The organism is Comamonas sp. BIGb0124, from assembly GCF_003752175.1.
Classification (GTDB): domain Bacteria; phylum Pseudomonadota; class Gammaproteobacteria; order Burkholderiales; family Burkholderiaceae_C; genus Comamonas_F.
This window is the reverse complement of record NZ_RJVF01000008.1, coordinates 1,020,178-1,077,026: the sequence shown is the minus strand read 5'-3', so window position 1 is coordinate 1,077,026 and position 56,849 is coordinate 1,020,178. Positions and strand designations below refer to the sequence as shown.

Below are 56,849 nucleotides of genomic sequence, written 5' to 3'. Positions count from 1 at the left end.
GGCGCCGCCACCCAGCAGCCAGGCGAACAGCACACTGGCCAGGATCAGGGGTCTGATGCCGGCGCGCCGGATCGCGGTGTGGTGCGTGCCCAGGCCGAGCGCCGCCATGGCCGTGGCCAGCAGCACGGTGTCCAGTGTCATGGCCGCCTGGCTCACGACAGCGGGCAGCGGGAACAGCGAATGCAGCGCCACCACCGCCATGAAGGCGACGGCAAACCACGGAACGGCAATCGCGGGTTGCCGGCCGGCATGGCCGGACTGTCCGTCCCGGCCCGACCGGTCGCGGCCCAGCCACCACGACAGTGCCACCAGGAACGGCGCCAGCATCAGCACCCGCACCAGCTTGGCGACGATGGCCATGTCGGCCGTGCCTTCGCCCAGGCTGCGGCCGGCAGCCACCACCTGCGCGACCTCATGGATGGTCGAGCCCATGTAGAGTCCGGCAAACCGGGGATCGCCCACGGCCGGTTGCAGCGCGGCAGCCAGCGTGGGGTAGATGAAGACCGCCAGCGTGCCGAACACCACCACCGTGGCGACCGCCACGGCGACCTGATCGTTGCGTGCGCGCGCCACCGGTGCCGTGGCCAGCACGGCCGCCGCTCCGCAGATCGAACTGCCGGCCCCGATCAGCACCGCCGTGCTTCGCTCCAGGCCCAGCCAACGGGTGCCCAGCCAGACCGCCAGCACGAAGGTGCTGCTCAGTACCAGCGCATCCACGGCCAAGCCGGCCCAACCCAGGTGGGCGATGTCCTGCAGCGTCAGGCGCAGGCCGTAGAGCACGATGCCGGCCCGCAGCCAGGTCTGCTTGGCGTGACCGACACCCGCGTCGCAGGCCGCCGCCCAGCGCGGATAGACCGTGTTGCCGGCCGCGATGCCCAGGGCGATGGCCAACACCAGCGGGCTCAGCCCGTGGTCGGCGAGCCAGTGCCATCGACCCATCGCGATGGCGATTGCGGCGATGCCCAGCGCGACCAGCAGCCCGGGCAGGCGCGGCCATTGCGCTGCCCAGCCATGCCCTTCGGAGGCACCCGGTCCGGCCAGTGCGGTGTGGGGGGCGTGGGGGGCGATCGCAGGCATGGGTTCTTTCGTTATTCATTCGACAGATATGAATCTACAGAAATTGCATAAACTGATAAAGTGAATAATGTAGATTGATTAAACCTGAAAAACAGGTTATCGAGTGACTGACGCAACCACTGCCCCGTCGTTCGACCGTGTGGCGGCCCGCCCAAGTCTCGTCACGCTGTCGTCGATGGCCTCCGCCATGTCCCGCCGGCGGTTGCTGCGTTTCCTGTTTTTCCGTTTCCCTGTTGCACATGCTCCACATCACCTTGCGCCAGATGCAGATCTTTGCCGCCGTCGCGCGCGCCGGCAGCACGCCGGCGGCGGCTCAGGACATCGGGCTCTCGCAGTCGGCGACCAGCGCCGCGCTCAACGAGCTGGAGTCCAGCCTGGGCCTGCCCTTGTTCGATCGTGTCGGCCGGCGCCTGCGCCTCAATGGCCATGGCCAGGAGCTGCTGCCCCGCGTGCTAGCCGTGGTGGACGGCGCCCGGGCGATCGAATCCTGGGCGCTCGACGACGCAGCGGGGGCGGGAGGGCTGCGCATCGGTGCCAGCACGACCATCGGCAACTACCTGCTGCCCGGCGTGCTGGCGACATTCCGGCGGAGCTTGCCGCCCGAACGCCAGGCCCAATGGAATGCGCATGTGTCCATTGCCAACACGCAGGCCATCGCCAGCCAGGTGGCGGGTTTCGAGCTCGACCTGGGACTGATCGAAGGGCCTTGCCACGAACCCGAACTGACCGTCATGCCCTGGCTGACGGACGAGCTGGTCATCGTTGCCGGCGCCGGATCGCGCTGGCATCGCAAGGCTCAGGACGGCGGTGCTGGCGTGTTGCCGTTGGCGGAATTGGCGCGTGCGACCTGGCTGCTGCGCGAAGCCGGCTCCGGTACGCGCGAGACCATCGTGCAAATGCTGATGCCCCATGTGCCCCAACTGCACGAAGGCATACAGTTTGCGAATTCAGAGGCCATCAAGCAGGCGGTTTCGGCCGGGCTGGGCATCACCTGCCTGTCGCGCTGGGTGGTCGCCGATGCGCTGGCCAGCGGCCGGCTCGTCGAGCTCGCCACGCCGCTGCCGCCGCTGGCACGGCCGTTGAGCCTGGTGCTGCACCGGGCCAAGTCGATGACGCCCGGCCTGCTGCGCCTGGTCGAGCATGTGCGCCGTGGCTTGCCCGAGCCGTCGGCCTAGACGCAGCGTGCGCCGTCGACCTCGATGCACACCCCCGAAATGAACGAGGCCTCGTCGCTGGCCAGGTAGTGCACGGCATGGGCCACGTCGCGTGCCGTCGAGAACCGGCCCAGCGGGATGCTGGCCCGGAAACGGGCACGGGCGGCCTCGTCGAGCGTGCCGCCTGCGAACTCGGCCGCGAGCCCGGTATCGGGGTTGAACACGGGGTTGATGCAGTTGACCCGGATGTTGTCCGGTCCCAATTCGGCGGCCATCGATTTGCTGGTCGTGATGACCGCGCCTTTCGAGCCGTTGTACCAGGTCAGACCGGGGCGCGGGCGTATGCCTGCGGTCGAGGCGATGTTGATGAAGCTGCCCCCCGAGCCGCCCGGATTGGCGCGCATGGCCGGCACGGCGCACAGCGTCGTCAGGTAGAGGCTCTTGACGTTGACCGCATAGACCCGGTCGAATTCGTCTTCGTCGACTTCGAGCAGCGGTTTGTTGCGGTGTGTCCAGCCGGCGTTGTTGACCACGGCATCGAGCCGCCCGTAGAGCAGAAGAGCCTCGTCCACCAGTTGCTGCACCTCGGCGCGCCGGGTGACGTCCGTCCTGAAGAACGCTGCCGTGCCGCCTTCGGCCCGAATGGCCTGCGCCACGCGTTCACCGCGTTCGGCATCGATGTCGTTGACCACCACCCGCGCGCCCTGAGCGGCCAGATGACGGGCGATGCCCTCGCCGATGCCGTTGCCCGCGCCCGTGACGATGATGGATTTGCCCGCGATGTTCATGTGTGTCTCCTGATGGTTCGTCGGACCATTCTAGGAGCCGCCGCCGCTCACGCGCGGCGTGCCGCCCGATAGAGCATGGCCGCGAGCAGTGCTGCGATGACGCTCAGCCCGCAGACCTGTGCCATCCAGAACGCCGACGGGCTCATCAGCGCCGGCAGCGGCCCCAGGCCGCTGTAGGCCAGCGCAAAGCCGGCGGGCAGCGCCAGGCCCCACAGCAGCGTGCCGTAGACGGCAAACGGCATCAGCGTGACGCCGTAGCAGCGCAGCAGGAAGGCTCCCAGCACCTGCGGAGCATCGGCCAGGTGGTAGGCCGCGATCCACAGCAGCACCGAGGCCGCCAGGGCCACCACCTCGGGGTTGGCCGAGTAGGCCGACGCCAGCCGATGCCGAAGCATCGTCAGCACAAAAGCGGCCACCAGGGCCAGGCCCAGCGTGGTCTTGTAGCCGAGCACGATCACGTGACGTGCCTGATCGGGCCGGCCCGCGCCCAGCCAGTACGAGGTGCGGGCGCTGCAGGCCAGCGCCATGGCCAGCGGAAACATGTAGAGCACCGCAGCCAGATTGCTGGCGATCTGGTGGCTGGCGAGTGCGGTCGTGCCCATGCGTGCGATCAGCAGGGCCATCACGGTGAACGAGGTGACCTCGACGGCATACGTCAGGCCCGCCGGCACGCCCAGCCGCACCAGCCGGCGCAACTGCACCCAGTCGGGCCGCTCGATCCGCTGCCACAGGCCGTAGGGCTTGTAGAAGGACTGGTAACGCATCATCCACGCGCCCAGCAGGAACAGCAGGGTGTTGATGGCCGCCGTGGCCCAGGCGCAGCCGACCACGCCCATGGGCGCCAGGCCGGCGCCGCCGAACACGAACCAGATCGACAGCGGAACCTTGGCCACCAGCCCCGCCACCTGCAGCGAGGTGACCAGCCAGGGATGGCCCAGCGCCTGGTTGAGCGTGGCGTACATGCGGAACAGGAGGGCCATGGGAAACGCCATGGCCAGCACATGCAGATAGGTCGTCACGTCCGCCTGCAGTTCGGCCGGCACCTGCGCCCAGCGCAGCAGCGGAGCCGGAAACAGCATGATGCCCATGCCCAGCACTGCCAGCACGGCGCACAGGTAAAGCGACTGCCGGAAGGTGCGGCCCACGGCCAGCGGGCGCTGTGCGCCGTGAAGCTCGGCGTAGGCCGGCAACAAGGCTTGCATCACCCCCATCAGCGAAACGTAGACGCTGACGAAGATGGACGTGCCCACGGACAGGGCCGCCAGCGCATGGTCGGAATGGCGGCCTGCCACGATGGTGTCGGTCACCGCATAGGCCATGGTGGCCAGTTGTCCGGCGAAGATGGCCAGGGCGTGGCGCAAGAGGAGCTTGAATTCGGACATGGATGGAGTGCTGGGCCGGGTTGTCCGCTGCCGCCCCGGGTCCGGGGCCGGCAGTCGCAACTGGCGTTGTTTTGGAAACCTCGGGTGGCGTCGCCGGTCGCCGCCGCCCGGCAGGGGCTCAGCCCGGAATGCGGCGGAACAGCAGCATGTCCTCGCGTCGGTCGGCCAGGCGCTGCACGGGCTCGATCAGCGACCAGCGGTGGCCGGCGTCCCGGTAGGGCAGGGCGAGCTGGGCCCGCGGCGTGGTGATGAGGTAGGCGCAGTTGGCGCCGTCGCCGGCCTTCTTGACCGGATAGCGGCCGTAGAACTGCACGGCGGCCACCTGTGCGGAGGTCAGTCCATGCACCTCGATACAGCTGGACTGCGCCGTGAGCAGCGGTGCCAGGCGGGCCATCTGCTGCTGGTAGCTGCGTGCGAAGTCCACCGGGGAGAGCCACAGCGTGAGCAGCAGCACCCAGCACAGTGCCGCTCCGCTGGCCGGCAGCACCAGGCTTTTCCAGATGACAGGCCGATGGCGGCCGATGCGCCAGCGCACCAGCCAGATCCAGGCGATCGTCACGGCCAGCCCGGCAGCCAGGGCCAGCACGCCCACCGCGGGCTCGTAGCCGGGCACCAGGCGGATGACATTGTGGTGGATCTTGGGGGGCCAGCCGGTCTGCAGGGCAATCCAGGCCAGCCACGCAAAGATCGCGCAGCCCGAGAAGAACAGCAGCGTGAACCAGTCGATCAGTGCCGAGAACGTGCGTTGCAGCGTGGGCAGCGCAAAAGCCGCCAGTGCGGCCAGCGCAGGGAGCGCGGCCAGCAGCGTGCGGTCGTCGCCGTTGCGCAGGAATGCGGTGCCCAGGGCCACCAGACCGAACCACAGCGGCAGCGCGATGTGGCGTTGCAGCACCTGCCAGCGCCAGCGCCACAGGGCCCACAGGGCCAGCAGCCAGGTCGGCCAGGTGAACCACAGCAGCAAGCGGCCCCAACTGCGCCAGGCATCGGCCGTGGTCCAGTAGGCCAGGCCATGGCTCAGCGCCGCGATCGGATCGGAGGGCAGCGTGGTGTGCCAGTTCAGCAAAAAGACGCTGGCCGCCAGACCCCCCGCGACCGCCGCCGGAAGTTGCCAGCCGGTGTGCCAGCCCGAAGGCAGCTTGTCGGACAGGCGGCGTTCGAACGAAGCACCGGACGCCCGCACCGGACGGGGCCAGGCCAGCAGACAGGCGCCGATGGAGAGCAGCCAGGCAGGAATCATGGCGCCGTTGAGCGTCAGGCCCACGATGCCGGCCACCGTCGCCAGGATCGGCCAGCCGCGCACCGAGGGACCGGCCGTGGCGCCATAGAAGATCAGTGAAAACATGGCCAGGTCGACCAGCGCCGGGCTGGTCTCGTGGCCGATTTGACCCAGACCCAGGCAGGCGATCAGGGCCAGCAGGCCGCCATCGGCCAGTGCGCGCGCATAGTCCTTGGGGCTGGCCTCGCCGCCGAAGGCAAAACTCACCGGCTGGGCCTGCGGATCGCGTGCGAGGTGGTAGACCGCGTACCAGGTGCAGCACAGCGCCAGCGCCAGCAGCAGTGCGAAAGGCACGCGGGCGGCAAAATCGAGGGGGATCCAGTCGGGCGCCAACTGCATGGCTCCGGCACCCAGCCAGTAGGGCAGGACCACGCCCTGGCTGGCGGCCTGGTCGAGCAGCATGGGGTGCCACGGGTCGGATTGACCCTGTGCGAGTTGCTGCATGAAGCCGAAGCCCACGATGTCCGCGTTCTTCCAGGGTTCGCGGCCCACGAAACCCGTCATCACATAGACCACGCAGACCAGCAGCAGGATCAGGCGCGGCAACGGCCGGACGGCGGATTGGGCGACGATGGCGGGTGATGGACGGTTCATGTTGGTATCGGGTGAGGCGGATACAGCTGGCGCTCACGCCCTGCGATACAGCCGGGCGGCTGTGTCGGGGCTCGTTGCCCAGTATTGGGCCAGGCCGCACAGACTAGCACGTTGACGTGAATGCGCCGGCGCGCGAGCGGGCCGGCTCAGTACAAAACAAAAAGGCAGCACGCATCAGCGGCTGCCTTTTTTGTGCAAGAACACCGGGCCTGCCACCCGCGCCGAAGCACGGGAGCGGCCTGGATGGCATGCTTACTTCGTGGCGACGCCCACGCGAGCGAACTTGTTGCGGAACTTTTCCACACGGCCGCCCATGGTGTCGACCGACTTTTGGGTGCCGGTGTAGAAGGGGTGCGATTCGCTGGAGGTATCGAGCTTGAACAGCGGCAGTTCACGGCCGTCTTCGAGCTTGATCTTTTCCTTGGTGCTGGCGCACGAACGGATCACGAATTGGGTGTTGTTGGACATGTCCAGGAACACGACTTCGCGATAGTCGGGATGGATGCCTTCTTTCATGGGAATTCCTTGCCTATGGGCAGTCAGGTGCGGGAGCCGTTCCCTAGACCCAGGCGAACCATTCGGCTGGTGAAAAAATCCAAGGAGCACTTTCTGCGAACCCGGGATTATCGCATACACGGGGCCGGTCGCGCCAGTCCGTGCGAAGCCTGCCTGTCCCGGATACAGAAAAGCGCACTCTGGGGTGCGCTTTTCGAGTGGCTGCGGGGTCTTTGCGGCGGCAAAGACCGGGTTGCGGCGTTCAGCCGCCGCGGCGCATCATGTCGAAGAAATCGACGTTGGTCTTGGTCGACTTCATGTTCTTGATCATCAGCTCCATGGACTCGATTTCGTCCATGTTGTAGATGAACTGGCGCAGGATGCGGGTCTTCTGCAGGATTTCGGGGGCCAGCAGCAGTTCCTCGCGGCGCGTGCCGCTCTTGCTGAGCTCGATCGCCGGGAACACGCGTTTTTCGTACAGCCGACGGCTGAGGTGCACTTCGCTGTTGCCGGTACCCTTGAACTCTTCGAAGATCACTTCGTCCATGCGGCTGCCGGTGTCGACCAGCGCCGTGGCGATGATGGTCAGCGAGCCGCCTTCTTCCACATTGCGTGCGGCGCCGAAGAAACGCTTGGGGCGCTGCAGCGCGTTCGAGTCCACGCCGCCCGACAGAACCTTGCCGGAGGAGGGCACCACGTTGTTGTAGGCGCGGGCAAGACGCGTGATCGAGTCCAGCAGGATCACCACGTCCATCTTGAGCTCGACCAGGCGCTTGGCGCGTTCGATCACCATCTCGGCCACGTGCACGTGGCGGGCGGCCGGCTCGTCGAAGGTCGAGGAGATCACTTCGCCCTTCACCGAACGCTGCATTTCGGTCACTTCTTCGGGACGCTCGTCGACCAGCAGCACGATCAGGTGCACGTCGGGATTGTTGGCCGTGATGGCATGCGCGATGTGCTGCATCATCATGGTCTTGCCGCTCTTGGGCGGTGCGACGATGAGTGCGCGCTGGCCGCGTCCGATGGGCGCGATGATGTCGATCAGGCGGCCGGTGATGTTCTCTTCGGTCTTGAGGTCGCGTTCCAGGCGCATCTGTTCCTTGGGGAACAGCGGCGTCAGGTTCTCGAACATCACCTTGTGCTTGTTGGCTTCGGGCGCGTTGCCGTTGATCTTGTCGAGCTTGGTGAGCGCGAAGTAGCGTTCGCCATCCTTCGGCGTGCGCACTTCGCCTTCGATCATGTCGCCGGTGTGCAGGTTGAAGCGGCGGATCTGGCTGGGCGAGATGTAGATGTCGTCCGTGCTGGCCGTGAAGCTGGTGTCCGGGCTGCGCAGAAAGCCGAAGCCGTCGGGAAGCACCTCGAGCACGCCGTCGGCGAACACCTGTTCGCCCGCACGCGCACGCTTTTTGATGATGGCAAACATCAGCTCCTGCTTGCGCATGCGGCCAGTGTTTTCGATCTCAAGGGCTTCTGCCTGCTTGAGGACTTCAGACACGTGTTGTGCCTTGAGTTCGTTCAGATGCATAGGGTCCGCTCCTGGCGGAAAGACTTGACGGATCAGGTAGGGGGGGAAGGGGGATACCGCAGGCGGGCGCGCTTCGTGAGCGGCGTCTGGGGCCGGATAGCGGCCATGCAGCCTGTGCACCAGTTGGCAGGAAGCTGGGCGCTCAAGATTTGAAAGCGGCCGCCTCAGTCAATGCACAGATTATAGACAGTAAAGTTCGCCCGATGCAAAGGGGTTTGCGGACAGGGCCGGAAAAAGATTCGGCTCGAAGCCGGATCGCCGGCCCGCGTGCCTCCCGGCACCTCGATGCGAGACCGGCCTGCGGGGTGCGCAGGCCGGTCGGAGCGGCCGTCCGGAAAGGGCGGCCGCCAGGGTCGGGCGTGAACTCAGGCGAGCTGCTGGTCGATGAAGGCCGTGAGCTGGGCCTTGTTGACCGCGCCGACCTTGGTGGCCGCCAGTTCGCCGTTCTTGAACAGCATGAGCGTGGGGATGCCGCGGATGCCGAACTGGCCGGGCACGTCGCGGTTTTCGTCCACGTTCACCTTGGTGATCTGCAGACGGCCCTGGTAGGCCTGCGCGACGTCGTCCAGGATCGGAGCGATCATGCGGCAGGGACCGCACCATTCGGCCCAGAAGTCGACCAGGACGGGCTTGTCGCTCTGGATGACATCGGATTGGAAGGAGGCGTCGGTGGTATGGGTGATGAGTTCGCTGGCCATGGTGTTTTCCTTTGAACGGGGCCCGCCTCTTCAAGGGCGGCAGGCTCTGAGGGGAGTCGTCGAGGCCCGTTTGACCGGGCCGTACCTAGGGTTGCGGCATTGTGACAGAAAGCAAGAGGCCCCGCGGCCCCCGTGGGGCCGATGCCATGCTATCGCGGCGATAGGGTATCCGAAGCCTGCAGTCCGGCGGCGACTTCCTGCGCCAGCGCTTCGACGGACAGGGGCGCGCTGCCCTCGGCCTTGTTGTTGATGGTCACCAGTGCGGGCAGGCCGCGTGCCGCGGTGGCGAAAATCACGCGTGTCAGATGGGAGCGGGTCTCGGGATCGGCATCCTGGATGCGGTCGAAGGGTTCGTAAAGATCCTTGGCCGCCTGGTAGCCGTAGGCGCCGTGTTTGCGGTGCAGATTCCAGCGGCAGACCAGCGGTCCGGGCCAGAGCCGCCGCAGCAAGGGCAGTTGCGCCTCGATGGGCGGCATCTTGGCATGCAGGCCCAGACAGTAGGTCGCACCGTGCTGCAACAGCACCTCGGCCAGCCGCGGCTGAATGTCGGCCCGCAGGAAAGCGGCATCGCGCACCTCGACCGCAATCACCACATCGGGGGCCTGGCTGCGCAGCGCCTGCTCGCCGTCGAGTGCGTCGCGCACGGCTTCGAGCATCAGGGAAAGCCGCTCCAGCACGACCGGCATGGCCCGCAGCCAGTGGCTGGGCAAGGGGCTGATCTGGAAGACCAGGGCCCCGGCCTTGGTCCCGAGGCCCTCGATGGCGGGCCGAATGAAGGTGTCGACGGCCAGACGCGGGTCGAGAAATCCGGGGTTGTCCTGTTTGCCCTGGCCTTGTTCGCCTCGCACCAGCGAGTCGGTCACCAGGGCGGGGGCCTTCACCACGAACCGGAAGGTCTCGGGCACCTGTTCGGCGTATTCGATGTATTGCAGGGTGGACAGCGGCCGGTAGAAAGCACGGTCGAGGCTGACGCTGCGCAGCAGTGCGTGCTGTCCATAGGCCTTGAGGCCCTGGCTGGAGAGGCGTTTTTCGGTATAGGCGCCTTGCCAGACCAGGCCGTCCCAGCCGGGGAAGTGCCACGACGAGGTCCCCATGTGCAGGCTGGGTGGCAACCGGCCGGCCAGCGCCTGCTGTTGCGGGGTCGCGGGCATGGGCTGCACGGTGCCGCTGTCGCGGGCTCGCCGGGTCGCGGGTGCCGCCGGGGTTTCGTCCGAATCCGGACCGGCCGCCGGGGGCGTGTTGCGGCGGGGCCGGAGTGGGGGTTCGGGCGGCGTGTCGTCCGGGAACAGGCTGTCTTGCATGGCGGAATCGGCGGGGTCGGCCGCGTTTCAAGGGGCGGGCGTCTTGGGCTTGAAATCGCAGTAGGGCGCGACCGTGCAGTGCCAGCATTGCGGCTTGCGGGCCTGGCAGACATAACGGCCATGCAGGATCAGCCAGTGGTGGGCATGCACCAGGTAGGCCTTGGGCACCCGCTTGAGCAGCTTGAGCTCGACTTCCAGCGGGGTCTTGCCGGGTGCCATGCCGGTGCGATTGCCGAGCCGGAAGATATGTGTGTCCACGGCCATGGTCGGCTCGCCGAAGGCCACATTCAGCACCACATTGGCGGTCTTGCGGCCCACGCCCGGCAGTTTTTCGAGCGCCTCGCGGCTGTGCGGCACCTCGCCGCCGTGCTCTTCGACGAGCATGCGGCAGGTTTCCAGCAGGTGCTTGGCCTTGCTGCGGTACAGACCGATGGTCTTGATGTAATCGCACAGACCGTCGAAACCCAGTGCGAGGATGGCTTGAGGCGTGTTGGCCACAGGATAGAGCCGGCGCGTGGCCTTGTTGACGCCGACATCGGTGGCCTGTGCCGACAGCAGCACGGCGGCCAGCAGTTCGAAGGGCGTGCTGTACTCCAGCTCCGTCCTGGGCTCTGGATTGGCCGCCTGCAAGGTGGCAAAAAAAGACGCGATGGCCTGTTTGTTCATCGTGGAGAAGGGCCCGGTCCGGGTGGACGGGGCCGCATGCAAAAACGTGGGTTCTGTCGACTCCCAGTCGTGAACGGCCGGGAGCCGGGTCGGGATGTCGTGTCGTTACCGCCTCTGGCGTGACGGTCAGGCCTCTGGGCCCGGGGCGTCCGGCTGGGGCTGGCCGGGCGCTTGGGCCGGGGCCTTGGCCGGACGGCTCCAGTTGGCGATGACGACTTGTTTGCCGCGTGCCACGCTGAGCGCGCCGGGCGGCGTGTGCTTGGTGATGGTGGAGCCGCCGCCGACCGTCCCGCCCGCACCCAGGGTGACCGGCGCGACCAGGACGCAGTTGCTGCCCACATGGACGTCGGCCTCGATCACCGTGCGGTGCTTGTTGGCTCCGTCGTAATTGGCCGTGATGCTGCCGGCGCCGAAGTTCACCCGCTCGCCGACCTGGGCATCGCCCAGATAGGCCAGGTGGTTGGCCTTGGCGCCGTTGGCCAGCGTGCTGTTCTTGACCTCGACGAAGTTGCCGATATGCACTTCGCGGCCCAGTTTGGCACCGGGGCGCAGTCGGGCGAACGGGCCGATCAGGGCGCCTGCGCCCACCGAGACGCCGGCCCGCTCGCCGTCGATGTGGGTGTAGGCGTGAATCACCGCGTCCGCTTCGATCCGTGCGTTTCCGATCACGCAGTGGGGGCCGATGCGCACACCGTCGCCCAGCGTCACGTCGCCATGAAAGACGCAGTTGACGTCGATCTCCACATCCTGCCCGCAGGTCAGCGTGCCACGGACGTCGAGGCGGGCCGGGTCTGCCAGGCGGACGCCCTGTTCGAGCAGGTCTTGCGCGATCTGCGCCTGCAGCGCGCGCTCGAGAGCGGCCAACTGGGCCGGGCTGTTGACGCCGGCCACTTCCGTCGGGTTCGGGGCCGCGACACCGGCCACCGGGACACCGTCGTCGACCGCCATCGCGACGATGTCGGTCAGGTAGAACTCGCCCTGGGCGTTGTCGTCGCGCAGGCGCGGCAGCCAATGCCGGAGTTGCCGGGTCGGCACCGCCATGAGCCCGGTGTTGGTCTCGCGGATCAGCCGTTGCGAGGCCGTCGCGTCCTTGTGTTCCACGATGGCCAGCACTTCACCCGAGGCGTTGCGCACGATGCGTCCGTAGCCGGTCGGGTCGGGCAGCTCGATCGTCAGCAGCGCCAGGCGGCCGTGAGGGGCGTGCTCGGTGGGCGCGCTGGCGGCCACCAGCGCGCGCAGTGTGGTGGCGGAGGTGAGTGGCACGTCGCCGTACAGGATGAGGGTGGTGCCATCGCCTGCCAGTTCGGGCAGGGCCTGCCGCACGGCGTGGCCCGTTCCGAGCTGGGGTTCCTGGACGACCGTGCGGATGTCGAATCGGGCCGACGCCCATTCGGTGCCCTCGAGGTAGCCGGCGACATCGGCGGCTCCGTGGCCGGTGACGGCGACCACCCGTTCGGGGTCCAGCGCCGCTGCCGCTGCCAGCACATGCCCGAGCATGGGGCGGCCTGCCAGGCGATGAAGGACTTTGGGAAGCCTGCTTTTCATACGCGTGCCTTTTCCGGCAGCGAGCACGACGACTTGCAGAGGGGAGGGAATGTGGGTAGAGGGCATGCGGTCAACAAAGGCCCAGGCGAGGGCCGGGCAAACAGAACCACCATGTTAGCCGTTCCTCTGTCCCGGACGGGTCTCCGATGTGGGACGGGAGGCTGCAGCCGCCTTTTGGCCCGGTCGTCGTCAGCGAGGGGCCAGACGGATGGCACCGTCCAGCCGGATCACTTCGCCATTGAGCATGTCGTTGTCGAGGATGTGCAGCACCAGGCGCGCGTAGTCGTTCGGCGTGCCCAGGCGCGACGGGAAAGGCACGCTGGCGGCCAGTGCGTCCTGCACCTCTTGCGGCATGCCGAACAGCATGGGCGTGCCGAAGATGCCGGGCGCGATCGTCATGTTGCGGATGCCGTTGCGGGCCAGGTCGCGGGCGATCGGCAGCGTCATGCCCACCACGCCACCCTTGGATGCTGCATAGGCCGCCTGGCCGATCTGGCCGTCGTAGGCCGCCACCGAGGCGGTCGAGATCAAGACGCCGCGTTCGCCGGTCGGCTCGGGCGGGTTCGCGCTCATGGCGGTGGCGGCCAGCCGGATCATATTGAAACTGCCCACCAGATTGATGGCGATGGTCTTGCCGAACAGCGCGAGATTGTGCGCGCCTTGCTTGCCCACGGTTTTCTCGGCGGGGGCGATGCCCGCACAGTTCACCAGGCCCGCCAGCATGCCCAGACGGCACGCGGCATCGACCGCAGCCTGGCCGTCGGCCTCCTGCGTCACGTCGCAGTGCACGAAGACGCCGCCGATCTCGTCGGCGACCTGTGCCCCTCGCGCATCCTGAACATCGGCCACGACCACACGCCCACCCTGGGCGGCCAGTGCGCGGGCCGTGCCCTCGCCGAGTCCCGACGCGCCGCCGGTGACGATAAAGACGTTGCCTGAAATCCGCATGCCGATGACTCCTGTCGCGGGAAAATCCGCCAGAGCCTTTTTACGTTGACGTTAACGTCAACGTAAGCCGTGCAAACCCGCAGATGCCGGAAAGAGCCGATCGTTGCGCGCCGCCGGCCTGCCTCGGTGGCCGGCGGTCACTGCGCCGTCCAGCCGCCGTCGACCTGCCATGCCACGCCGCGCACGTTGTCGGCGGCGGGCGATGACAGGAATACCGCCAGCTCGCCCAGTTGTTCGGGCGTCGTGAACTGCAGCGAGGGCTGCTTTTCACCCAGCAGATCTTTCTTGGCCTGGTCGACACTGATGTTCTCCCGGCTGGCGCGGTCGTCGATCTGCTTTTGCACCAAGGGCGTCAGCACCCAGCCCGGGCAGATCGCGTTGATGGTGACCCCGGTGGTGGCGGTCTCCAGCGCAGCCGATTTGGTCAGGCCGATGATGCCGTGCTTGGCGGCGACATAAGCCGACTTGCCCGCCGAGGCGACGAGGCCGTGGGTCGAGGCGATGTTGATGACACGTCCCCAGTTGGCGGTCAGCATGAACGGCAGGGCCAGACGGGTGGTGTGGAACGCGCTGCTGAGGTTGATGGCGATGATGGCATCCCATTTGTCGGCCGGAAAGTCCTGCACGGGCGAGACATGCTGGATACCGGCGTTGTTGACCAGGATATCCACGCCCTTGCCGCCGAACTGGCCGGCCGCGAAGGCCATCATGTCGGCGATCTCGGTGGGCTTGCTCATGTCGGCGCCGTGGTGGGCGACCTCGACACCCAGGGCCGCCACGGCCTGCTTGGGGCCCTCGACATCGCCGAAGCCGTTGAGCACGACGTTGGCGCCTTGCCGGGCCAGTGCCTGGGCAATGCCCAGTCCGATCCCGCTGGTCGATCCCGTGACGAGAGCTGTCTTTCCTTTGAGCATGGTGGTCTATCTCCGTTGGCTTTGGAAGGTGAAGTGCGACGATTCATGATCACAGGCTCTTGAATTTGCATGTGATGAAACCATCATAAAGAGTTGACGCTTCAGGCGACGGTCATGGGGCATGATAGGCCCGTGCCGGTCGATCGCCGATGCCTGTGGCTGCCCGTCCGGCGGACTGCCGGTTCAGGCGGTCCGCCTATCGTAAATACGCATTGCATCAGCGTCGCACCTGGCATGCGCATCGCTTACAGTCTCACAGGAAGGGGGGCGGCACTGCTGCAACACGCATCGACGGGCTCTGCTTCTTTTGTGCCGTCCTGTTTGTTCCTCTGTCCCGACTTGCCCCGATCCACGCAAAACCCCTGCCCATGTCCATACTCCAACCCCGCCTCGCCTACCTCAACTGCCCGGATGCGCAGAGAGGCCATCGCATGGCATGGTGGCAGTGGGGCGACGAAGACGCGGCACATGTGGTGGTCTGCGTCCACGGCCTGACCCGGCAGGGTCGCGACTTCGACGTGCTGGCCCGTTCGCTGGTGTCGCAGGCGCAGGCCGCGGGCCGGTCGCTGGCCGTGGTTTGCCCGGATATCGTCGGGCGCGGCAAAAGCGACTGGTTGCCCGATCCCGACGCCTATCAACTGCCGACCTATGCCGTCGACCTGTTGCAGCTCCTGACCCAACTGGCCGCAGGGCGCCCCGATCGTTTCTTCGATTGGGTCGGCACCAGCATGGGGGGGCTGATCGCCCTGGCGGCCTCGGGGTATCTGGCGCCCATGGCGGCGAGTCCGGCATCCACCGGGGCGCTGCAGTCCGCCCCCGACGGCACGCCGTCGGACCCCGCCGTTCAGGCTGCCGCCCCGGCTCCGCGTCTACGCCGCCTGCTGCTGAACGACGTCGGCCCGGCCATCCAGTGGGCGGCCCTGCAGCGCATCGGCAGCTACCTCGGCGTGCCGGGTGTCCAGTTCCAGACCCCCGAAGAGGGCGCTGCCTACCTGCACGGTGTATCGCCCGGATTCGGTCCATGCACCGACGAGCAGTGGCTGGCGCTGTCCCTGCCGATGCTGGCGCAGGCCGAGGACACCAGTTGGCGCCTGCACTACGACCCGGCCATCGCCCAGGCTTTTCGCGACATGACGCCCGCTGCCGGGGAGCAGGGCGAGGCACTGCTGTGGGCGCTCTACGACCGTATCCAGGTGCCGACGCTCGTGATGCGTGGCGAGGACAGCGATCTGCTGTCGCACGATGCCGCCTTGCAGATGACGCAGCGAGGCCCCCGTGCCACGCTTTTCACTTGCAAGGGGGCCGGACACGCGCCCACGCTCGTCTCGGACGACCAGTTGCAAGTCGTGAGCCGGTTTTTGTTGGATGATTGAGGCATGTCCGTGCAAGAACTCAGTTCCGTGCCTCTCGCCGCTCCGCCCCCGACGCCGGTGCGTTCGGATGTCGCCTATCCGGTGAGTCCCATCGTGGCCGCTGCCTCCCAGGAATTCACCGCCAAGTCGGCGCTCGAGCAGAGCCAGTCGCTGTCGCGTGCACGCGCCTTTGCCGACCCCCTCATCGGGACCGAGGTGCTGTCGACGGGCGAGAACGCACTCGCCCATGCGGATGCGGTGGCGGCCATTCTCGGCCACATCGGCGGCTCGGATGCCATGCAGGCCGCTGCCTATCTGGTCTATACCTGCGATCATCTCAACAAGCCGGGCGAAGTCATCGGCAAGGCCTTTGGCCAGGACTACGCCCAGCTTGCGCTGGAAACCACCAAGCTGGTGCAGCTCCAGAAACAGGCCCGCCAGGCGCAGAGCCGTTCGCAGGCAGCCGGTCCGGCCGATGCCTCGCAGGCCGAGGCCGTGCGCCGCATGCTGCTGGCCTTCTCGCGCGACCTGCGTGTGGTGATGCTGCGACTGGCCTCTCGCCTTCAGACGCTCAGGTTCCACGCGGCTCAGAAACTCCAGCCTTCGCCGGCCATCGCGCGCGAATCGCTCGAGGTCTTCGCGCCGCTGGCGAACCGGCTGGGCATCTGGCAGATCAAGTGGGAGATGGAGGACCTGTCCTTCCGTTTCCTCGAGCCCGAAACCTACAAGGCGGTGGCCAAGCTGCTCGACGAGAAACGCGTCGAGCGCGAGGCCTACATCGAATCGCTGCGCCATCGCGTCGCCGACGGCCTGGCGGCGCTGGGCCTGAAGGCCGTCGTGCATGGCCGGCCCAAACACATCTACAGCATCGTGCGCAAGATGCGCGGCAAGTCGCTCGACTTCGACCAGGTGCTGGACATCCTCGCGCTGCGGGTGGTGGTGCCCGAAGTCGCGAACTGCTATACCGCGCTCGACTGGGTGCATCGGGAGTTCACGCCGTTGCCGAGCGAGTTCGACGACTACATCGCCCGGCCCAAGGTCAACGGCTACCAGTCGCTGCACACCGTGGTGCGCGACGCGGTGGGGCGCCCGGTCGAGATCCAGATCCGCACCCAGGCCATGCACGACCATGCCGAGCATGGCGTGGCCGCCCACTGGGCCTATAAAGAAGCCGGCTCCGCCGGCTATACCGGGGTTTCGGCCGACAGCGAGTACGACACCAAGATCGCCATCCTGCGCCAGCTGCTGGCCTGGGAACGCGACCTGTCGTCGGCCCGCATGGCGAGCCTGGGCGCCGACGGCCTGTTCGACGACCGCATCTACGTCTTCACGCCCGACGCCGCCATCATCGACCTGCCGAAGGGCGCGTCGCCGGTGGACTTCGCTTATGCATTGCACACCGACCTGGGCCACCGCTGCCGGGGCGCCAAGGTCGACGGCACGCTCGTCACGCTCAACACGCCGCTGCAGAACGGCCAGACCATCGAGGTCATCTCGACCAAGGAAGGCGGCCCGTCGCGCGACTGGCTCAACCCCGAACTGGGTTTCCTGACCAGCCCTCGGGCCAAGTCCAAGGTGCGTGCCTGGTTCAATGCCCAGGTCGCCCACGAGAACGTGGCCAAGGGGCGCGATGCGGTCGAGCGCCTGCTGCAGCGCGAAGGCAAGACCTCGACCCGACTCGAGGATCTGGCGGCCCAGTTGGGCTTCAAGACTGCGGACAGCCTGTTCGAGGTGGTGGGCAAGGACGAATACTCGCTGCGCAACATCGAGACCCTGCTGCGCCCGCAAGCCGACGACGCCGCCGACGAGGTGCTGCTGCGCAAACCCAAGGCCGACGACCAGAAGAGCGGTGTGCTGGTGGTGGGCATGGATTCGCTGCTGACCCAGCTCGCGCGTTGCTGCAAGCCGGCGCCGCCCGACGAGATCCGGGGTTTTGTCACACGGGGCAAGGGCGTGAGCATCCACCGCGGCAATTGCCCGAACTTCCGCGAACTGGTGTCGCGCAGTCCCGAGCGGGTGATCGACGTGCAGTGGGCCACCGGCAGTGCCAATCTTCCGGCCTTCTACCCGGTCGACATCGCGGTCGAGGCCGTCGACCGCCAGGGCCTGCTGCGCGACATCTCCGAAGTGTTCTCCAAAGAGAGCATGAACGTCATCGGTGTGCAGACCTCCACCGTCAAGGGCATCGCCTGGATGACCTTCACCGTCGAAGTCACGCATTCGGGCCGACTTGCCCATGTGCTGTCCGTCGTCGGACGCATCGCCGGCGTGCGCCATGCGCGCCGTCAGTGAACCGAAAACCAAGAAAAAATGAAAAAAGTGCAGTCGAGTCGAAAAGACGAAAAAAGCTTGCTACAATAGCGTTCTCGGACAAACAGAGACAGGCGCGTAGCTCAGCTGGTTAGAGCACCACCTTGACATGGTGGGGGTCGTTGGTTCGAGTCCAATCGCGCCTACCAATTTAACCCTCGGAAAAGACGTTGAAGTTCAACGCACTTCCGGGGGTTTCTGGTTTTTGGGTCGCCCTCGACGGGGGACGATCGGGGGATTTTCGACCCCGACTCTGTCCCGTTGCCTAGGCTTTTGCCCGCAGCGACCTTTCCCGTCCGCAATCCTTCAAGACGGCTTCTGAATCCGCCTGTCGGGCCACGGCTGCCGCACGGCACCCGTTCTACACCTCGTATTCGATAAAGAACCGTATGGCGGGGATCACGCTCTGCGCGCCCAAGGGCATGGGATCGTCGACCGATTCCGGGCGGGGCTCCACCTTGTAGCGTTGGAGCCCTGCCGCCTCTGCGAATGCGTGCGCCTGCTGCTCGGTTTCGAATGATTCCGGATGTTCCATGTTCGTGTCTCCTGTCGTTCCCCTGAGCATGCAGAAGCGGGGTCGGGGACGCAACCCGAAAAGCCGGGTGCGAGTCCACCGCCTTCAGGGAACCGGCATGAAGACCGACCTGTACATGACGATGCTGGCTTCGGCCCGGGTCAGCACCGTGTCGATCCGGTGCTCGTGAATGACCGCATCGGAGACAGCCCAAGCCGATGCCACCGGTCCGCTCAATGCCGACGCGTCGCTGCGCGGTCGTGCCGCTGTTCGTTCGGCTATGCCTTCTGCTACGACATCTGCGGTGCTCCCCGGAATGCCGTATTGACCTTGCGCGGCCGGTATTGATCGCCCGGTGAGCCCCCGGGGGCGGCGCCAGCAGAGGATCAGGGTTTGCCCTAGAATGCCGCTCCATGCCGTACCGCCGTGCCCCTCATTCCCGCCCTTCGGACGATTCGTCAGAGGGGCTGCGCGCATGACACCGGCTCCCTCCCTCGCCGAGCCGCCGCGCTTCCTGGCCAGTGCGCTGATGGGCCTGGCCCAGGTGGTGATCTGGGGCGGTTCGTTTTTCCTGCTCACGGTGCTGGCCGACCCCATCCATCGCGATACGGGCTGGTCGCTCACCTGGATCTACGGCGCGCTCACCGTGGGGGTGATGATCTCGGGTTTGCTGTCGCCGCGCGCCAGTGCCTACATTGCCCGCGGTCAGGGGCGGCATCTGCTGGTGGTCTCCGGCTGGATCGTGTCGGCCGGCCTGCTGATGCTGGCGGCGGCGCCCAACTTCGCCGTGTTCGTGATCGGCTGGGCCGTGATCGGCGTGGGCATGGCCGGGGGCCTGTACGACCCGCTGTTCGCCACGCTGGGCACGCAATACGGCCAGCGTGCACGGCCGGCCATCCAGTCGGTGACCCTGATCGGCGGTTTTGCCACCACCCTGACCTGGCCGGTACTGGCCTGGATGAACGATGCCATCGGCTGGCGCTACACCTGCGTGGCCTATGCCATCTTCCTTGCGCTGACCATCGGACCGATGTATTGGAAAGCGTTGCCGGCCGATGTCGCCGACAAGGCCGATCTGGCCGAGAAGGCCCGTGCGGGCTCGACGGCTGTGCCCGCCAAGGCCTCGGCCGCATCCGGGCTGTCGAGTGTGGACCCGAAGCTGTTCGCGCTGCTGTCGCTGGTGTTTTCGATCGCTGCGATTCTGATGACGGCCGTGTCGGTGCAGATCGTCGTGTTGCTGCAGGGCACCGGGCACAGCACGGCCTCGGCGATTGCCCTGAGCGCGTTGATCGGTCCGAGCATGGTGGCCGTGCGGGGCCTGAGCCTGGCGCTCAAGAACCTGCATGCGATCTGGCTGACGCTGTTCTCCACGGTGTTCGTGGCGCTGGGCCTGCTGGCCGTCAGCAGTGTGCCCGCCGCCGCCGCGCTGGGTCTTGTCTTCTACGGTATCGGCAACGGCTTGCGTGCGCTGGTCCGTGGCACGCTGCCGCTGGCCCTGGTGCCCGCATCGGCTTATGCCGAGGTCATGGGCCGTCTGGCGCGGTCGTCGCTGTTCTGCCAGGCGCTCACGCCGCTCGCCTGCGGCTTCGTGCTCACGCAGTGGGGGGCAGGTGCCACGCTGTGGCTGCTGGCCGTGCTGGCCGTGGCCAATGTGATGCTCTGCCTGGCCCTGCGCCGGATGGTGCGGCGGCTGCAGGCGACCACCGCCCCGGCCTGACGAACGGCCGGCCTTCGGCCACCGGCTGCGCATGCCGTGCGCGCTGGCCTAGAAAGTGACGTGGACCGACGGCGCGCTGCGTTTGGCCGGGCCGTGGTAGACCGCCTCGATGTTGTTTCCATCCGGATCGAGCACGAACGCCCCGAAATAGCCCGGATGGTAGGCGCGTGGGCCGGGCGCGCCGTTGTCCGTGCCGCCGTGTAGGATGGCGGCACGGTGGAAGGCCTGCACCATGGCTTCGTCACGCGCCTGAAAAGCCAGGTGATGGCGACCGGTCAGCTCGCCTAGCGCGGCTTCGCTCGAGGGGCTGCTGACGACGAGCTCGTCGGCCCAGAAGAATCCGTCGCCTTCGCCGCTGATCGGGATCTCCAGCACCTGCAGCACCGCTTCGTAGAAACGGCGGCTTGCGGCCAGGTCGCGCACCACCAGTTGCACATGGTCGATCAGTCGGCCTCGGTGAAGTTCGTTGGTTTCCATGGTCGTCTCGCGGGTCAGACAGGAGGAGGGTAGCCGGAATGCCCATCGCGGAAATGGGATCTTGTGAAACTGGGTAATCGAGACCCATTTTCAAGCAAAATCGTGCTTCGACGAAAGTCTCTGCATTTTCCGCGTGTTCAAACAACACGACCCAGAGCGACGCCGACTTTTCATGGATCTGGCGGGCCATCCGCAGCGCCGCATCGAGCGATCGGCGGTGCAGACGCTCACAGACGAGGTCGATTTCCGACACCGCTGCACGCCTGCAGCGCATTCCTGAGATCATGCGTTCTATGACGACGACGACCCCCATTCCCGACGTGCCGCCCGTTGCCACCGTGCAGGTTTCCCTCTCCCAGCGGCTGAAGGCCGAAACGGCCGGTCAGCACGATCGCATGGAGTCACTGATGGCCCGTGCCAAGGTGTTTGCCGGCCGGGATCACTATGCCCGCTTCACGGCGGCGCAGTACCTGTTTCAGCAGGATGTCGAATCGTTCTTCGACGATCCGTCGCTGCGCGATGCGGTGCCCGACCTGCAGGTGCGTGGACGGCTGCAGGCTGCACGCGACGATCTCGCCGATCTCGGGGCGACGGTGCCCGACGAGCCCACGGCCACCGCGAGCGTGCAGATGCCGGCTGCGCTGGGCTGGCTCTACGTGTCGGAGGGATCCACCCTGGGCGCAGCTTTCCTGCTCAAGGCGGCGCAGGAGCAACTGGGCCTGTCTGCCGGCTTCGGCGCACGCAACCTCGCGGCCTATCCCGAAGGCCGGGCGCGTGTCTGGAAGCGCTTCGTGGCCGCCCTCGATGCACAGCCGGCCGGCACGCACGATGCCGTCGTCGCCGGCGCGCATGCGGCCTACGATCGCTTCGGCGCGCTGCTGAAGGCCTCCTTCAAGCTGGATGGATCCCCGTCTTTCACTCGAGGGTGATGCCCGCATCCGCAATCACCTTCTGCCAGCGCACGCCCTCGTCGGCGGTGTGCTGCTTCAGGGCGGCGGGCGCATACGCCGCCGTGTCGAGCAGACGAATGCCCTGCGCCGCCATGCGCTGGGTCCACTCCTTGTCCTGCAGGGCCTTGAGATAGGCCTGGTGCAGGGCGGAGACGATGTTGGCGGGCGTGCCCTTGGGCGCATAGATGCCGTACCAGGTGGCGGCTTCGAAGCCCGGCACCACCTGCGCGCCCAGCGCCGGAACGCCGGGAAACTGCGGACTCGTCTCGCGCGAGGTGAGTCCCACGGCGCGGACACGCGGACCCAACTGCGGCAGGGCGGTGTTGGTCTGGTCGAACATGGCATCGACCTGGCCGCCCATGAGGTCGTTGAGCGCGGGGCCGGCGCCCTTGTAGGCAACCGAGGTGATGCGGATGCCTGCCTTGCTCGCGAACAACGCCGCGACCAGGTGCGAAGCCGATCCCACGCCCGCGTTGCTGAAGTTGAGTTGACCCGGATGGGCCTTGGCATGCGCCACCAGCGCGGCCGCATCCTTGAACGGGGACTGCGCCGAGACCATCAGTACCATGGGCGTGTCCGGGAAACGGAACACCGCCTCGAAGTCCTTGACCGGGTCGTAGCTCAGCTTCTTGTACAGGGCGGGCGCTGCGGCCATGTAGCCCATGTGGCCCACCAGGAAGGTGTAGCCGTCGGGCGCCGAACGTGCCGCCTTGGTCGACCCGATCGTACCGCCCGCGCCGGGCACGTTCTCGATCAGGATGGTCTGGCCCAGCTGCTTGCCCGTGCGGTCCGCGATGTCCCGGGCCATGGCATCGGTCGGACCGCCTGCGGCAAAAGGCACGATCCAGGTGACCGGCTTGGCGGGCCAGTGGGTCTGCTGTGCCTGACCCGTCGAGTGGACGGTCAGGGTTGCCGTGGCCAGGGTCAGCGCCGAGAAGGTACGCGTCAGGGTGCGGTGCAGTGTCATGTCTTGTCTCCGTCGATGGGTCTTTTGTGGGTTGCCTTTGTTGCCGGTCTGGCCTGGGTTTTTTCAGGTGCCGACCGGCGGGGTCCGCCGCAACGGAGCCGCCGGCAAGGGCGCTCCGTCGTCCAGTAGCGCATCGTCCTGTGCGGTGTCCGGATGACGTTCGGGATACAGGTGGCGTTCGGCGACTTGCGCGTCGAACGTGCCGGACCACTTGGCAACCACCACCGTGGCCACGCTGTTGCCGATGGTGTTGCAGGTCGAGATGGCCATCGACATGAAGCGGTAGACACCGAAGATGATGGCCAGCCCTTCCACGGGAAGAACGCCCGTCGAGGTGACGGTGGCCGCGAAGACCACGAACGATCCGCCCGACACCGTGGCTGCACCCTTCGAGGTCAGCAGCATCAGCAGCAGGATGCCGATCTGCGTTTCCAGCGACAGCGGCACGCCGTAGGCATGCGAGATGAACATCACGCCCATGGCCATGAAGATGGAGGTGCCGTCGAGATTGAAGGCATATCCCGTGGGCAGGACCAGGCCGACCGTCTGCTTGGCGCAGCCCAGGCGTTCGAGCTTGACCAGCAGACGGGGCAGCGCGCTTTCCGACGAAGCCGTGCCCAGAACGATGAAGATCTCGTCCTTGATGTAGCGCAGGAAACGCCAGATGCTGAAACCGGCCAGCCGGGCGATCAGGCCGAGGCCAAAGACGATGAACAGCGCGATCACGGCATAGAACACCAGCACCAGTTCAGCCAGGGCCAGCAGTACCGATGTTCCGTTGCTGCCGACCGAGTAGGCGACTGCGCCGAAGGTCCCCAGCGGGGCGAGTTTCATCACGAGATTGATGAAGGAGAACAGCACCTCGGAGATCTGATCCAGCCCTTCGTTGATGCGGCTGCGGCGTTCGGCCGGGATCGCCAGGATGCCGATCCCGACCATCACCGCCAGTACCACCACCTGCAGCAACTCGCCCTTGGCGAAAGCGCCGACGAAGTTGTCGGGCACGATGTGCAGCAGGAATTCGGAGAACCCGGGTGTCGCAGCGGCCTTGACGACCGGCGGCACCGCGCCTGTGGCCTGCGGCGACATGCCGCTGCCGATCTCGATCAGATTGCCCGCCACCAGTCCCAGCACGAGGGCCACGGTGGAGACCACTTCGAAATACACGAAGGCCCGCCACCCCACGCGCCCGGCGCTGCGTGCATCGCCGGCCGAGGCGATGCCATGCACGATGGTCAGGAAGACCAGGGGTGCCACGCCTGCCTTGATCAGGTGCAGGAACATGTCGCCCATCACCTTCATCTGCGAAGCGAACGAGGGGAAAGCGAAACCGACGGCGATGCCGAGTACCAGCGAGATCAGCACCTGGGTGCCCAGTCGCTTGTACCAGGGGTGCTTGGGCGGAGCCGTCAGCGTGGAGGTCGAGGATGCAGTCATGGTGTTCGATGTCTCCGGTTGGGTGTTTCAGCGGACGTCGCGCGAGTGCTGCAGGGCGACATCCACCATCTGCGGCGACAGGCCGAGGTAGTTGGCCGGATCCGTCATGCGGTCGATGGCGGCGCGGTCGAAGTGTTCGGTCACCGCGGGCAGGGCCGCCAGGGCCTCCGCAAGCGTCCCGCCCTGTTCGTTGACGGTGCGGCAGGCGTCGTAGACGATGTCGTGCGCCTGCTGGCGGCCGGTGTAGGGCGCCATGGCCATCATCACGGCCTCGGCCACGATCAGGCCCTTGCTGATGCCGAGGTTGTGGCGCATGCGAGCCTCGTCCACGATCAGTCCGCCCAGCGCGAACTTGGCCTGGTGCAGCGCACCCGAAGTCAGCACGAAGCTTTCGGGGATGGCGATCCACTCGGCGTGCCACGGGCCCGTCGCGCGTTCGAAGTCCTGCACCATGGCGTCGACCATGAGGCCGGCATGCTGGCGCACCGCCTTCGAGGCCGCGAGCATCAGCTCGCTGGAAATCGGATTGCGTTTCTGCGGCATGGTGCTCGACGCGCCGCGCCCCTTGACGAAGGGCTCGTAGACCTCGGCGAATTCGGTCGAGGCCATGATCATGATGTCCAGCGCGATCTTGCCGAGCGAACCGGTCACCAGTGCCAGCAGGTTGACCGCTTCTGCAAAACCGTCGCGGGCGACGTGCCAGGTCGTGGCCGGCACGCCCAGGCCCAGTTCCTCGGCCATGGCGGCCTGGACCTGCAATCCCTTGTCGCCCAGCGAAGCCAGCGTGCCGGCGGCACCCGCGAACTCGACCAGAGCCACGCGGGGGCGGAGCTCGGCGAGGCGCTGTTGGTGCCGATCGAACATCGCCAGCCAGATCGCCACCTTGTAGCCGAAGGTCACGGGCAGGGCCTGCTGCAGGTGGGTGCGGCCGGCCATCGGCGTGTCGCGGTGCTTGAGAGCCAGCGCAGCCAGGATGGCCCGCAGCTCGCGGATATCGCCGTCGATCGAATCCAGGGCGTCGCGCACCTGCAGTGCCACCGCCGTGTCCATGATGTCCTGGGTGGTCGCGCCCCAATGGACGTAGCGGCCGGCCTCGCCGCACATCCCGACCAACTGGTGCACGAGCGGCAGGATGGGGTAGCCCACGATGTCCGTCTCGTGGCGCATGTGGTCGAGGTCGATGCGCTCGAGCTTCGATTCGCGGGCAATCGTCTCTGCCGCATCGGCCGGAATCACGCCGACCCGGGCCTCGGCCTTGGCAAGCGCGACTTCCGCATCGATGTAGCGCTGGATCAGGGCAGTGTCGGAGAAAAGGGCACGCATCTTGGCGGTGCCGAAGGCGTCGCGGAACAGGATGGAGTCGACAACGGTGCTGGCGGACATGGAAAAACCTCGGGTAGCTGCAAACGGGGAGAAATGCCGTCGTGCCGGTATGACATCGACCGGTGGCATTTGATATGTACGAACATATATTCTTCAATATGTTCGTACTTATTGGGAACTAGGGTTTACCCATGGACCCCTCGCGAAGCCGTCCAAAAGCGAAGCAGGCCAGCCAGCGTTGCGAGGCTTGTGTTCTGTGCGATGCTTGCGGGCGTTATGTCCAAACCCCACTACATCCAACTCGCGCAGCAGCTCACGGAGAGCATTGCCGGCGGACGATTTCCCGTCGGTTCGCTGCTGCCGACCGAACTGCAGCTCTGCGAGCTGTACGGCACCAGCCGCCATACCGTGCGTGCAGCGCTCAACGAGCTGCAGCAGTTGGGCCTGGTGAACCGGCGCAAGAACGTGGGGACACGCGTGATGGCCGCGCAGGCCAACAACGGCTTCCAGCCGACCCTGGCGTCGCTCGAGGATCTGGTTCAGTTCGGCGAGGAACACATGCGGGTGGTGCAATCCATCGCGTCCGTGCACGCGTCTGCGGCGCTGGCCAAGGACTTGTCGTGCGAAACCGGTGCCGAGTGGCTGCGGATCTCCAGCCTGCGGCTGAGAGGGGGCGCGCGCACCTTGCCCATCGGCTGGACCGATGTCTATGTGGCACCCGAGTACGCGGAGATCGCGGAAGTGGTGAGGCAGCAGCCCGGTACCCTGATCGGTACGCTGATAGAGAGCCGTTACGGCCGGCGCATCGCGCACATCCGGCAGGAAATCTGCGCCTGCACGGTCGAGGACGCGGACATGGCCGCGGCATTGAAGTTGACGGTTGGGACGGCCGCTCTGAAGATCGTGCGCAGCTACCTGGACGCCGCCGGCAAGATGTTCGAGGTGTCGGTCACGGTCCACCCGGCAGAACGGTTTTCCGTGGTGCTGCAACTGACGAGGTCAGCGGCAGCCACGCCGGGCCGGAGTGCCTGAGCGCTGGGTGGTGTCGTTCGCCGTCACGTGACGTGGGCGCAAAACGGGCGCTCGCCTATCGGATCGACCGTTGCATGCGAGGCGGCCGCCCGAGCCCGTGACTTGGGAGGTCCGCCAGGCGGCAGGGCAGCGGATCAGCCCAGAGGCCACAGGGCCAGCAGCCTCGACAGCAGCCAGTAGGTCGAGGCCCCTGTCGCGATCAGACCGGCTACGCTGACGAAAGCGACGGCGGCCAGATCTGCCCGTGGCCAAGTGCGCTGCGTGTTACGCCAGTCGTTACGTTCCGTGTCGTGTTCCGCCACGACATCGATGTGTATGTTGTAGTCGAAATGTTTCATATTCCCCTCCAATTGCGGCCAAAACGGCCTTTTGGAGCGCTTTGCATGCGCTCACGGCAATGAAGGGGCAACTCTCGTGCCTGCGCGGCCGACTTTACATGCGCAGGGTGGCCAGCAGTTGGGCGCCGAGCGGCGTGAGGCGGTAGGCCCGGCCTCGCAGAAAGGCCGTGTCCGGCCCTGCACCGAAGGCGCGGCATGCGTAACCCCGGGCAATGACGTCGTCGAGGTCGGCTTTGGCCACATGCTGGCCGCGTCGGATCATTTGCAGGATGGACAAAAATTCTGTTTGAGGTGCGAGCATGCCGGTCTCCTGAGGCAGACCCCAAGCTTAGTGGCAGGTTCGCGTCGGTTTGATGACTGGACGTCGGACGGCGCCCCGCACGGCCGTCTTCCTGTGCCGCTGCCGCTCATGGGGGACGGTGCTGCGGCCCTTTGTCCTGCACGGCTTGTGGGAGCACGGCCCCCTGCGCGGAGCGGCCCGGGCCTGTGGCAACTGCCCGATGCAGACTACAGCCCCCTCGCGCCCGGCGACCTACCATCGTTATCTGCCATTCGAATAACGAAAAAAGGGAGGAATAACGATGAAACCGAAGAACAGAGGTTATGTGAGTCGCAAGGAAGCCTGGCTGGCCTATGTGCTGGTCATCGTGGCCTGCGTCGTCGGCGTGGTCGCCTGGTTGTGGTGATCGCAGTCCTCTGCCGAGGACTGTGCTTCGGGACCTTCAGGGTTAACCAGCCGAGCTGCATTGGACTTTACACTCTAGAATTCACACGGTCCGCAGCACAGCCAGGAGTATCGAGTGTCTGAATCCCGAAAGAAGAATCGCACAGCACCTGGCGAAGACGACGTCCGCAAGATCAAGAAGTATCCCAACAGACGCCTCTACGACACCGCGACTTCGAGCTACGTGACGCTCGCCGAGATCAAGCAGCTCGTGATCGACGTCCAGCCCTTCATCGTCCAGGATGCCAAGAGCGGCGAAGACATCACCCGCAGCATCCTGCTGCAGATCATTCTGGAAGAGGAAACGGGCGGCATGCCCATGTTCAGCGAACAGGCCCTGTCCAATCTGATCCGTTTCTACGGACACGCGATGCAGGGCTTCATGGGGCATTACCTCGAACGCAACGTGCAGTCCTTCATGGAACTGCAGAACAAGATGGCCGAGCAGGGCACCGGTTTCACCCCCGAGACCTGGGCCCAGTTCATGAACATGCAGGCGCCTCTCATGCAGGACATGATGAGCAGCTACATGGAGCAATCCAAATCGGTCTATCTGCAGATGCAGGACCAGTTGCACAAGCAGACCGAGCAGCTTCTGGGGGCTTTTGGCATCAAACGCTGACGGATTTGCACGGCCCTCTATCGCGAAGGGCCGGGTTTTGCGAAAATGGAGGGTTGATTTCGATAAAGACGACCACGCCCCATGACCACCGCAACCCTTGACGCAACCCCCATCGCACCCGCGACCGTGCCCAAAGTGGGCTTTGTCAGCCTGGGCTGCCCGAAGCGCACTGGATTTATACCGCCGACACTCGCCAGATCATGACGAACCCCGTTCCCATTCGTGAGTACGCGGAGGACTTTCGAAGCGACCAGCTTCCTGGACTCACGGTTGTCGGATTCGCTCAGGAATATGCGTCCGTTTCCTTGTTGACGCCCGGTACCGGTGTGATCGTCTTCGCGGCTGTAGAACATTCGGCCGGGCACTGGTTCGAGGTCTTTCCCATCCAGGCGTCAGTCCAGTCATCGCTTGCGGATGGAATCGTGTCTGAACCACTGCCGATGACGATCGCCTCTGCGCAGATGCTGTGGCGGGTCGAATGGATCGAGGAGGGTGCCACAGGGCCGACTCTCGGCTCCAATCCCAAAACACAGTATGCCGGCCGCGGGCCGGTGCCGATCAATGCAGTGTCCTCGGCACGAGTGATGGCTGGCGTTTTGATTCATGGTTCGCAGGGCGAGCGCTTGCTGGTTGCCTCTTCGAACGCCGCGCCGTTCAAGGTCGAAATCGCGATCTCGCCCGAAGAGGTCGATCAAATGCTCATCGGCTTCGAATCGATCGAAGCCGCTACAATCTAATGTTGCCTGTGGCTCTGTTCCACAGCGAGAAATTCAATGGAATCAACTACTTATCTCCCAACCTCCGCAGCCAAAGAGCCCACGATTGCGTTCGTAAGTCTTGGCTGCCCGTAAGACGCTCAATCTAAAGCTTGGATTTGAGGCCGCGGTTGGTCGCAACCGAACGTCCCACAAACATCTTAATGACCGTTGAAAACGCTGCGACCATTGACGCCGTAGGCACTGACAAGCAGACCGGTGAGGTTCGGCTCACCATCATCGACCACCTGCCTTGGGACACGGAACACCTCCGTCTCCTGCAGGACAAAATCAATGTGTATCTTGGCTTCATAGAGTCCGGTGAAATCTATGTGTCTTACCCGATCGCCAAGGGCCGCCCATTGGTCATCGATGTGTTCACTAGGTTCCGCCCAACCGTAGAGGCTGAACGCTTTCTGAGGCAGGCTGAGAGGGCCGCCATGAACTACGGTGCGTCTTTGCGTCAGGGGCCGTCTGTGGGTGGCTATGCTGAAGATTCTGCGTAGGTAGTGGTTAACTTGCTACAGTCGGCCACAAGCGTTCCCCTGACTTCAACCTCTATCAACAACATGAAACGTCGCGCTGGTAAGGCTGTCACTCTCCTATCAATGGTTGCGCCGTGGATCTTGTCGTAAGCGGCCGGCCCTCCCATCTTTAATGCCAGCAGAGGCTAAGGCATCGTGTCCACGATTTCATAAATGGACATCATGGCTAACGACTTAAGCACCCCCCGATCGTACCCGTCGCACTTACAGTGCCCAATTCAAGGCAGAGATCGTTGCCCAGTGTCGAAGTGCCTCTGCTTCGGTCGCCAGCATGGGCCTGCCCAATCGTAAGCTTATTTAAATTTGTAAAAGCCCTTGATAAGGGCTCTTTTTGCTTCTCCGTCTATCGACCCTTCCTCGCGTCAGCATGTGTGCGTTGATGACGCGGGATAGGTTCGGTAGAGCTTGTACTTGGTGAAAAAAAATTGCTAAACATTATTGTGAACCTTTGATGTAGCTTGGCGTTTGCTTTGCGCTTGGTGAGCTCCGCGCGGTTGACTCCGAGACCGCTGTCGGTACGAACGTAAGAACGAAATTCAGTTATATTTACTAGTAGTTTTTGGCGAAAGAGCAGCAATATTTTTCTACATGAAGATGTAGTACAAATGATCTATTCGTGTGAGATTTTGGCGTCGCTGAAATGAGGTTGAATGTGGAAGAAATTCGATTGCTGATAGCCGTTTCGGCATCAATTCGTGAAGTTCAGGTCTTTAAAGAAGTGGCAAAGATCAGCGCGTTTGATGGGGTTGTAGGTTATGTTGATAACCATCTTGTTTTGCGTGAGGTTGTGACATCGAAATGGCCAAATGCAGAAGCTGTGAAAGTTAAAAGCCGCGTTTCAGCCCGTAAGGCTATGGGTCAGTACACGCATCTGATATTGATTTGGGATGGAGAAGACCTGTCGCAGTTGTTATTTGAGGCTAGGCTGCAAAGGCGCAAGACTAAAGTGATTCCGGTTTCGGTTACTAGGGTTGTGAATAAAAAGCTAACAAATGATTTTGATGTCTATATCGGACGGGGGTCGCCGTGGGGAAACCCGTATGCAATAAGTCAAGGAGATGGTCCTGATCGTGAAGAGGTAATTGAGCGGTATCGCGGATTTTTTACTGAAAAAATACGAACGGACGAAGGTTTTAGAAGTGCTGTAATGGGGTTGAAAGGGCTTAAGTTGGCATGTTTTTGTAAGCCTCAGGCCTGTCATGGCGATGTGATAGCTGAATACTTGGATTCGTTGCCTTGTGAGGCCGAAGGCGATGAAGGTAATTAGTTGATCGGCCAGCTATTGGAGGGGAAATGATTAAGAAGACAATATTGTTGCTCGCGATTTCACGTAAACATAAGGAACGTTGTTTGGCAGGGCGTGAATATTTGGATGGCAGGTGGGGCGATTGGATTCGTCCCGTGAGTGCGCGTGAAGGGCAGGGTTTGAATTTTCAGGATACGCTAATTAAAGAGCCTGAATCTGAACTTATTTCAGAGCCCCTCGTACTTGATGTTGTGGAAGTGCCGCTGATAAGGCCAAATCCTCAGGCGTGTCAAACAGAAAATTGGTTAATTTCGTCCAGTAATTGGTGGGAACGGCTAGGTTCTTTGAACTGGGAAAAAGCTGCAGCTTTGGCGGAAAATCCCGATGCTCTTTGGGTGAACGGCTTTCACACTCAATTGGGTTTAAATGATGAAGTTCCTGTGAGATTTGATGATGTTATAACGTCATCTCTTTGCCTGGTTAGAGTAGCCGAAGTCACTGTTCAAGTAGTGATGCATTATTCTAAAAAGAAAGTTAGAGCGAATTTTTCTCACAATGGAGTGGGCTATAATTTATCCTTGACGGATAGTTATTGGGAAAACTACTATTTGCAACTTGATACTGGTTTTTATGACCTTGGGGAGTGTCTTTTGACGATTAGCTTAACTGAGCCTTTTCGTAAAAATGAGCAGCTGGAGTGTAGATATAAATTGGTTGCCGCAATGATTCTTGCTGAGTGAGGTGTTATGGATATATATACAATTGGATTTACGAAAAAGAGTGCGGAAAAATTTTTCTCACTTATTGCTAAATCTGGCGTCAAGCGTGTTGTAGATGTGCGTTTGAATAATGTCTCTCAGTTGGCCGGATTTGCTAAGCGTGATGATCTTGCATACTTTCTCGAGAAAATATGTGGTGTGAGTTACATTCATCAACCATTGCTTGCCCCAACTCAATCTATGCTGGATGAGTATAAGAAGAATGGTGGAAACTGGATTACTTATGAGTCTAGGTTTATAGATCTTATGGCTACAAGGCAAATTGAGAAAGAGATTCCACGCGAAGTGATTGACGATGGTTGTTTGTTGTGTAGTGAGGATAAGCCTCACCATTGTCATCGGCGCGTTGTGGCTGAATACTTCAAGAAGCATTGGTGTGAGGATGTAAAAATATCACATCTGGGTTAGCTCTAAGTTAAAAGTTGTTGTTGAAGTACTCCCCTTGTTATTTGTAGTGTGTAAGGGGATGCTTCGCTCATGGTAGTTGTCGACCTCTTTCTGTTCGTGGGGGTTTTAGTCGGTTTAGTACTTTACTTTTCGGGACTCGCGATTAAATTTCCTGCGGGGTATTGCCTCATAAAATCGGAGGACGCAGGTCCTGGCAATGAGTCAAGCCAAGCGTCGTACGAGCCCTCGCCCAAAATCACTACCATCCGCTTCTCATCATGCGGCTTGTGAAAGTTGCGCATGAGCTCGTGGTCATCGGCATTCACCGTCAGCATGGTGAAGCTGTGCACCCATTCGTCACCCAGCTTGCAAGAGGCCCATAGCCCCGCGATCCCCATGGGATGTCCATCGGCCCGCTGGATCCGCGTCGGCACGGCCTTGCCGCTTCGCCAGTCCGGCTCATAAATCCAGTCCGCCGGGATGATGCAGTGCTGCGCGCGGCGCCACGCATCGCGGAAGCTGGGTTTCTCGGCCACGGTCTCACTTCGGGCGTTATACGTCTGCCGCGAAATCTTGGTGTCTTTCGCCCAGTGCGGGATCAGCCCGAACACACCAGGCAGTGCCTCGTGTTGCGCCACAGCCTCATCACCGGCATCCGACTCGCGCGGCCGGCGGATGAACGACCCGACATAGCCGGGCCACAGATCAGGCCTTGTGCCGTTGGGCAGCACTGCTCCGAAAAATGAGCGGTAGCGCTGCACGTCGGTGACGGGTCGATAGTGAGAACACATAGTTACTGTATTTTTAACCAGTTCTGGCGCTTATACTGAGGTTTCATCCAGCATTCACAAGAGATGCAAATGAACAAGAACAACCCACCTCACACCGCCAGGCCTTGCATGACACCCGCTACGACCCGGCATAGGCGCATCGTACGGCACAGCCGATAGGGATCCCATCATGGAAATCGGCTACACCCCCGTCCAAGTCGACGTCTCGACTCTTCTTCCGCTACCGCTGTTCAGCGCCGTGCGCGCGGGATTTGCATCTCCAGCCGAGGACTACCTCCTTAAGCGCATCGACATCAACTCCGAGCTGGTCAAACACCCGCAGGCCACCTTCATGGTTCGCATCAAGGGCGACAGCATGAGGGAGTTCGGCATCTTCAACGACGACGTGGTCGTGGTCGACCGCGCCATCCGGCCCGGCCATGGTCACATCGTGATTGCCGTGATCGACGGCGAGTGCACTTGCAAGGAGCTCAGCACGTCGAATGGCATGCGCCTGCGCGCCGGCAACCCCGCCTTCCCGGACATCGTTCCGACCGACGGCCAGACCTTGGAGATCTGGGGCGTGGTCACTGCTACCATCAAGCAGTTCAAACGCTGATGTTCGCGCTCGTCGACGGCAACAACTTTTACTGCTCGTGCGAGCGAGTCTTTCAGCCGCGGCTGCAAGGCCGGCCGCTGGTCGTGCTGTCCAACAATGACGGCTGCGCCATCGCCAGGAGCAACGAGGCCAAGGACCTAGGAATCTCCATGGGCGCCCCGTATTTCAAAATCCGCCACCTCGAGCGCGAAGTGGGCCTGGTCGCGCTGTCGTCGAACTACCCGCTGTACGGTGACATGAGCAATCGCATGATGACGCTTGCGGCCGCGATGGGGCCGACGCAGGAGATCTACAGCATTGACGAGTCGTTCATTGGCCTGGACGGGGTGCCGGATCTCGCGCGACGTGGTCACGCAATACGCGATCGCATCCATCGCTGGATCGGCGTGCCCTGCGGTATCGGCATCGGCCGGACCAAGACCCTCGCCAAGCTGGCGAACCACATTGCGAAGACCGCCGATCGCAAGCCTGGGACATACCCAGCCGAGCTGGCGAAGGTCTGCAATCTGGCGGCGCTGCCGGCGCAGGATCTGGACGACGTGCTGGCAGCCACCGACCTCGGCGAAGTCTGGGGCATCGGCCGGCGCATCGGTGAGCAACTGCGCGCGGCCGGCCTGCACACTGTGCTGGACGTTGCCCGCATGGATCCAGTTGTGGCCCGCCGCCGCTGGAGCGTGGTGCTTGAGCGCACAGTGCGCGAGCTGCAAGGCCAAAGCTGCATCGCACTGGAGGATGCGCCGCCAGCGAAGAAAGAGATCGCCTGCACCCGGTCGTTTGGCCAGGTCATCACCGATCTCGACCCGCTGATCGAGGCGGTTACGGAACACGCCAGCCGGGCGGCGCAGAAGCTGCGGCAACAAGGCAGCGTCGCCGCGCAACTGCAGGTCTTCGCTCACACCAGTCCGCATCGAGACGACCCGCAATTCAGCAAAGCAACCATCGTGCCGCTGCGTCGCCCGACATCTGACACGGCGGCTCTTGTGCACGCGGCCTGCGCCGGAATGCGCTCGATCTATGAGCCTGGGTATCGCCTGATCAAGGCCGGCGTGATTCTGCTCGATCTAAGCCCGGTCGGCGTTGTGCAGCAGGAGCTCGACCTAGAGCCCGAGCCGCGTGATCGCTCGCGACTGATGGCGGCGCTTGATGCAGTCAATGACAAGTACGGCCGTGGCACGCTGAAGGTAGCCAGCGCGGGCACGGCCGGTGCGCGGCGGCAGATGACTATGAAGCAAAGCCGGCGCAGCGCTGACTACACAACGGACTGGGACGCCATCATGATCGCCAGCGCGTGAGTCACTCGCCAGTTGCCCTGGCTGCTCGATCGGCTTTGACTTGCCCTTTCAGCGCAGAGACTTCAGCGTCTCGGCGTTCGACCACCTCGACACCTCGTCCAACCACAGCTCGGAGCCGTCCAACGCTTCCGATGCCTCGCTCAACCATTCCGAGGAGCTGTCGGTTCTGATCCCGGAGATCTCCTGCGGCACGGGCGTCAACTGCTGACTGCGCCGAGGCAGTGGCGGCTGCTCGGAGATCGCGCTGCAGCCCGGCAATGCGATCAGCATCAGAATCGCGGCGAGCAGCGCCGGCAGCTTCGGACCTGGCCAGACCGAGCAGGTTTGTGGTGAATGCATGGGTGTTGTCCTGTTGCAGGCGGGAGTGAAGGGCTATGCCGACGGCGTTTGCGACGGCGTCCGCGTTTTGCTGGGCAGCGTGATCACGTTGAAGCTCAGCCAGCGACCGAGCAGTCACTGCAAGGCGCAAGGTCTGTGTGAGACCCCAACCGGTCAGGCCCGCGATGATCACCAGCACGACCCACCAGCGAGCAGACGTCAGCCACACCGTCATGCCAACGCTCCGCCGCAGTCGCAGTAGTGGGCGAGCAGTTCCTCGCCATCGGTTTGCACATTCGTCGGCTTTTCCGACGCGTAGATCTCGAGGAGGCTGACCAACTCATGCTCACGCTGCCCGTAACCAGCACCGGGCAGACTTGCCCAGATCGGTGCGGCCTTACGAATGGCATCGGAAATCTTGCCTGCTTGGATCAAGGGGAGGGCGCCGCATTCCTTGAGCAGCTTGATCGCGGCCAGATCCTGGGCTTCCGGAATGAATCGCCCTTTGAAGCCGTACACCTTCACGATCTGACGCCAGGTGCTGGAGAGGAACTGGTAGCGGCCGGCCGCAGAACTTTTGATTCCCAGCTTGGGCAAGCTAATGAGCTGGTTGGGGTGCCGGCTGTAGTCGTTGAATGTGAGCAACTTGCCGGGCAAGGATCCCACCAGCAGCTTGTAGCCGTTATCGGAGGCCGGATCCTTCAGCATCTTTTCGCCGATCTCTGACCAGGCGAGCGTGTCGAGGAAGGCAACAACGTTGTCGCCGCCGGCGGCGGCTGGGGTGATGACCGGCATGATCAGGCTTTCAAGTTGGTTTGGGTTAGGTGAAAAAACTTGCGCACGTTGCCCGTGCGAAGTGAGCCCAGCAGTGGAGGCTGAGCGAGGACGAAGGCGACAAAACAATCGAGCTGTGAGGCTTCGTCGCGGTGCATGGCATTGACGAAGGAGCTGATGCCCCGATGGCCGCACAGGGTGTGGTCTTTTCCTAAAAGCATGAAGCGGCCCCAACGGGTGGCTTTCAGCGCGTCAGCGGAGCTCAGGCTAGAGGCCAAGGCCAGCCGAGCATGCTCACCGTCATTGCGTTCGTCCAAGGTCTTGCCACGCGCATAGTGGCGATCAGCTGGCGGCAGATGACTGACGCTCGGGTGGCTGTCATCGAAGAATGCCCCGGACAGCTCACTGAAGACATCGCCCTCGAGGCGAACAAGAGGTCGACCGGCCACATCGAAGCCGGTGAGACCGGCTTTGATCCCACACACATCCTCCAGTCGCTCGAGCGTGCAGCCGAGGCGAGCGGCAGCACGGTTCAGATTCGAGGTGCTCAGCGGGGGTTTGGACACGATCAGCCCCCACGGGCGGTTCCCGCCGGCGGCGGAAACTTGCCCGTCATGTAGCGCTCGGCCATGAACTCGAGGAACTTGGCGCCTGAGAAGCTGGCTAGGACCACGCCGATCAGGCTGGTCCACACATCCATCTGTGCGGTCTGAGCAGTCATGAACGCAACCGTGCCGGCGCACCAACCTCCGGCCATGTGCCAGGCGCACAGGATGGCCATGTGGGGCAGGGTCCGATGCTGTGCCTGGCTCAGTTCGCGATCGAGGCGGATGAGCAAAGCGGTCGCCGCCGACAGGCTCGATAGCAGGATGGCCAAGGCAACCAACACCAGGGAAACATTGAGAGGGGACTCGAGGGCCTGCTTGAGGTCGGGGCTGGCCCATGCCAGCGATGGAATGGCCGTCAGGCCGCCCAGCAAGAACCACGGCCCCCACAGCAGACCGACAACGAACCACACAGCTGTACGCACTTTTGGGGCTGTCAATTGCTCGCTGGGCGATGTCTGCATGCGGGCCTTGATCACACGCACCAGGTCAATGAACTTCGACGGCATTGGCTTTCTCCTCGTTGGATTGAATGAGTCGGCCTTGATGCCGAAGATAGAAATCGGTGATCGCGAGGTGAGCAGCGCCAAACCCGGGTACCAACCAGACCAGCAGAACGCTGGTGGTTCCATTGGCAATGACGATCACCGCGCATAGGCTGATCAGGCCCATGGACAGAGCCATGTAAACCAGGTAACGGCGGTTTTTGAGCGGACCAAGGGAGATCCGATCAGGCAAGACGTCATTGATCAGGATGTCGACGGCGGCCAGGGCGGTGACGACGATGAGCAATCCCACCCAGAACCAGCCATGGCGGCCGGTAGAGCCAATGATCTGGTGGAGGATGGAGGCAGGCTCGCCGACCGTTACCGCGAGCATGGAGGCAACGAGAGTCACAAGCTGCATGCGGGCGTGCCAATATCGGGGGTGGAGAAGGCTGGACCAGGACATGACTGCCAGTCTCTAAAAAAAACAGTCCGGTTTCATGGGAAGAAACCGGACTGATTGAGCTCAGTTAGCGAATTAGTTGACGTCCTACTCGTGGTGAGGAGCAGATGTCGTACCTATGAATTCAAAAGGGTCAGTTGCCGCGCCCCAGATAACACCGTCTAGATGATAGCGGCGTTGTATGTCGGCTGCGTCCATTTTCATCTCTTCAGTCGCAAGATTTTTTATATAGTATGCCGTGGGTGTAGGGAAAACAATTACTAGGCGAAACTCTTTGATTACCCCGGATGCCTTTAGATTTGCCCCTTTTGTGCTGGCTACAGCGATTTCTGGGTGTAAGTTGAGACGGTTGGATGTATTCGCATAAACTACTGCAAAGCCATTTTTATGTCCCTTTTGGGGTTGAGTTGCTATGAGGATTTGATACTCAATACTGAACGTGACGTCAGGATAAAATTGCAGCATCCATGATTTGAATAATCTGATGTAATCATTGAATTTGGCTGCTTGGTCACTCCATAGGTGAGATTCTGAATCTTTGGCTTCTGTTTGTTCAACTTGTTGGAGCTTGTCAATGGTTGGCTGAGATATCTCAGCGCCGGTTAGTTCTTTGGCATGTTTGGCAAATTCGGGTGCTGAATACATCCAGAAGTGATCGATGCCGCCTTTCGTATTTGCTTCGTAAATGAGCTCCTGATGTGGGCCGAGTGTCCTGCCATACTCGATTTGCCACCAATCCGCTTTCTTGTCCGAAGTGACCAAGATAACGTGCTTTTTCTTATTATCTATCGTATAGTTTAATATTTGATTCCAAAGAATCAAATCGCCAAACATTCTTCGATATAAAACGCCATTGGCCCAGAAATGAGATGTTTTTGGATTTTTGTCCTTATCGGAATCTTGAAAGCCTGGAGGTATTAGATTCTTGTAGCGATCCTCCCCGTTTTGTACTAATCTATCAAGATCTTTTTGGCTTGTTGGGGCAGGGCCTGTTTTACCGTTGTAAAGCTGTACCAATCGATCTCTTGTTGGGTCGTCTTGTGATATTTGAGGTTCAGTATCTTGTATGGATTTTACAGCAGCTTTTAGTTCGTTAATGGCTGAGCTTAACTTGCCGAGTGTGTCCTGAATCTCGATGCTGGAACTGCGATGTTCCAGTTTAAACTGTTCAACTGCAGATTGAATTTCCTTGGAGGACTTTTCAATTGTGTTTGCAATTTCCTTGCTTGATTTTTGAACTCCTTCAATCACAGTGATGCGGCGGCGATGAAATTCTAGCGCCACTTGATGTGGAATCCATAATCTATCTTTAAGACCTTCTAAAGCTTTAAATATCTCTTCCTGCTGCGATTGGGGTAGGCGGTAGAGGTCCAGTAGAACATTGGTGTCGAGTATTACGGTCGCATTTTTCCAGAGAAGTGAAAATTCCTCCTGTGTAGGTTGGTAATAGTGCTTGAATCCGTCTTTCATAAGGCCCCCTCTAGTTCTTGGTCAGATTTGTAACGCTGTAATTGTACTCGGTTTGTGGTATTGATGTGAATGAATCGAGAGCTGCAAAATACTGGTGAGTGTGTATACGTTTTGGTTAATTGAAAAATACTCACTTGGGGATGTACTGTAATAGTAGAAGAGAGTTCGGATAGAGCCGACCCGCTGAAACCACGCCGTTTACGTAGATCGCGCTGCCGGCCCCGACGTTGAAGTCGTACTCACTGCCGACCAGTTCGACTTCATCCATGTAGATGACCGAGCCCGTGCCGGCCACCACGCTGATGCCCGTGCTCCCGGTGCCGCGGCTGTAGCCGATCTTTCCGCCCAGGATCCACCGGCGCGAGTTGTCAATGTCGTGCACCACCCGGTTCTGGCCGTGGAGGTAGATAGGCATGATCGAGATGACGGTGCCCGCTTCGTGGCTGGTGGAGGCGTTGTTGTTGCCCAGCGTGTTGTGGCCGGCGTAATAGCTTTCGCATTCGATCTCGATGGCCGTGATCGAAGCCGTCGACGTGCCGTTGAGCGCATGCCAGTTCAGGTTGTCGGCCAAAGACTCCGCCAGCTTCATGCGGTAGCAGTAAGCGCGGATGTGGCCACGGCCTGTGATGGCATTGCCATCGGCGCTGCCGCCGCCATACAGCAGCGCGCCGTTGCCCAGATAGGCCACCTGCAGATCCGTTTCCACGGTGTTGTGCAGATAGAGCGGCCGCGCCCCGCCCTCAAACACCACGCCGTCGGTCCAAAGGACACCCGCTGACGCGCTGTAGTAGCCATTGATGATGTCGTCGTACACCACGATGTCCTCATCGGGCACACGTCCATCCGCGGTGCTCACGTAAAGCGTGTTGGTGGCCTTGAAATAGCTCCCGGCCACCGTCTCTACGTCATCCAAGGCGGCCACCAGCATCTGATGCGTGGCGTAGCCCACCGTGTCGGGCCGCTTGCGGTCGACCACCGCGCCGATGCTCGAGACCGTCGCCTGGTAGGTCCGCGTCTTGGCGGGCACCAGGGTCCAGGTGAGCGCAGCCGTCTTCTGGCAGGCCGTGGTGACCAGACCCCCGTTCTTGGATCGAATGACCAGGTTGCCGGTCATGATCGCCCCCCGACAGCCCAGCACGCCGTTGTAGCGGCCCGCGCCATCGCCCCCTGTCTCGCTGACGATCACCTCGACATTGCCGGTCCGCCCCTGGATGGCCTTGTACAGGCTCGCGAAAGATGTGCCTTCGGCGGCCCCGTTGTTGGCGTCTGAGGCGCCCGGAAAGCCCACGTAGTAGGTCGTGCCGGTCCCCGCCGGAAACGGCCGGCGCGACTCGTGGTCGTAGTCCGTGAAAAAGATCCCCCGCTCGAAGCGGTAGATGTTGAAGTCGGGCACCCATCGGTCCCAGCCCGGCGGCGGCGGCCGGCGCATGAAGCCGAGCAGCCGATCCATCGCTGCTCTGTTCTGGCCAGACATCTGCAGCGCGGTAGCCGACTCGGTTTTGGCGGCAACCGCAGTGGCGTCGACTTCGTCGATGCGGTCCTTCGCCATCTTTGTATAGCCCTCGGTCCACAGCGAAGTGAACAGCGCGGTGCCGTTGCCGCGCACCGCGATCGCGACCCGGCCCGCCGGCACCTCGGCAGCGGCCAAGGCGACGGAATGCAGGACCCCGTCAGGACTGATGACCAGTAGCGTGCCCGAGCCATCGGGCTTGACGTCCAACTGGAGCCCACCGGACTGTCCTGCAGCCCACGCACGGGCAGCCTGGCCGGCACCCGTCGACGGCCCCATCAGGTTGGTGAAGGTGCCGTCGTTGTTGTACCGCGCCACGATCCCGGTGTTGAGGTACAGGTACATGCGACGCGCGGCGCCGGAGCCCACTGCCAGGCCACAGGCAAACGAGATCGATGGCGCACTAGGCAGCGCCTCTGCCGTGAAGGCGATGCGGTACCGATCAACGCCACCGGACCGTTGGCAGTCGGTCGACATCATCCAGATTCGGGTGTTCGCCGGCGTCACCACGCGCATGCCGTTGGCCGTGCCGACGTACGTCGCCAGGGTCGGGTTGCCACTGGCTCCGAGGTAATCGAGCGCCATGCGGCTGACATCGGTCAGCGCGTTGAGCTCACCCGTCCGCGCAGCTGCTCCGGCCGCTACGCCACTGAGGCTGCGCACGGACTCGAACACGGACTTGAGGGGCTGTTCAACCCCTTGCGCCACCGCCGCTCCAGACACCTTGCGCCACAAGCCCAGGTAGCCCGCTGTGGCACCGTCCGGGGACCAGAAGTAACCGCCCTCGGCCACCACGGCCAGGCCTTCCGACCGAAAGGTGTAGGTGCCTGCCGAGGCGGCCGCCACATTCGTCTGCTCGAGCACGCCCTCCGCCGCAACACTTGCCGCCTGGGCGGCCGCCACCTTGCCGTCGATGGACTCGGTGGCGGTGGCCACGACGCCTTCAGCCGCTGTTTTGGCATCGGCCACGACATTGGACAGGTCCTGATCCAGGCCGTCCATCATGGTCGAGGCCCGATCGGCCAGCGCTTTGGTGCGGCCAGGAACGGGAATGATCAAGTACCGCTGTTCTGCAACGGTCGGCCCCGCATAGGCCGGAAAAATCTCCATCGACGTGTTGGAGGCCCGCTCGACGATTTCGTAGGTCGTGCCATCGGGCCCACGCAGTCCGTCGCCCAGCAGGACGTTGTCCACCCAGGCCGTGCCAATGCCTTGTACGGTCGTGCTGCCTTGGGCCACACTGATCAATCCAGCCTTGTACCAGGTCATTGCAGGACCTCGCCGGACAGGGTGTTGACCCACAGGGCATTGGGAACGTCATAGGTCCAGCCGTCCAGCGCGGGCGGCTGACCCTCGACATACAGCGCCCCACTGGGCATGTTCTGCCACACGGCAGACAGCGGCCCGTGCCAGATCGAGAGGATCCGGCCATCCGGGTCAATGAACGTCACGTTGGTATTCATTTTTTGAGGGTGATTGCTGTGATTTGGGAGCGCAGGACGCGCACATAGCCTTCGCTGAAATCGCCACCGATGGCGGCGCGCAGCGCGTAAGTCCGGCCGGTGTTGGCGGTGTCGAGGTGCTGGCCATTGACGGAGTTGTGCTCAATGGGATAAATCCATCCCGGCACGGGGTTCTCGCCCGTCGTGTCAACGAAGTAGTAGCCATCGGCATTCAGGAATTCGCGCTCATCGACCACGTTTCCGTCGACCAGGAACTGAATGCGGATCCGGCAGCGGTGGGTCGTGCCACCCCCCATGCCACGGGCATACGCCGACCAGAAAATCGTTTTGGAATGCGCACTGGGCTCGACGTAGATCTGCACCGCGTTTTGGTACATCACGTCATTGCCCGACGTCCACTGCTCGGTGCCCACGTCGCCGGCCAAGCCAGCCGTTGTCACCGACACCGCGTTGCCGGCGATGTTCACTTCCTGGACCGCGTTGACGGCATCGGCGGTCAGCGTGCCCTTGAACGTGCCGCCGGCGGCCTGCAGGTCGCCCGAGAAGGTGCCTGAAGCTGCCTGCAGGGCGCCGCCGAAGGTCGCCGAGCCGTCGGCGCGGGCTTCCAGGCCCGGCACCTTGAGCACCGGCGCGGATCCAGATGCCTGCAGGTCCAGCACCCGCTGGCTGTCGGCGCTGCGCATCTCGACCTGGCCGCCACTGCCCAGTCGCACGCCCTGGGCACCGGCGACGAAGTTGCTGCTGCGGATCTCGGTGCTGCCGATGGTCCAGCCGCCGACCGTGCCGGCCGTGGCGTAGACCGTGCCGCGCACCACCACACCCGAAAACTCGGCGGTGCCATTGGGATGAATGAGCCAGCCCGACTCGCCAGCGGCGTAGTTGGCCGACCGCAGCCGGCCGCCGATGATGCCTTCGCCGGCAGTCAGCAGCGCGGCATCCAGGCTCAGCACCTTGGCGCTGTCGATCTGTGCATTGCCGATTTGCGCGCTGGTGATTGAGCCGTTCATGATGACCGCGCTGCGCATGTAGACGCCTGGGGGCACCTCGACGCCATTGATCTCCTCCGGCACGGTCACCACGATGAAAGGAGTTACAGGCTCGATGCCGTCGCCGATGGGCGATCCAATGTAGAAACGATTGGCCAGGATCCCGAAGTCCAGCCGACTGCCTTCCTCACCGGAGGAACCGATCAGCGAGAACCCGCCGGCGAGCTGGTGGCCATTGGCGTCAAGCTCCATCTCGACCGCCCAGGTCGCCTGCAGGGTGCCATCAATGCCAGCGACCACCTGCCGCACTTCGCGGATGGCGGCGCGGCTGGTCCACTGGTTGATGACGTCGGCCAGGATGCCTTCATCGTCTTCGCGCCGGCGGGCGCCACGGACCTCCACCTCGAGCGTGTCGGTGCGGCCCTGCTGCTGGGCGATCTCGCCCTGGAATTCGGGTGTCAGCTCTTGCTGGCCAATGGCGCCTTCCAGCGCCTCGATGAGCTTGGTCGGATCCTGAGCCGTGGTCACACGCACCGGCCCGGCCGCATTGGCTGATAGCACGCCGTCGACCGTCCGGTGCTTGGCCCAGATGTCCCAGGTGGTGGCCGGGTCGCTGCCCATGGCCGCTGGCGGGCCGTAAGGCTCGACGCGGACGCGGGCATCGGCAAAAGAAGGCGCGGGCGCGCCGTCGATCACCTCGGCGGCGTAGATGACCGTGCGGTCATGGCCGTGGCCCTGGGTGTAGGTGGGGGCCGTGAAGTCGACCAGTACGCCCGTGATGCCGGCCGTGGCCGTCAATCCAGCAACATCTGGTGGCGGCGTCGGATCCTTGGTCTGCACCTGTTCGAAGTTATCGCCCAGGGCCGCCTGGAACACCAGCATCGACGTCGACAACTGCCGTGACTTGTTCCGAGCACGCAGCGCGAAAGTCCACAGGCCGGCCTGAGGCAGGGCGCTGTCGAACTGGGCGGTGAAGAAGCCGTTATCGCCGCCCAGGGGAGTCATGGCATCCCATGCGGGCGTGACGTGTGTGCCGGCGAGATAGCGGATCTCGGCACCCTCGAGATCGATCGGCGGGTCATCGCTGGTGTAGGCGAACACATAACGGCGCATGCCGCCCGCGATCTCCTGTACGCTGAATTCGTTGTAGTTCCACGGCGGCGCGTCTACCGTGGTGGTCACGTAATAGAGGCTGGCAACAGGCCCAGGCCGTGTGGGCGAGAACGGCCGCACCTGCACCAGCCAATTGCCAGGGAGATCCGCACGCCAACTGGCCTGTCGGGTGTAGGTCGTGGCGACCCAAACCGGCTCCAAGCCCTCGAGGGCGGCCCAGATCTCGGCATGGTCCAGGTTACCCTGGATGTCGAAGGACACCGTCAGCTCGGTGAAGGTCGTGCCGCTCTGGACGATCTGCTGTTCCGTCACTTTGAGGTTGCTGGCCACCGGCAGCACATCGCCGGGCAGCAGCGACTCATTGGCCGGCGGTTCGTACTCACCATTGATGACGTAGTTCCAGAACTCGGGGCCTTCAGGCACCACAGCGACGCTCGCCCCTTCGAGGTTGTCTGTGGGGGAGATTTCGACCACTCGGACGCGATACCCGGGCGTAGCGGTGAAGCCATAGATCCAGATCGTGTCGTGTGCAGGGTTGTCAGGATCGGCACGGCCATCCTGGAAGGGCCAGCCTGGCATAGGCACGTCGCTGGGCCAGGGGGCTGTGAGCCTGATGCGGGTGGTCTCAGCCTCCGGCGGCTCAACGACAAACACCCGGTACTGTTTTTCCCCCGGAATGCGCAGTCCGATGAAGGGCGTGGATCCAGCCGGCACTGGTTCGTCGAGCTCGAGCACCACGTTCCCGCCCTCCAGCTCGGCTTCGCTGTACAGCCGCCCGCTGTAGCCCCACTGGGTCATGTCGTGACTTAGCTGGAGCATGTCCATTCGGCGATAGTCCAGATGCTCGAGATCCGTGTCGAACCCGATGTCCTTGTACTGGTAGATGGACTGCGCCAGGTGATACCGCGCCATGCGGGCCGCGTGACTCGCTTCGGTTACACCGTTGCCCGTGACACGGCTCGGATTGATGGAGGTCGATACACCCGGTGCGGTCACACGGACGGTGCGATTCGCCCACACGGTGCGATCGAAGTAGGTGTATTCGATGCCATCGGCCGAGCTGGCCAGCGAGTAATTCACCGAGAAAGTCCCGGACTTGATCACGGCCATATTGACCACGCCCTCAGGCACCTGGTCGGGCGCGGCCCAGGACACCCCCAGACGGCCACCAGCCCAGGTGATCTGCCCCATGCCGGCCAGCGCGATATCGTCGAGCAACTCACCGATGCCGATCTCACTGTCGATCAGCCGGTCGTAGCTGTAGGCATTGGCGGAGCAATGCAGCATGAAAGCCTTAATCCGCTCGATGTCGATCATGTCGTCATCCAGGCCCAGGCCTGCCACGAGGCGTCCGTCGATGTAGATGCCGCGGGCGAGCATCAGAATCTCGGCGCCTGGATTGCTCAGGCCGTTGTCGCGACTGGTGGCCGATTGCCAGGCGGAGCCGTCCCACACCGGCATCGGGTTGGCTACACCTCGGATCTTCACCTCCTCAAGCGCACCGTTGAGCTGGCCGCTCGATCGGATGCGCAGGGCCAGCCGCGGCATGCCGGTGTAATCGGCATCGTCGGCCTGGAGGGTCTTGAGCTGGGTCCAGTTGAGCGTGCAGGCGTCTTTGCCGTCGCCATCGTTGAACTGGGGCAGGCCAGCCCGCACCATCACCTCGTAGTTGCCGCGCGGCATGCTGACATTGAGCGTGCGCCGCAGTGGCTTGGTGGACCCATGAGAGATTCGCTCCTCAGCCCCAGGGATCCAGGCCTCGGCCCCGATGGCCCGGTAGTCGACATAGACAGTCACGGAGTTGATGCTGGTCTTGCCGCTGCCGGTCAAGTCGTAAAGCGAGCCCTCGATGTCGACCTGCAGAGCCACAGCATCGGGTGACGCCGTGCGAACCAGACCGGCCCCGCCATTCACCAGCTCGCCGCCCTGTGTAGTGTCCGGGTTGCTGTACAGCGGAATCGCCTGCTCGGCCATGCCGGGGAACGCAGAGTCGAAGACCTCGACTTCCTCGTAGTTCGCGAGCGATGTGTCGCCGTTGAGGATGTCACCCTCATAGCGATTGACGTTCAAACCGGCATGAAAAATTGCGCCCAGGTACTGATCATCACCCTCGAACCAGGTGTAGGGCAGCGAGGCATAGTCGGGCGCGTACTGCACCTCGCCCAACAGCAGAGCCAGGGGCTCGTACTGACGGGCCCGATTGCTGGTGCTGGTGAGCGAGTAGGTTTGCTCGGCTGAGATCGCGCCGGCCGTCGGTTTCTTTGGGCCCAAAACCTTGTTGATCAGTAGGCTGCCGCCGATGTAGAGCGCAACATTGATGCCGGCTGTCACGGCCGCCAAGCCTGCGGCACCCAGCGTGGCTGCGGCACCGATGCCGCCATAAGCGCCCATGAGTGCAGCACCAGCGCCGCCCGTGACGATGGTGAAGTAAGCCAGGGCGGCCATGGCCACGATCTGCATAGCTCCCTGGTGCACGAGCCCCCGTACGGTGATCACGGTGCCGTGGCGCGGCCAGGTCCGTGACCACATGGGCTGCGGCACGCGGCAGCCATCGATCTCGACCAGCCAGCCACCCCGATCGAGGCCGTCGACGTGCCGGCGCAGAAAGACAGCCAGGCTTTCCCCAGGCTGCAAGTCGCATTCGACGTTGATGCGGCCCTCACCGCCCAACAGGTTGGGCGAGATGATCAGTCGGCCAGCTTGGTCGAAAAGATCGGCAGGCTTGCCGTCGACCATGGCTACCGCATCCTGCTCGCGTGGGGTCATTTCCATCGGTAGTACCCCTCGACCGTCAATCCAAACCGCGGAAGGTCGCTCAGGCGATGCAGCCTGCTCGATCCGACACCCTGGCTGCTGTGCAGCACGCGGTGCTCGTGCCCCACGAAAAAATACATGCCGATGTGGCTGGGTCGCGAGAAGCCCAGATCCGTCATGAGGACCAGGTCACCATCGGCGGGTGAATCGACACGCCGCGCAAGATCCGTCAGCGCCCTACCGAGGGCTGCGGCGCGGCTGGCCGTGCCACGAGGACGGGGACGCGCCTGGGGCAGCGAGATCTCACGGCCGTAGAGATGGACCGCCGCCTGCATCACCAAGTCGGCACAGTCGTGGGTGCGATCGCAGTGCGGCAGGCCGATCAACGGCCCGAGTTGCTCGAGGGAAATCGTCATTGAAAGATCCCCGGCGAGGTACGCTCATCGTGGCGCAGCAGCACCGCAGATCTGCGCATGAGGAAGTCGACCCCGACGTTCGCTGTGACCAGCTCTGGAGTCACCTGGACGGTCGACAACGGCATTCTGGTGACCCACCGGTAGTAGTCCGGAGCGGATCGATCGGCCACCATCACCGTGGCCATGACGGTGCTGCCAGGGGCAAGCCCTTCGAGTTCGCCCGTGATGTCGCGGCCAACGTTGTCGATCGCCAGTTGCACGCGCGGGTTCTCGCCTTTGCGGTCGTCGGGCAGTTTGAATCCAAACGGATAGCCGACATAGGTGAGTCCGTTGCTCAAATGGTTTTGACTGTCATTGACCAGCAGAAACGGAGCGGAGAAGCTGGCATGCTCGATCTTCAGGAACACCAACACACCCGAAAGGTCGGTCACGCGTTGGCGATTGCGTCGAAACAGTTGTTCGCTCATCGCAGGCACTCCACGGTCACATCCCGCCGGCTGAGGCCAAAACCGCTGACCATCGGCGTGAGGGTTCCGATATCGCCTTTGACAAAGCGCACCGATCGAAACGCGCCGGTGCGCGGATCCTCCATATCGAACCAGCCGATGCGTTTGATGGTGTCGAAGTACCATGAGTTGAAACCGGCGACCGCCTCCTCGGATTCGAAGATGATCGAGAACTGCAGCCGCTCGAGCACGCGCGAATTGATCAGGCGTTCCTTGGGCACCCCACGCTCCATGGCCGTGCGCAACACAGACGGATCGAACGACTCGCCGAAGCCGTCGAGCAGGATGTCCAGGTCCAGAGGAAGGGTGGCCATCAGCGATCCCCCTCGCTCATGCGGTTCTTCGTGGCCGTGTAAATGGGGCTGGTGCCCATGGCGATGTTGGCTGCGGCCTGTTTTTCGAATTGAGAGAAGATCAGGCCGATGTTCAGGGAGCCGTCGGAGCCCATCGACGCCGATACCTGCGGCTGGCCTACTGCACCAGTCAGCGTCACGTTGACGTTTGGTACGCCCGAGCCACGCGACACAGCCTGGCCGGCCGCAGCCTGGGCCGGAGAGACCCAGCCGTCGCCAGCACCCATCATCAAGAACGTGCGGCCGCCGGCGGTGAGCAGCTCGGGGGCGCCGGTTTCATTGACTTCGTAGAGCTTGCCGGCACCGACACCGCCACCACCGGCACGATTGCCCGCCAGCATGCCGATCACGCTCTCATAATCCGGTGTGCTGGCTGTGGATGCGCCGCCGCCAAAGTAGCTGGAGAGCGCAGTGAGGCCAGAGCCCACAAAACCGCCCATCTTGTTGGTGGTGCCGTAGTCGCCGAAAAGCGCGCTTGAGAGCTGTGCTGCACCGGCCTGGGCGAGCATGCCGATGATCATGTCTTCCCAGGCGTCGCCAATATCCTTGTAGTTGCTGGTCAGAGTGGCCTTTAAGGTCGACCCCAGTTCGTCTTGGATGTTTCGCGCCGCCTGGACCGTGAATTCGTTGACCTTGTCCAGCTCGACCTTGGCAGCCTCGGCTGCGGATGTGTCTCCCAGGATGACCTTGCGTTCACCCAGCAGGCGGATTTGTTCACGAAGTGCCTCGATCTCACGCTCGTCCGCGCCTGACTTCTGCAACTGGGCAACCGTTTGTTCCTTCACGGCAATCGCGTCATCGATGCGGCGCTTCTGCAGGGCCAGCAGCGCCTCGGCACTCAGACCGATCTGTTCGAGATTCTCCAGGGCTTGCTTGTTTTCAGCCTCGTACGCTGCGACAGCATCCTGTGCTCGCTGAACTCGAGCATTGGCCGTATCGTTAAGCAGCTTCTGCATCGCGTCTTCACGATCAGCCGCTGTCTTGTAGTCTTTCGCAAGCTTCTGCAGTTCGCGCTGGGCGCCCTTGATGCCATCGGTCTTGTAGACCTGATTGACCCGGTCGACCACCTCTTTAGGAACCACACCGTCGAAGGACTCTTTGGCACCCGCCAGGGCTTCGGAAAGAGCTTTGCTGGCCGCTACGCCGGCCTTGCCAAATTGGGCGCGGATCTGCGATTCGAGATCTGCCGGGATGGTGCCGCCGAAGGCCTTGCGCGCTTTGTCCAGTTCGCTCTGGAGCTTCTGCGCATCGGATGCGTACTTTTCACGGAGCTTTTTTTGTTCCTCGGAGTCACCCACTTTGCTGGCATCGAGGGTGACTGCCGGCGCACGCGTTCGGTAGTTCTTCAGCAGCATCGAGTTCTGCTGATCCAGGGCCACGTTTTCTTGAGCTTTGACCCGTTGTTTTTCAAAGTCCACCATCTCGGAGTAGTAGCCCACTGCTCGCTGAAGATCTTTGACGGTGTTTTGAACGTGCTGAAGTGCGATCTTGTTGACGCGTTCGCCTTGAGATTCAAGCTTGACCAGATCGGACTGAGCAGTCAGCAGTTTTTCATTCGCGGCCTTGAGCTTTTCTTCATCAGTGCCAAACCCGCCTGCAAAACCAATGTTGACAACAGCGTCACCTACGCCATTGGAATATTTGGACAGCAGCATGAGGGAGCGCACATCACTGGCACCGACTTCTGCCAGGCGTGTGATGATCCCGTCCAGCCAGCCTGTCATGCGCTCAAAGGCCTCTTTGGATTCCTGACCACCAAGCGAATCAGTGAGAGTGTTCACGGCCGCAGCGGCGCCATTCAAACTGCCGTCGCCACCGGTCATCAGCCCGCTGAGTTTGTTGCCTAATGCTGTAAGAGAGCCGCCGAAGTCATCGCGTGCAGCTTGAGCCGCACCGGCATAGGTACCCTCCAGCGTGCGCAGGATGATGTCTTGCGCTTCAGCAATGCGCCCAGTGTCTTCGAGCGACTTGATCAGGGTTTTCTGCTCCTCCGAAAATCGGAACCCCTGTTTCGACAAGGCCGTCAAACCCTGACTGGGTACGTCCAGGGCACGCCCGATGGTCTCGGCCGCAGAGGCAATGTCCATGCTTCGACGAGCAGCCATGTCGGCCGCAGCTTGGATGGCTCTCGGAAATTGAGTGCCAGCGACGCCTGTGAACTCGAGCATGGCAGTCTGAGCTTTGTTGATCTCGCCGCCTGAGAAAATACTTCGATCCTCCAATACGTCGGCCATGTCGTTCAGCTGATTGATGGAATAGCCGGCGCTTTCACCTGTCGCCCTCAACACTGATGAGAGCTGGCCTTGCTCTCGCTGCGCATCACGTGTCTCCTGCACAAACTTGGCCATCACTCCGCCGACGCTGATTCCTCCGATGGCAAGCGCCATAACCTGACTGACTTTGCCCCAAGCGCCACCCAGAACACCGATGTCGTCGCGCATCGCCGCCATATCTTTGCTGACGGCGACAAACAAGGCTCGTGTGTTGTTTTTCCCGTTGACAGAAATATCGATGGATTGACCGTTTGACACCTATGACCTCATTTCCTGATGCGGGCATTCATTTGTTTCACATGGGCAAGAATGTGTTCGCGGGGGACGCCCTTTCGTGCCGTCTTCAACTTTTCTTGCCTGCCTGGGAAACTCACGTGGATCGGACTAGACCAAGGCTGTACATAGAATTGAGACCATTGCCACGGCCGCTTATCGCGACGAGTAGAGGCGCCTTGGTAAGTCGCTGCCAACAGTTCCGAATGGCGGCGTATATCGTTAGCCGGATGCATCTGCTCATGAGAAAAAACCAGCTTCCATTCGGCAAATTCACGATAGGAAAGTCTTTCACCCAACTCTGCAACGGTGCAGCCCAGCCGGGCCGCCAGCGCAAATGCGAACTGGCGGTCAGGCTGGGCTATGAGTTTTTTTCCAGCTCGGCTTCGCCCTGAGCCGTCACGCCATCCAGTCGCTGGATCCGGTTGAAAAGCCGGATCGAAACTAAAGGATGTTTGGTCCCGAAGGCATTCCACTCGGACTGATTCATCAAAGGCTGATCTCCCTCACCCAAGACGCACTTCGACAGAACCCGAAGAACACCAGCAGCACCTGCGCGTGCGTGGGCATCCTCAACTGTCTCCCCATCGCCCGGCTTCTGATCCAGTCTTGACAAGGCATCATTGGCAAGGCGGTCAGTAAGGGATAGACCGATCAGAATGACCGAGCCACCTAGCTCAGGCACGGGTTCGACCTCACGCGGAATGTCGGGGATCTGAATGTCGGAGCGCTTTACCAGAGCCATGCTCAAACCCCCGTACCTGCGTAGGCAGTGAGTTCGCCCCGAACATTGATGCGGACTGGCGTTGTCACAGCGGCGCCGGCAGAGCCGCTGGGAGCATTCGAGAGCGACGGATAGCCAGCGAAAAGCACTTCGGTTTCATCCAAGAAGCCGAAGCGAACCGCCCGGATCTGGCGAGATCTCGAGGCTTTCTTGAGTTCGACGATGGCAGGGTCAGACGGGTCCCATAGCGAGCCGAACTCGTACACAAGAGGCGCCTCGTTGCCCGGCCGGCTGAAGTCCTTCTTGCCGTGAATCGTGCGAATGTTGACGTCTTCAGCCGTGCCGCCACTGGGCGTGACATCGGTGAAGGTTTCTGCGCTCAGACCGAAGGTGATCTTGCGAACCGTGCCGGAGATGAAGGCTTTGGAATCGACCGTATCCACACCCGAAAGCGTCACGTTTTCACCAGCCACCGTCTTCACCCGGGCCACCTTGTAGTCCAGCTCGCGCATGCCACGAACGCGCAGCAGGACAGGGTCGCCCACTGCCAAGCCGTGGCCAGCATCCAGCCCCAGGACGGCATCGACGGCCTTGCTGATGGAACTGATGGGGACTGCATCGCCCAGTTCGGACTGCACATCGACGTCGACATCGGACCAAATTTGAACGTCCATGACGCTCTCCATTCAAAAAGGAATATCCGGCGCACCGCGCCGGGTGAAATAGGTGACTCTCCAGATCTGCTGGTAGGCCGCCATGGGCCTCTCTGCATTGCTGGTCAGAACGATTTCGCTGCTGTTGAGCCGGCAACGGCTTTTCTTGCCGGCAGGCATGAAAGTGGGCTCAGCCAGCAAACGTTCGACTGCAGCCCCGAGTGAACGGGCTGCCGCGGCATATCCATCTAGCTGTGCAACCAGGCACGCCACACGCACTGCGAACACACGTTCCTCAAGGCTGGACACACCGACACCGGAAACGGTTTCGCCCTCAGGTCCAGCCTCGACCTCAATGGCGGGCAGTTGGTCGACAAGTGACAAGGGATTGGGATGGTCGAGATGCACATCGACCACCCCAAGATCTGCCGTCTTGAGCACCAACTGGACTGCCTCGAGGATCTGCTGCTGGACGTTGTCGGCCATGTCAGGCTCCGCTGTGAAGGCGAACCACAACTCGGCCGCCACCGCCCGGAACCACCTCGGCAACCTTGTACCGTCTGCCCAGGAAGGTGAAATGGTCTCGTTCGCTTAGGGCCGGCACATCGGCCCTGAGGAGATCCAGGTGCGGTATAGGGGTCGAAACACTGCCGTCCTCGAGGTACTGCGGTTCCTCGGTGAAGAAGCCGGGCACATCGCGCAGTTGAGCCGAATTGCCCTGCTGGTAAACGGCAATGACGTTCGATACGTGCCGAGAGATCGCGCGATCAACGCGATTCTCGAGTTGTGCAAAGCGGCCTGGTCGCATCGTCAAGCGCCCTGGACGGCGCCTGGCACACCGGTGAACTTGATGCGCACCAAGGTCGCACCCGCTGCTGCGGCGTCGAATGCCACCGCGCTGCCACCGGATACGTCGCCGGCAGCAGCAGCGGCGGACGCCGGAGCAAAGGCCTTGGCCGAGACGTCGTAAAGCACCGCAGCGCCTTGTGCGATCGCTTGGCCGGAGACCTTGGGCACTTCGAATACGCCATCGATCTGGACCGAGCCCATTTCGGTGGGCTTGATGTCGACGAGAGCCACGCCGAGCAAGTTGCCGGCGGCGACCACCGAACCCGACGTGATGAGTGCACCGGAGGTGTTGACATAGTCCAGCACGTTGCCGGGCTGGATGAAGTTGCGTGCCATTAGTTTTCTCCTGATTCGTTGAGGGCAGGGCGATCAGCGCTTACTGACCGGCGTTCGTCGCCGTGCCGCGGTAGTCCACTGCATCGACGCCGTAATCGAGACGCACCTTCCAGCGGGCACCGTCTGTGTTGAATGCGGTTTCGAGTTCGATGAACGGGGTGTCGATGCCATCCAGGAACGACACCTCCAGCACGGGGGCGGTCTGAGGGTCGGCGAACACGTACTGACGGGTGCCGGCAAGGCGGGGCGTGCCCACGATGTCGCGAAACAGACCCAATGAGATATTGGGCGTTTGCGAATTCTTGTTCGTGCTGGGTTCGTATTGCGCTTGGTTGATCAACTTGGCTTGGGCTTCCAAGCCGATCGGGCCCAGCCAGATGGCCGGTGCAATGTCCAGAAAGTCGTTCCCCGAAATGTCCTTGTGCTTGGACATCAGCACGCGGTAGGCATGTGCCGATTCGGTCGTGATTGCTGCAGCCTGAGCCACGTTCTTGTGATCGTCGTGAAACAGGGTTTTGCCGTCAGCCAGCACGGGGCCCAGTCCATTGTTGAGAGCCAGCGTCGCATACACGTCGGATTCGACCGTGCGCGCTGCCGAACGCCCCATGGCAGCGGATTGATCGGTGATCGCACCCAAGTCATCGTTGATGATGATTTCGCGGCTCAGGCCGATGATGTAGCCCTTGGTGCCGGCCGAGACGCTGGCGGTTTCGCCGTCCGGCAGCGGAATGCTCTTGTACTCGCCCAGCTCGTTCTTTTCCTGCAGGTTGCCCAGCGAGCCGATGCGGATCCGCTTGTGCTCGCGGAAGTCGCTCACCTGCCCGACCTTGCAGAAACGCCGCCAGGTCAGGGCTTGGGTGGCGTAGGCGGACTGCAGGGTGCGGTGCACCACATCGGCCAGCAGCACAGGGAAATCGCTCGTGGAGTGCGTAAAGGCCGCAGAGACCAGATCACGTTTGTCCATACTGCGCTCGCTCAGGCCTGACGAACGCAGGCTGGCCCGTGCCAGCTCCAGGAGCGTCATGCCGCGCCAGGGATTGGCGCCATGATTGGCTCGATCTTCTTTGCTGCCGTACCCAGCGCGAACGAGCAGGGAGGCGACAACGCCTGTGCGGCGCTTGTCGGCTTCATCTTCGACGGTCGTCACGCGACGTGCGCCTGCGATGGGAGCAGCCTGGGAACCCAGATGGGCCAGCAGGCGGGCGCCCGCTGCCTCGACGGTCACGGTGTGATCATCCTCGCACGCCTGGCGAAGCGCATCCACACCCTCGTGACTTGCGAAGAACGAGAACGAAGAGCGGATGTCGGTGCGACGTTGGCGGTCGGCGGCAAAAATAGCCGTCTGGGCGGCAGCGTCGGGGGCTGTGCCGCCACCAGCTGCAGGAGCCGGCTGGCCAGGTGCTGCAGTCGCGCCGGGTTGAGCGCCGGCCGCGGGGGGATTCGTTTTAGTCGTCATCTGACTTCCTTGAGGTTGCGCCGCGGGTGCGGCAGGGGGATTGCTCTGAGCCAGCGCGGCCGGCAGCGAGCGAAAACGGGATAGGTCGAGGCCGCGAACAGACGCCTCGATCGGTGCGACTTCGTCACCGATTTCATCGATGAGGCGCAGCTCGAGTGCTTCGGTTGCAGTGAAGAAGTGATCCTTGCCGTCTGTCAGCAAGGCAAGCGCAGCAGGCTGATCGCCTGTGCGTTTGGCGTAGCTGGTCGACATGGCAGTCGCCCAGGTGTCCAGTTGGTCGGCCATCTCGCGCAGTTCTGCGCTGTTGCCTGCGGCCACAGTCCAGGGTGCATGGATCATCATCAGCGCGTTGCTGGCCATGCGAACCTTGTCGCCGCCCATCGCGATCAGGCTGGCGATCGAGTAAGCGATGCCATCCACGTGCACCGTGATGTTGGCTTTGTGCCGGCGCATCGCGTTGTAGATGGCCAAGCCGTCCGGCACCGAACCGCCCAGACTGTTGATCCGAACATCGATCTCGGTGACATCCAATTCGTTGAGCTCGGCAACGAATCCACGGGCCGATACCGTCTCATCCCACCAGCTCTCTCCGATATCGCCATAAATATGGATGGTGGCGGCCGCGATCACACCGGCAGCGGCTGCGGCCATAGGTGCTTTTCTGTTGATTCGGAACCAGCTCATGGCCTGCCTCGGAGTTGTTGAGTGCAGGCAGTCTCCAAAAAAAAGCGTCCGGTTTCATGGGAAGAAACCGGACGATTTTTTCGTGGAGACGGTGAGCGGGCAGTCAGCCCATTTGTTTTCTACTGTGGGCAGGCACTGGTGCTACATCCGATTTCCAACTGAGCGAGGTGACTAGGGACGCGTCAAGATCAACCGTGGTTGGTCGTTGCTTTGAACGTCGACCAAGGCCAGCAGTTCGCCACCCTGCACAGTCGTTACGTGCCATTCCACTTTGGTCGCGAGGTAGTACAAGCCAGGTTTTAAGTTCTTGAATTCAAAATTTCCTTGAGCATCGCAAAGCGTGGACTTCTTCAATCTAGCGAACTCAGGGGGGTCTGGATAAACCGTGTAGTCATTCGAGTTCCCGAAGCTCTGCACGTAGCGAGGGGTGGAGATCGATGGACCACCGATGTACGTTTTCTCGATTCGCTCTTTCGCATAGGGTGTTGCCGGAAACAGATGCACCGGCGATCCAGCGCAAGTCACAACGCCGCCGCCATTTTGACGAAGGAATGCTGTTCCCGAAACCGTCGCAGTCCCCGTCTCGAGCTGCGAGCGAGTAGCTTCAGCATCAAAGGGTGCGCTGATTTGGTAGACCTCTGGGGTATACGCGGATCTAGGCGGTTGAGCACACGAAGCCAATAGCGCTGACAGGCCGACGATGATCAATCTATTCATGGTCCCTCCATGTGATGAAAACGCCATTCTGTTCGATCTTGCACTCGCCATTACTCTTCGGCAACAGCGGGAGGATCCGTTGGTGATAATCCGGCGGTTTTGGTCGCCGCGTTGCTGTTGAACATTAAGGCCCGCTTCGCGGTTTCGTTTCGGAATTCCGATACCTGATCCAACACATCCCGTGGATTCCCCCCGCGCCTGCGGATGACCTCTACCTCACTCGCAAAGCCTGCCTGCACCAGGGACAACCAAGCCTGCGCCTCTTTCAGCGGGTCAATCCAGGGCATGGACTGCCCGATGAACAGACACTCGTCCTCAGTTCCTGGCTTCACATCTTTCGGAATAGGCAGCAAGCCCGACAGGTGGGAGACCTGGACGATCGTGGAGTGCACCGGCTGGCTGTGCATCCCGATGAAGTCATCCGTCAAGACTGCGTAGTGCACCCACTGCTCGACCAGTTCTTGCCGAAGCGCACTGTATGTGCCGTTGTAATCTCTGCTGATGCTTGAATAGCTGGCACCAAGGCCCGCGGCATAGGCCCGCAATTGACCTGCCCGCCAGCTCACCAGGTTGGGATTGGGCCTGTTGCTGTCGATCAGGCCAATATCCTCACCTGGTGCCAGCCCTTCAAGAATCATCCCTGGTTCCATGAACAGTTCGCGGGCCAGTGCCTCGCCTGTTTTCGGATCCTCCATGGGGCCTGTGTAGCCGGCTTCGCTTGGAGCCGCACGCCTTACATACGCGGTCAATGAGGCCGCGACTTTGGCTGCGATGCGCTCCGACTCCTCGTAGTCTTTCAGGTCCTCGATGCGGGTCAAAACGCTTGCAAACTCGGAGACACCGCGATCCTGGTGCAGTCGATCGAGGGTGCTGACGTGGATGACGTTGCCAGCAGGAACGAACTTCAGATCGCCGGGAGATAGCCAGGTCATGCCTTCACGTGGATCTCCCTTGTAGACCACGTAGTTGATGGGACGGCCCCAGGCGTTGACCTGGATGCCTTGGCGAATGCTCCGGCTGGTGTCGGTGTAGTCCAGTGGGACGAAGTCCGCTTCCAAAACCTCGAGTGAGAATGGAAGCGCTGAGCCGTGAAGCAAGCCGGGCGCCTGACCGATGACCTTCTGTTCGAAGCACTCGCCATCGCGGATC

The 56,849-nt window shown here is 62.6% G+C and carries 54 protein-coding genes and 1 tRNA gene (2 of these 55 only partly in view); 15 read left to right on the top strand and 40 right to left on the bottom strand.

The annotated features are described in order from the left end of the window. On the bottom strand, positions 1–1,077 hold the 5' portion of the coding sequence (locus EC845_RS06075) for a YeiH family protein (protein ID WP_123296264.1). Its footprint begins 33 nt before the window's first position; 1,077 of the gene's 1,110 nt are visible here — the first part of the coding sequence; it begins with the start codon at positions 1,075–1,077; its stop codon lies beyond the left edge, outside the window. A 239-nt stretch (positions 1,078–1,316) separates the two neighbouring features. Between EC845_RS06075 and EC845_RS06070 the strand changes: the two genes are divergently transcribed. Then, entirely contained in the window at positions 1,317–2,252 is a 936-nt protein-coding gene (locus tag EC845_RS06070) for a LysR family transcriptional regulator (protein ID WP_123296263.1), read from the top strand. On the opposite strand, the gene EC845_RS06065 is transcribed toward EC845_RS06070, so the two are convergent. From EC845_RS06065 to EC845_RS06015, 11 genes are all read right to left on the bottom strand, one after another. Next, on the bottom strand, positions 2,249–3,019 hold the full coding sequence (locus EC845_RS06065) for an SDR family oxidoreductase (RefSeq protein ID WP_123296262.1): 771 nt from the start codon (positions 3,017–3,019) through the stop codon (positions 2,249–2,251). The genes EC845_RS06070 and EC845_RS06065 overlap by 4 nt on opposite strands. A 47-nt stretch (positions 3,020–3,066) precedes the next feature. After that, positions 3,067–4,401, bottom strand: a complete 1,335-nt coding sequence (locus EC845_RS06060) for an MATE family efflux transporter (protein ID WP_123296261.1) — start codon at positions 4,399–4,401, stop codon at positions 3,067–3,069. A gap of 118 nt (positions 4,402–4,519) precedes the next feature. After that, positions 4,520–6,271: a hypothetical protein gene (locus EC845_RS06055; protein ID WP_123296260.1), complete on the bottom strand. Its 1,752-nt coding sequence runs from the start codon at positions 6,269–6,271 to the stop codon at positions 4,520–4,522. A gap of 252 nt (positions 6,272–6,523) precedes the next feature. Then, positions 6,524–6,787, bottom strand: a complete 264-nt coding sequence (locus EC845_RS06050; protein WP_123296259.1) for a type B 50S ribosomal protein L31 — start codon at positions 6,785–6,787, stop codon at positions 6,524–6,526. Between the two features lie 241 nt (positions 6,788–7,028). Beyond that, entirely contained in the window at positions 7,029–8,291 is a 1,263-nt protein-coding gene (gene rho / locus EC845_RS06045; protein ID WP_123296258.1) for a transcription termination factor Rho, read from the bottom strand. A gap of 365 nt (positions 8,292–8,656) precedes the next feature. Continuing rightward, positions 8,657–8,989, bottom strand: coding sequence for a thioredoxin TrxA (gene trxA, locus EC845_RS06040; protein WP_123296257.1), 333 nt, complete (start codon positions 8,987–8,989; stop codon positions 8,657–8,659). A 149-nt stretch (positions 8,990–9,138) separates the two neighbouring features. Further along, complete coding sequence (locus tag EC845_RS06035) at positions 9,139–10,290, bottom strand: DUF72 domain-containing protein (RefSeq protein ID WP_199739734.1); 1,152 nt, start codon at positions 10,288–10,290, stop codon at positions 9,139–9,141. Between the two features lie 27 nt (positions 10,291–10,317). Next, positions 10,318–10,956, bottom strand: coding sequence for an endonuclease III (gene nth / locus EC845_RS06030; RefSeq protein WP_123296256.1), 639 nt, complete (start codon positions 10,954–10,956; stop codon positions 10,318–10,320). A 126-nt stretch (positions 10,957–11,082) separates the two neighbouring features. Then, positions 11,083–12,567 (bottom strand): bifunctional UDP-N-acetylglucosamine diphosphorylase/glucosamine-1-phosphate N-acetyltransferase GlmU, encoded by a 1,485-nt coding sequence (gene glmU, locus EC845_RS06025; RefSeq protein WP_123296255.1) that lies wholly within the window; start codon positions 12,565–12,567, stop codon positions 11,083–11,085. A gap of 123 nt (positions 12,568–12,690) precedes the next feature. Then, complete coding sequence (locus EC845_RS06020) at positions 12,691–13,449, bottom strand: 3-hydroxyacyl-CoA dehydrogenase (RefSeq protein ID WP_123296254.1); 759 nt, start codon at positions 13,447–13,449, stop codon at positions 12,691–12,693. Between the two features lie 137 nt (positions 13,450–13,586). Beyond that, the gene (locus EC845_RS06015; protein WP_123296253.1) at positions 13,587–14,363 is read right to left on the bottom strand and encodes a 3-hydroxybutyrate dehydrogenase; all 777 of its coding nucleotides are present in this window, start codon (positions 14,361–14,363) and stop codon (positions 13,587–13,589) included. 368 nt (positions 14,364–14,731) lie between these two features. On the opposite strand from EC845_RS06015, the gene EC845_RS06010 reads away from it, so the two are divergent. The 3 genes from EC845_RS06010 (at position 14,732) to EC845_RS06000 (ending at position 18,174) form a co-directional block, all read left to right on the top strand. After that, on the top strand, positions 14,732–15,736 hold the full coding sequence (locus EC845_RS06010) for an alpha/beta fold hydrolase (RefSeq protein ID WP_233597939.1): 1,005 nt from the start codon (positions 14,732–14,734) through the stop codon (positions 15,734–15,736). Positions 15,737–15,739: 3 nt separating this feature from the next. Next, positions 15,740–18,007, top strand: coding sequence for a bifunctional (p)ppGpp synthetase/guanosine-3',5'-bis(diphosphate) 3'-pyrophosphohydrolase (locus tag EC845_RS06005; RefSeq protein WP_123296252.1), 2,268 nt, complete (start codon positions 15,740–15,742; stop codon positions 18,005–18,007). 90 nt (positions 18,008–18,097) lie between these two features. Beyond that, positions 18,098–18,174: transfer RNA gene (locus EC845_RS06000), tRNA-Val, on the top strand. A gap of 212 nt (positions 18,175–18,386) precedes the next feature. Here EC845_RS06000 and EC845_RS22325 read toward each other — a convergent pair. Then, positions 18,387–18,560, bottom strand: a complete 174-nt coding sequence (locus EC845_RS22325) for a hypothetical protein (protein ID WP_158615639.1) — start codon at positions 18,558–18,560, stop codon at positions 18,387–18,389. 454 nt (positions 18,561–19,014) lie between these two features. On the opposite strand from EC845_RS22325, the gene EC845_RS05995 reads away from it, so the two are divergent. Then, a complete protein-coding gene (locus tag EC845_RS05995; RefSeq protein WP_199739733.1) occupies positions 19,015–20,256 on the top strand; it encodes an MFS transporter in 1,242 nt (413 codons plus the stop codon). Positions 20,257–20,304: 48 nt separating this feature from the next. On the opposite strand, the gene EC845_RS05990 is transcribed toward EC845_RS05995, so the two are convergent. Next, entirely contained in the window at positions 20,305–20,733 is a 429-nt protein-coding gene (locus EC845_RS05990) for a VOC family protein (protein WP_123296251.1), read from the bottom strand. 293 nt (positions 20,734–21,026) lie between these two features. Between EC845_RS05990 and EC845_RS05985 the strand changes: the two genes are divergently transcribed. Further along, positions 21,027–21,662 (top strand): biliverdin-producing heme oxygenase, encoded by a 636-nt coding sequence (locus tag EC845_RS05985; protein ID WP_123296250.1) that lies wholly within the window; start codon positions 21,027–21,029, stop codon positions 21,660–21,662. Here EC845_RS05985 and EC845_RS05980 read toward each other — a convergent pair. From EC845_RS05980 to EC845_RS05970, 3 genes are all read right to left on the bottom strand, one after another. Further along, a complete protein-coding gene (locus tag EC845_RS05980) occupies positions 21,649–22,650 on the bottom strand; it encodes a tripartite tricarboxylate transporter substrate-binding protein (protein WP_123296249.1) in 1,002 nt (333 codons plus the stop codon). The genes EC845_RS05985 and EC845_RS05980 overlap by 14 nt on opposite strands. A gap of 63 nt (positions 22,651–22,713) precedes the next feature. Further along, positions 22,714–24,087, bottom strand: a complete 1,374-nt coding sequence (locus EC845_RS05975) for a cation:dicarboxylate symporter family transporter (protein ID WP_123296248.1) — start codon at positions 24,085–24,087, stop codon at positions 22,714–22,716. A 27-nt stretch (positions 24,088–24,114) separates the two neighbouring features. Further along, the gene (locus tag EC845_RS05970) at positions 24,115–25,470 is read right to left on the bottom strand and encodes an adenylosuccinate lyase family protein (protein ID WP_123296247.1); all 1,356 of its coding nucleotides are present in this window, start codon (positions 25,468–25,470) and stop codon (positions 24,115–24,117) included. A 216-nt stretch (positions 25,471–25,686) separates the two neighbouring features. On the opposite strand from EC845_RS05970, the gene EC845_RS05965 reads away from it, so the two are divergent. Then, a complete protein-coding gene (locus EC845_RS05965; RefSeq protein WP_123296246.1) occupies positions 25,687–26,442 on the top strand; it encodes a GntR family transcriptional regulator in 756 nt (251 codons plus the stop codon). A gap of 134 nt (positions 26,443–26,576) precedes the next feature. Here the strand turns inward: EC845_RS05965 and EC845_RS05960 are convergent, their stop codons facing one another. Both EC845_RS05960 and EC845_RS05955 read right to left on the bottom strand, forming a co-directional pair. After that, complete coding sequence (locus EC845_RS05960) at positions 26,577–26,780, bottom strand: hypothetical protein (RefSeq protein ID WP_123296245.1); 204 nt, start codon at positions 26,778–26,780, stop codon at positions 26,577–26,579. 94 nt (positions 26,781–26,874) lie between these two features. After that, a complete protein-coding gene (locus EC845_RS05955; protein ID WP_148077259.1) occupies positions 26,875–27,057 on the bottom strand; it encodes a hypothetical protein in 183 nt (60 codons plus the stop codon). A 523-nt stretch (positions 27,058–27,580) separates the two neighbouring features. Here EC845_RS05955 and phaR point away from each other — a divergent pair. From phaR to EC845_RS05930, 6 genes are all read left to right on the top strand, one after another. Beyond that, positions 27,581–28,126 (top strand): polyhydroxyalkanoate synthesis repressor PhaR, encoded by a 546-nt coding sequence (gene phaR / locus EC845_RS05950; RefSeq protein WP_123296243.1) that lies wholly within the window; start codon positions 27,581–27,583, stop codon positions 28,124–28,126. Positions 28,127–28,326: 200 nt separating this feature from the next. Next, positions 28,327–28,863 (top strand): hypothetical protein, encoded by a 537-nt coding sequence (locus tag EC845_RS22100; protein WP_148077258.1) that lies wholly within the window; start codon positions 28,327–28,329, stop codon positions 28,861–28,863. A gap of 182 nt (positions 28,864–29,045) precedes the next feature. Then, complete coding sequence (locus EC845_RS05940) at positions 29,046–29,387, top strand: DUF6572 domain-containing protein (protein ID WP_199739732.1); 342 nt, start codon at positions 29,046–29,048, stop codon at positions 29,385–29,387. A 691-nt stretch (positions 29,388–30,078) separates the two neighbouring features. Continuing rightward, a complete protein-coding gene (locus EC845_RS05935; protein WP_199739731.1) occupies positions 30,079–30,693 on the top strand; it encodes a DUF4326 domain-containing protein in 615 nt (204 codons plus the stop codon). Positions 30,694–30,719: 26 nt separating this feature from the next. Further along, positions 30,720–31,412 (top strand): hypothetical protein, encoded by a 693-nt coding sequence (locus EC845_RS22095; protein WP_148077257.1) that lies wholly within the window; start codon positions 30,720–30,722, stop codon positions 31,410–31,412. Between the two features lie 6 nt (positions 31,413–31,418). Next, positions 31,419–31,859, top strand: a complete 441-nt coding sequence (locus EC845_RS05930) for a DUF488 family protein (protein WP_123296240.1) — start codon at positions 31,419–31,421, stop codon at positions 31,857–31,859. A 122-nt stretch (positions 31,860–31,981) separates the two neighbouring features. On the opposite strand, the gene EC845_RS05925 is transcribed toward EC845_RS05930, so the two are convergent. After that, the gene (locus tag EC845_RS05925) at positions 31,982–32,629 is read right to left on the bottom strand and encodes an SOS response-associated peptidase (RefSeq protein WP_123296239.1); all 648 of its coding nucleotides are present in this window, start codon (positions 32,627–32,629) and stop codon (positions 31,982–31,984) included. A gap of 169 nt (positions 32,630–32,798) precedes the next feature. On the opposite strand from EC845_RS05925, the gene EC845_RS05920 reads away from it, so the two are divergent. Together EC845_RS05920 and EC845_RS05915 are read left to right on the top strand one after the other, a co-directional pair. Beyond that, the gene (locus tag EC845_RS05920; RefSeq protein WP_199739730.1) at positions 32,799–33,227 is read left to right on the top strand and encodes a LexA family transcriptional regulator; all 429 of its coding nucleotides are present in this window, start codon (positions 32,799–32,801) and stop codon (positions 33,225–33,227) included. Then, positions 33,227–34,519 (top strand): Y-family DNA polymerase, encoded by a 1,293-nt coding sequence (locus EC845_RS05915; RefSeq protein ID WP_123296238.1) that lies wholly within the window; start codon positions 33,227–33,229, stop codon positions 34,517–34,519. Before EC845_RS05920 ends, EC845_RS05915 begins: the two co-directional genes overlap by 1 nt. Before the next feature lie 48 nt (positions 34,520–34,567). On the opposite strand, the gene EC845_RS05910 is transcribed toward EC845_RS05915, so the two are convergent. From EC845_RS05910 to EC845_RS05830, 20 genes are all read right to left on the bottom strand, one after another. After that, entirely contained in the window at positions 34,568–34,858 is a 291-nt protein-coding gene (locus tag EC845_RS05910) for a hypothetical protein (RefSeq protein WP_123296237.1), read from the bottom strand. Between the two features lie 210 nt (positions 34,859–35,068). Further along, complete coding sequence (locus tag EC845_RS05905) at positions 35,069–35,632, bottom strand: glycoside hydrolase family protein (protein WP_123296236.1); 564 nt, start codon at positions 35,630–35,632, stop codon at positions 35,069–35,071. A gap of 2 nt (positions 35,633–35,634) precedes the next feature. Then, complete coding sequence (locus EC845_RS22320; protein ID WP_158615638.1) at positions 35,635–36,177, bottom strand: N-acetylmuramidase domain-containing protein; 543 nt, start codon at positions 36,175–36,177, stop codon at positions 35,635–35,637. Between the two features lie 2 nt (positions 36,178–36,179). Next, positions 36,180–36,725 carry a hypothetical protein gene (locus tag EC845_RS22315; protein ID WP_158615637.1) on the bottom strand — a complete coding sequence of 182 codons (546 nt, stop codon included), beginning with the start codon at positions 36,723–36,725 and terminating at the stop codon, positions 36,180–36,182. After that, positions 36,706–37,167, bottom strand: a complete 462-nt coding sequence (locus EC845_RS05895) for a hypothetical protein (RefSeq protein WP_123296234.1) — start codon at positions 37,165–37,167, stop codon at positions 36,706–36,708. The genes EC845_RS22315 and EC845_RS05895 overlap by 20 nt, the downstream gene beginning before the upstream one ends. Positions 37,168–37,251: 84 nt before the next feature. Further along, positions 37,252–38,634 (bottom strand): PIN domain-containing protein, encoded by a 1,383-nt coding sequence (locus EC845_RS22090; protein WP_148077256.1) that lies wholly within the window; start codon positions 38,632–38,634, stop codon positions 37,252–37,254. A 130-nt stretch (positions 38,635–38,764) separates the two neighbouring features. Beyond that, positions 38,765–41,413: a hypothetical protein gene (locus tag EC845_RS05890; protein WP_123296233.1), complete on the bottom strand. Its 2,649-nt coding sequence runs from the start codon at positions 41,411–41,413 to the stop codon at positions 38,765–38,767. Beyond that, a complete protein-coding gene (locus tag EC845_RS05885; protein ID WP_148077255.1) occupies positions 41,410–41,595 on the bottom strand; it encodes a hypothetical protein in 186 nt (61 codons plus the stop codon). The genes EC845_RS05890 and EC845_RS05885 overlap by 4 nt, the downstream gene beginning before the upstream one ends. A gap of 8 nt (positions 41,596–41,603) precedes the next feature. Beyond that, the gene (locus tag EC845_RS05880; protein ID WP_158615636.1) at positions 41,604–46,442 is read right to left on the bottom strand and encodes a host specificity factor TipJ family phage tail protein; all 4,839 of its coding nucleotides are present in this window, start codon (positions 46,440–46,442) and stop codon (positions 41,604–41,606) included. Between the two features lie 26 nt (positions 46,443–46,468). Next, a complete protein-coding gene (locus EC845_RS05875) occupies positions 46,469–46,876 on the bottom strand; it encodes a C40 family peptidase (RefSeq protein WP_123296230.1) in 408 nt (135 codons plus the stop codon). Continuing rightward, on the bottom strand, positions 46,873–47,343 hold the full coding sequence (locus tag EC845_RS05870; RefSeq protein ID WP_158615635.1) for a DUF1833 family protein: 471 nt from the start codon (positions 47,341–47,343) through the stop codon (positions 46,873–46,875). The genes EC845_RS05875 and EC845_RS05870 overlap by 4 nt, the downstream gene beginning before the upstream one ends. After that, positions 47,340–47,696: a hypothetical protein gene (locus EC845_RS22310; RefSeq protein WP_158615634.1), complete on the bottom strand. Its 357-nt coding sequence runs from the start codon at positions 47,694–47,696 to the stop codon at positions 47,340–47,342. The genes EC845_RS05870 and EC845_RS22310 overlap by 4 nt, the downstream gene beginning before the upstream one ends. Continuing rightward, positions 47,696–50,266 carry a phage tail length tape measure family protein gene (locus EC845_RS05865; RefSeq protein WP_148077254.1) on the bottom strand — a complete coding sequence of 857 codons (2,571 nt, stop codon included), beginning with the start codon at positions 50,264–50,266 and terminating at the stop codon, positions 47,696–47,698. The genes EC845_RS22310 and EC845_RS05865 overlap by 1 nt, the downstream gene beginning before the upstream one ends. A gap of 376 nt (positions 50,267–50,642) precedes the next feature. Continuing rightward, entirely contained in the window at positions 50,643–51,026 is a 384-nt protein-coding gene (locus tag EC845_RS05860) for a hypothetical protein (protein WP_123296227.1), read from the bottom strand. Positions 51,027–51,028: 2 nt separating this feature from the next. After that, positions 51,029–51,679 (bottom strand): phage tail tube protein, encoded by a 651-nt coding sequence (locus EC845_RS05855; protein ID WP_158615633.1) that lies wholly within the window; start codon positions 51,677–51,679, stop codon positions 51,029–51,031. Between the two features lie 12 nt (positions 51,680–51,691). Next, a complete protein-coding gene (locus EC845_RS05850) occupies positions 51,692–52,144 on the bottom strand; it encodes a hypothetical protein (protein ID WP_123296225.1) in 453 nt (150 codons plus the stop codon). 324 nt (positions 52,145–52,468) lie between these two features. Beyond that, positions 52,469–52,843 carry a DUF2190 family protein gene (locus EC845_RS05840; protein ID WP_123296223.1) on the bottom strand — a complete coding sequence of 125 codons (375 nt, stop codon included), beginning with the start codon at positions 52,841–52,843 and terminating at the stop codon, positions 52,469–52,471. 40 nt (positions 52,844–52,883) lie between these two features. Next, positions 52,884–54,983: a ClpP-like prohead protease/major capsid protein fusion protein gene (locus tag EC845_RS05835; protein ID WP_123296222.1), complete on the bottom strand. Its 2,100-nt coding sequence runs from the start codon at positions 54,981–54,983 to the stop codon at positions 52,884–52,886. Positions 54,984–55,154: 171 nt separating this feature from the next. Then, positions 55,155–55,700 (bottom strand): hypothetical protein, encoded by a 546-nt coding sequence (locus tag EC845_RS22085; RefSeq protein ID WP_148077253.1) that lies wholly within the window; start codon positions 55,698–55,700, stop codon positions 55,155–55,157. A 50-nt stretch (positions 55,701–55,750) separates the two neighbouring features. Continuing rightward, positions 55,751–56,849, bottom strand: the 3' portion of a protein-coding gene (locus EC845_RS05830; protein ID WP_123296221.1) for a phage portal protein. It continues 419 nt past the right edge of the window; only the last 1,099 of its 1,518 coding nucleotides appear in the window; its start codon lies off the right edge, out of view; the stop codon is at positions 55,751–55,753.

Coding starts and splice junctions, on each gene's coding strand:
- EC845_RS05985 (WP_123296250.1), top strand. CDS start 21,027: ATGACGACGACGACCCCCATTCCCGACGTGCCGCCCGTTGCCACCGTG.
- trxA (WP_123296257.1), bottom strand. CDS start 8,989: ATGGCCAGCGAACTCATCACCCATACCACCGACGCCTCCTTCCAATCC.
- EC845_RS05840 (WP_123296223.1), bottom strand. CDS start 52,843: ATGGCACGCAACTTCATCCAGCCCGGCAACGTGCTGGACTATGTCAAC.
- EC845_RS06055 (WP_123296260.1), bottom strand. CDS start 6,271: ATGAACCGTCCATCACCCGCCATCGTCGCCCAATCCGCCGTCCGGCCG.
- EC845_RS06005 (WP_123296252.1), top strand. CDS start 15,740: ATGTCCGTGCAAGAACTCAGTTCCGTGCCTCTCGCCGCTCCGCCCCCG.
- EC845_RS05855 (WP_158615633.1), bottom strand. CDS start 51,679: ATGGACGTTCAAATTTGGTCCGATGTCGACGTCGATGTGCAGTCCGAA.
- EC845_RS05970 (WP_123296247.1), bottom strand. CDS start 25,470: ATGTCCGCCAGCACCGTTGTCGACTCCATCCTGTTCCGCGACGCCTTC.
- EC845_RS05905 (WP_123296236.1), bottom strand. CDS start 35,632: ATGCCGGTCATCACCCCAGCCGCCGCCGGCGGCGACAACGTTGTTGCC.
- EC845_RS22100 (WP_148077258.1), top strand. CDS start 28,327: ATGACGAACCCCGTTCCCATTCGTGAGTACGCGGAGGACTTTCGAAGC.
- EC845_RS05895 (WP_123296234.1), bottom strand. CDS start 37,167: ATGTCCTGGTCCAGCCTTCTCCACCCCCGATATTGGCACGCCCGCATG.
- nth (WP_123296256.1), bottom strand. CDS start 10,956: ATGAACAAACAGGCCATCGCGTCTTTTTTTGCCACCTTGCAGGCGGCC.
- EC845_RS05860 (WP_123296227.1), bottom strand. CDS start 51,026: ATGGCTCTGGTAAAGCGCTCCGACATTCAGATCCCCGACATTCCGCGT.
- EC845_RS05835 (WP_123296222.1), bottom strand. CDS start 54,983: ATGAGCTGGTTCCGAATCAACAGAAAAGCACCTATGGCCGCAGCCGCT.
- EC845_RS06060 (WP_123296261.1), bottom strand. CDS start 4,401: ATGTCCGAATTCAAGCTCCTCTTGCGCCACGCCCTGGCCATCTTCGCC.
- EC845_RS05925 (WP_123296239.1), bottom strand. CDS start 32,629: ATGTGTTCTCACTATCGACCCGTCACCGACGTGCAGCGCTACCGCTCA.
- glmU (WP_123296255.1), bottom strand. CDS start 12,567: ATGCCCTCTACCCACATTCCCTCCCCTCTGCAAGTCGTCGTGCTCGCT.
- EC845_RS05965 (WP_123296246.1), top strand. CDS start 25,687: ATGTCCAAACCCCACTACATCCAACTCGCGCAGCAGCTCACGGAGAGC.
- EC845_RS22090 (WP_148077256.1), bottom strand. CDS start 38,634: ATGAAAGACGGATTCAAGCACTATTACCAACCTACACAGGAGGAATTT.
- EC845_RS05870 (WP_158615635.1), bottom strand. CDS start 47,343: ATGAGCGAACAACTGTTTCGACGCAATCGCCAACGCGTGACCGACCTT.
- EC845_RS05910 (WP_123296237.1), bottom strand. CDS start 34,858: ATGCATTCACCACAAACCTGCTCGGTCTGGCCAGGTCCGAAGCTGCCG.
- EC845_RS05930 (WP_123296240.1), top strand. CDS start 31,419: ATGGATATATATACAATTGGATTTACGAAAAAGAGTGCGGAAAAATTT.
- EC845_RS06035 (WP_199739734.1), bottom strand. CDS start 10,290: ATGCAAGACAGCCTGTTCCCGGACGACACGCCGCCCGAACCCCCACTC.
- EC845_RS05990 (WP_123296251.1), bottom strand. CDS start 20,733: ATGGAAACCAACGAACTTCACCGAGGCCGACTGATCGACCATGTGCAA.
- EC845_RS06070 (WP_123296263.1), top strand. CDS start 1,317: ATGCTCCACATCACCTTGCGCCAGATGCAGATCTTTGCCGCCGTCGCG.
- EC845_RS05875 (WP_123296230.1), bottom strand. CDS start 46,876: ATGACGATTTCCCTCGAGCAACTCGGGCCGTTGATCGGCCTGCCGCAC.
- EC845_RS05960 (WP_123296245.1), bottom strand. CDS start 26,780: ATGAAACATTTCGACTACAACATACACATCGATGTCGTGGCGGAACAC.
- EC845_RS22095 (WP_148077257.1), top strand. CDS start 30,720: ATGATTAAGAAGACAATATTGTTGCTCGCGATTTCACGTAAACATAAG.
- EC845_RS05995 (WP_199739733.1), top strand. CDS start 19,015: ATGACACCGGCTCCCTCCCTCGCCGAGCCGCCGCGCTTCCTGGCCAGT.
- EC845_RS05850 (WP_123296225.1), bottom strand. CDS start 52,144: ATGGCCGACAACGTCCAGCAGCAGATCCTCGAGGCAGTCCAGTTGGTG.
- EC845_RS06015 (WP_123296253.1), bottom strand. CDS start 14,363: ATGCTCAAAGGAAAGACAGCTCTCGTCACGGGATCGACCAGCGGGATC.
- EC845_RS05920 (WP_199739730.1), top strand. CDS start 32,799: ATGGAAATCGGCTACACCCCCGTCCAAGTCGACGTCTCGACTCTTCTT.
- EC845_RS05880 (WP_158615636.1), bottom strand. CDS start 46,442: ATGGTCGACGGCAAGCCTGCCGATCTTTTCGACCAAGCTGGCCGACTG.
- EC845_RS06065 (WP_123296262.1), bottom strand. CDS start 3,019: ATGAACATCGCGGGCAAATCCATCATCGTCACGGGCGCGGGCAACGGC.
- EC845_RS05975 (WP_123296248.1), bottom strand. CDS start 24,087: ATGACTGCATCCTCGACCTCCACGCTGACGGCTCCGCCCAAGCACCCC.
- EC845_RS06010 (WP_233597939.1), top strand. CDS start 14,732: ATGTCCATACTCCAACCCCGCCTCGCCTACCTCAACTGCCCGGATGCG.
- EC845_RS05890 (WP_123296233.1), bottom strand. CDS start 41,413: ATGACCTGGTACAAGGCTGGATTGATCAGTGTGGCCCAAGGCAGCACG.
- rho (WP_123296258.1), bottom strand. CDS start 8,291: ATGCATCTGAACGAACTCAAGGCACAACACGTGTCTGAAGTCCTCAAG.
- EC845_RS06020 (WP_123296254.1), bottom strand. CDS start 13,449: ATGCGGATTTCAGGCAACGTCTTTATCGTCACCGGCGGCGCGTCGGGA.
- EC845_RS22310 (WP_158615634.1), bottom strand. CDS start 47,696: ATGGCCACCCTTCCTCTGGACCTGGACATCCTGCTCGACGGCTTCGGC.
- EC845_RS06050 (WP_123296259.1), bottom strand. CDS start 6,787: ATGAAAGAAGGCATCCATCCCGACTATCGCGAAGTCGTGTTCCTGGAC.
- EC845_RS05980 (WP_123296249.1), bottom strand. CDS start 22,650: ATGACACTGCACCGCACCCTGACGCGTACCTTCTCGGCGCTGACCCTG.
- EC845_RS05940 (WP_199739732.1), top strand. CDS start 29,046: ATGACCGTTGAAAACGCTGCGACCATTGACGCCGTAGGCACTGACAAG.
- EC845_RS22085 (WP_148077253.1), bottom strand. CDS start 55,700: ATGAATAGATTGATCATCGTCGGCCTGTCAGCGCTATTGGCTTCGTGT.
- EC845_RS22315 (WP_158615637.1), bottom strand. CDS start 36,725: ATGCCGTCGAAGTTCATTGACCTGGTGCGTGTGATCAAGGCCCGCATG.
- EC845_RS22325 (WP_158615639.1), bottom strand. CDS start 18,560: ATGGAACATCCGGAATCATTCGAAACCGAGCAGCAGGCGCACGCATTC.
- EC845_RS05915 (WP_123296238.1), top strand. CDS start 33,227: ATGTTCGCGCTCGTCGACGGCAACAACTTTTACTGCTCGTGCGAGCGA.